The organism is Nonomuraea sp. KM88 (genome assembly GCF_052245635.1).
In the GTDB taxonomy this organism is placed as follows: Bacteria; Actinomycetota; Actinomycetes; order Streptosporangiales; family Streptosporangiaceae; genus Nonomuraea.
Window position 1 is genome coordinate 1 of record NZ_JBQQCC010000024.1, and the last position, 57,671, is coordinate 57,671.

General features: G+C 67.6%; 46 protein-coding genes (1 of these 46 running past the window's edge). 20 read left to right on the forward strand and 26 right to left on the reverse strand.

Annotated elements, in window-relative coordinates:
• Window positions 1-122 precede the first annotated feature (122 nt).
• A complete protein-coding gene (locus ACTWPV_RS43485) occupies window positions 123-752 on the reverse strand; it encodes a class I SAM-dependent methyltransferase (RefSeq protein WP_443156326.1) in 630 nt (209 codons plus the stop codon).
• A gap of 85 nt (window positions 753-837) precedes the next feature.
• On the opposite strand from ACTWPV_RS43485, the gene ACTWPV_RS43490 reads away from it, so the two are divergent.
• Genes ACTWPV_RS43490 through ACTWPV_RS43500 form a run of 3 tightly spaced genes read left to right on the forward strand, consistent with a single transcriptional unit; the run spans window position 838 to window position 2,626 of the window.
• Entirely contained in the window at window positions 838-1,290 is a 453-nt protein-coding gene (locus ACTWPV_RS43490; protein ID WP_443156270.1) for a pyridoxamine 5'-phosphate oxidase family protein, read from the forward strand.
• Complete coding sequence (locus ACTWPV_RS43495) at window positions 1,287-1,478, forward strand: ferredoxin (RefSeq protein WP_347645501.1); 192 nt, start codon at window positions 1,287-1,289, stop codon at window positions 1,476-1,478. Before ACTWPV_RS43490 ends, ACTWPV_RS43495 begins: the two co-directional genes overlap by 4 nt.
• Window positions 1,479-1,537: 59 nt before the next feature.
• Window positions 1,538-2,626 carry a Zn-dependent alcohol dehydrogenase gene (locus ACTWPV_RS43500; RefSeq protein WP_347645502.1) on the forward strand — a complete coding sequence of 363 codons (1,089 nt, stop codon included), beginning with the start codon at window positions 1,538-1,540 and terminating at the stop codon, window positions 2,624-2,626.
• 17 nt (window positions 2,627-2,643) lie between these two features.
• On the opposite strand, the gene ACTWPV_RS43505 is transcribed toward ACTWPV_RS43500, so the two are convergent.
• The 11 genes from ACTWPV_RS43505 to ACTWPV_RS43555 all read right to left on the reverse strand — a co-directional run bounded on the left by ACTWPV_RS43505 (window position 2,644) and on the right by ACTWPV_RS43555 (window position 14,895).
• Window positions 2,644-3,657 carry a Fic family protein gene (locus tag ACTWPV_RS43505; protein ID WP_443156271.1) on the reverse strand — a complete coding sequence of 338 codons (1,014 nt, stop codon included), beginning with the start codon at window positions 3,655-3,657 and terminating at the stop codon, window positions 2,644-2,646.
• A 187-nt stretch (window positions 3,658-3,844) separates the two neighbouring features.
• Entirely contained in the window at window positions 3,845-4,738 is an 894-nt protein-coding gene (locus ACTWPV_RS43510; protein WP_443156272.1) for a hypothetical protein, read from the reverse strand.
• Between the two features lie 83 nt (window positions 4,739-4,821).
• Entirely contained in the window at window positions 4,822-5,211 is a 390-nt protein-coding gene (locus ACTWPV_RS43515; protein ID WP_443156273.1) for a peptidase inhibitor family I36 protein, read from the reverse strand.
• A 482-nt stretch (window positions 5,212-5,693) separates the two neighbouring features.
• A complete protein-coding gene (locus tag ACTWPV_RS43520; protein ID WP_443156274.1) occupies window positions 5,694-6,695 on the reverse strand; it encodes a sugar phosphate isomerase/epimerase family protein in 1,002 nt (333 codons plus the stop codon).
• Window positions 6,696-6,698: 3 nt separating this feature from the next.
• The gene (locus ACTWPV_RS43525) at window positions 6,699-7,862 is read right to left on the reverse strand and encodes a Gfo/Idh/MocA family protein (protein ID WP_347645509.1); all 1,164 of its coding nucleotides are present in this window, start codon (window positions 7,860-7,862) and stop codon (window positions 6,699-6,701) included.
• 11 nt (window positions 7,863-7,873) lie between these two features.
• Window positions 7,874-8,920, reverse strand: coding sequence for an ABC transporter substrate-binding protein (locus ACTWPV_RS43530; protein WP_443156275.1), 1,047 nt, complete (start codon window positions 8,918-8,920; stop codon window positions 7,874-7,876).
• Window positions 8,917-9,948, reverse strand: coding sequence for an ABC transporter permease (locus tag ACTWPV_RS43535; protein ID WP_347645512.1), 1,032 nt, complete (start codon window positions 9,946-9,948; stop codon window positions 8,917-8,919). The genes ACTWPV_RS43530 and ACTWPV_RS43535 overlap by 4 nt, the downstream gene beginning before the upstream one ends.
• Window positions 9,948-11,432, reverse strand: coding sequence for a sugar ABC transporter ATP-binding protein (locus ACTWPV_RS43540; RefSeq protein ID WP_443156276.1), 1,485 nt, complete (start codon window positions 11,430-11,432; stop codon window positions 9,948-9,950). The genes ACTWPV_RS43535 and ACTWPV_RS43540 overlap by 1 nt, the downstream gene beginning before the upstream one ends.
• Window positions 11,433-11,469: 37 nt before the next feature.
• Complete coding sequence (locus ACTWPV_RS43545; protein WP_443156277.1) at window positions 11,470-12,627, reverse strand: ROK family transcriptional regulator; 1,158 nt, start codon at window positions 12,625-12,627, stop codon at window positions 11,470-11,472.
• A 202-nt stretch (window positions 12,628-12,829) separates the two neighbouring features.
• Window positions 12,830-13,702: an SDR family oxidoreductase gene (locus ACTWPV_RS43550; RefSeq protein WP_347645515.1), complete on the reverse strand. Its 873-nt coding sequence runs from the start codon at window positions 13,700-13,702 to the stop codon at window positions 12,830-12,832.
• A 134-nt stretch (window positions 13,703-13,836) separates the two neighbouring features.
• Entirely contained in the window at window positions 13,837-14,895 is a 1,059-nt protein-coding gene (locus ACTWPV_RS43555; protein WP_443156278.1) for an MBL fold metallo-hydrolase, read from the reverse strand.
• Between the two features lie 55 nt (window positions 14,896-14,950).
• Between ACTWPV_RS43555 and ACTWPV_RS43560 the strand changes: the two genes are divergently transcribed.
• The gene (locus ACTWPV_RS43560) at window positions 14,951-15,796 is read left to right on the forward strand and encodes a glutathione S-transferase family protein (RefSeq protein ID WP_443156279.1); all 846 of its coding nucleotides are present in this window, start codon (window positions 14,951-14,953) and stop codon (window positions 15,794-15,796) included.
• On the opposite strand, the gene ACTWPV_RS43565 is transcribed toward ACTWPV_RS43560, so the two are convergent.
• Both ACTWPV_RS43565 and ACTWPV_RS43570 read right to left on the reverse strand, forming a co-directional pair.
• Complete coding sequence (locus tag ACTWPV_RS43565) at window positions 15,744-17,027, reverse strand: MFS transporter (RefSeq protein ID WP_443156280.1); 1,284 nt, start codon at window positions 17,025-17,027, stop codon at window positions 15,744-15,746. The genes ACTWPV_RS43560 and ACTWPV_RS43565 overlap by 53 nt on opposite strands.
• Window positions 17,024-17,599 carry a winged helix-turn-helix domain-containing protein gene (locus ACTWPV_RS43570; protein WP_347645519.1) on the reverse strand — a complete coding sequence of 192 codons (576 nt, stop codon included), beginning with the start codon at window positions 17,597-17,599 and terminating at the stop codon, window positions 17,024-17,026. The genes ACTWPV_RS43565 and ACTWPV_RS43570 overlap by 4 nt, the downstream gene beginning before the upstream one ends.
• 73 nt (window positions 17,600-17,672) lie before the next feature.
• Here ACTWPV_RS43570 and ACTWPV_RS43575 point away from each other — a divergent pair, with 73 nt between their 5' ends.
• From ACTWPV_RS43575 to ACTWPV_RS43595, 5 genes are all read left to right on the forward strand, one after another.
• A complete protein-coding gene (locus tag ACTWPV_RS43575) occupies window positions 17,673-18,317 on the forward strand; it encodes a B3/B4 domain-containing protein (protein WP_443156281.1) in 645 nt (214 codons plus the stop codon).
• 204 nt (window positions 18,318-18,521) lie between these two features.
• Window positions 18,522-22,160, forward strand: coding sequence for a multifunctional oxoglutarate decarboxylase/oxoglutarate dehydrogenase thiamine pyrophosphate-binding subunit/dihydrolipoyllysine-residue succinyltransferase subunit (locus ACTWPV_RS43580; protein ID WP_443156282.1), 3,639 nt, complete (start codon window positions 18,522-18,524; stop codon window positions 22,158-22,160).
• 98 nt (window positions 22,161-22,258) lie between these two features.
• The gene (locus tag ACTWPV_RS43585) at window positions 22,259-22,438 is read left to right on the forward strand and encodes a DUF6104 family protein (protein ID WP_020544136.1); all 180 of its coding nucleotides are present in this window, start codon (window positions 22,259-22,261) and stop codon (window positions 22,436-22,438) included.
• Window positions 22,439-22,536: 98 nt separating this feature from the next.
• Window positions 22,537-23,340: a DUF4097 family beta strand repeat-containing protein gene (locus tag ACTWPV_RS43590; RefSeq protein WP_347645522.1), complete on the forward strand. Its 804-nt coding sequence runs from the start codon at window positions 22,537-22,539 to the stop codon at window positions 23,338-23,340.
• A complete protein-coding gene (locus ACTWPV_RS43595; RefSeq protein WP_443156283.1) occupies window positions 23,337-24,077 on the forward strand; it encodes a PadR family transcriptional regulator in 741 nt (246 codons plus the stop codon). Before ACTWPV_RS43590 ends, ACTWPV_RS43595 begins: the two co-directional genes overlap by 4 nt.
• 30 nt (window positions 24,078-24,107) lie before the next feature.
• Here ACTWPV_RS43595 and ACTWPV_RS43600 read toward each other — a convergent pair whose 3' ends face one another.
• The 6 genes from ACTWPV_RS43600 to ACTWPV_RS43625 form a co-directional block, all read right to left on the reverse strand.
• Complete coding sequence (locus ACTWPV_RS43600; protein ID WP_443156284.1) at window positions 24,108-24,965, reverse strand: oxygenase MpaB family protein; 858 nt, start codon at window positions 24,963-24,965, stop codon at window positions 24,108-24,110.
• Window positions 24,966-25,040: 75 nt separating this feature from the next.
• A complete protein-coding gene (locus ACTWPV_RS43605) occupies window positions 25,041-25,997 on the reverse strand; it encodes a zinc-binding dehydrogenase (protein ID WP_443156285.1) in 957 nt (318 codons plus the stop codon).
• A gap of 65 nt (window positions 25,998-26,062) precedes the next feature.
• Window positions 26,063-26,968 carry a hypothetical protein gene (locus tag ACTWPV_RS43610; protein WP_443156286.1) on the reverse strand — a complete coding sequence of 302 codons (906 nt, stop codon included), beginning with the start codon at window positions 26,966-26,968 and terminating at the stop codon, window positions 26,063-26,065.
• Window positions 26,969-27,012: 44 nt separating this feature from the next.
• Window positions 27,013-27,432, reverse strand: a complete 420-nt coding sequence (locus ACTWPV_RS43615) for a type II toxin-antitoxin system VapC family toxin (RefSeq protein ID WP_443156327.1) — start codon at window positions 27,430-27,432, stop codon at window positions 27,013-27,015.
• Complete coding sequence (locus ACTWPV_RS43620) at window positions 27,425-27,679, reverse strand: hypothetical protein (protein WP_443156287.1); 255 nt, start codon at window positions 27,677-27,679, stop codon at window positions 27,425-27,427. The genes ACTWPV_RS43615 and ACTWPV_RS43620 overlap by 8 nt, the downstream gene beginning before the upstream one ends.
• A 99-nt stretch (window positions 27,680-27,778) precedes the next feature.
• Entirely contained in the window at window positions 27,779-29,230 is a 1,452-nt protein-coding gene (locus tag ACTWPV_RS43625; RefSeq protein WP_443156288.1) for an acetyl-CoA synthetase, read from the reverse strand.
• Window positions 29,231-29,514: 284 nt separating this feature from the next.
• Here ACTWPV_RS43625 and ACTWPV_RS43630 point away from each other — a divergent pair, with 284 nt between their 5' ends.
• The 4 genes from ACTWPV_RS43630 (at window position 29,515) to ACTWPV_RS43645 (ending at window position 33,251) form a co-directional block, all read left to right on the forward strand.
• Entirely contained in the window at window positions 29,515-30,639 is a 1,125-nt protein-coding gene (locus tag ACTWPV_RS43630; protein WP_443156289.1) for a trypsin-like serine peptidase, read from the forward strand.
• A 337-nt stretch (window positions 30,640-30,976) separates the two neighbouring features.
• Window positions 30,977-32,086 carry a trypsin-like serine peptidase gene (locus tag ACTWPV_RS43635; RefSeq protein WP_443156290.1) on the forward strand — a complete coding sequence of 370 codons (1,110 nt, stop codon included), beginning with the start codon at window positions 30,977-30,979 and terminating at the stop codon, window positions 32,084-32,086.
• A 139-nt stretch (window positions 32,087-32,225) separates the two neighbouring features.
• Window positions 32,226-32,687 (forward strand): helix-turn-helix domain-containing protein, encoded by a 462-nt coding sequence (locus tag ACTWPV_RS43640; RefSeq protein ID WP_443156291.1) that lies wholly within the window; start codon window positions 32,226-32,228, stop codon window positions 32,685-32,687.
• 12 nt (window positions 32,688-32,699) lie between these two features.
• Window positions 32,700-33,251: a PIN domain-containing protein gene (locus tag ACTWPV_RS43645; RefSeq protein WP_443156292.1), complete on the forward strand. Its 552-nt coding sequence runs from the start codon at window positions 32,700-32,702 to the stop codon at window positions 33,249-33,251.
• Between the two features lie 67 nt (window positions 33,252-33,318).
• On the opposite strand, the gene ACTWPV_RS43650 is transcribed toward ACTWPV_RS43645, so the two are convergent.
• From ACTWPV_RS43650 to ACTWPV_RS43665, 4 genes are all read right to left on the reverse strand, one after another.
• The gene (locus tag ACTWPV_RS43650; protein WP_443156293.1) at window positions 33,319-35,364 is read right to left on the reverse strand and encodes a sugar transferase; all 2,046 of its coding nucleotides are present in this window, start codon (window positions 35,362-35,364) and stop codon (window positions 33,319-33,321) included.
• A gap of 60 nt (window positions 35,365-35,424) precedes the next feature.
• Entirely contained in the window at window positions 35,425-36,489 is a 1,065-nt protein-coding gene (locus ACTWPV_RS43655) for a DUF418 domain-containing protein (RefSeq protein ID WP_443156294.1), read from the reverse strand.
• Between the two features lie 1,143 nt (window positions 36,490-37,632).
• Window positions 37,633-38,001 (reverse strand): hypothetical protein, encoded by a 369-nt coding sequence (locus ACTWPV_RS43660; protein ID WP_443156295.1) that lies wholly within the window; start codon window positions 37,999-38,001, stop codon window positions 37,633-37,635.
• A gap of 200 nt (window positions 38,002-38,201) precedes the next feature.
• Window positions 38,202-45,572: a LamG-like jellyroll fold domain-containing protein gene (locus ACTWPV_RS43665; protein WP_443156296.1), complete on the reverse strand. Its 7,371-nt coding sequence runs from the start codon at window positions 45,570-45,572 to the stop codon at window positions 38,202-38,204.
• A gap of 763 nt (window positions 45,573-46,335) precedes the next feature.
• Between ACTWPV_RS43665 and ACTWPV_RS43670 the strand changes: the two genes are divergently transcribed.
• From ACTWPV_RS43670 to ACTWPV_RS43685, 4 genes are all read left to right on the forward strand, one after another.
• On the forward strand, window positions 46,336-46,770 hold the full coding sequence (locus ACTWPV_RS43670; protein WP_443156297.1) for a transposase: 435 nt from the start codon (window positions 46,336-46,338) through the stop codon (window positions 46,768-46,770).
• A 452-nt stretch (window positions 46,771-47,222) separates the two neighbouring features.
• Complete coding sequence (locus ACTWPV_RS43675; protein WP_443156298.1) at window positions 47,223-48,752, forward strand: trypsin-like serine peptidase; 1,530 nt, start codon at window positions 47,223-47,225, stop codon at window positions 48,750-48,752.
• Window positions 48,753-49,185: 433 nt separating this feature from the next.
• On the forward strand, window positions 49,186-50,718 hold the full coding sequence (locus ACTWPV_RS43680; RefSeq protein ID WP_443156299.1) for a trypsin-like serine peptidase: 1,533 nt from the start codon (window positions 49,186-49,188) through the stop codon (window positions 50,716-50,718).
• Between the two features lie 174 nt (window positions 50,719-50,892).
• The gene (locus ACTWPV_RS43685) at window positions 50,893-52,392 is read left to right on the forward strand and encodes a hypothetical protein (RefSeq protein ID WP_443156300.1); all 1,500 of its coding nucleotides are present in this window, start codon (window positions 50,893-50,895) and stop codon (window positions 52,390-52,392) included.
• A gap of 83 nt (window positions 52,393-52,475) precedes the next feature.
• On the opposite strand, the gene ACTWPV_RS43690 is transcribed toward ACTWPV_RS43685, so the two are convergent.
• Window positions 52,476-53,828 carry a hypothetical protein gene (locus ACTWPV_RS43690; RefSeq protein WP_443156301.1) on the reverse strand — a complete coding sequence of 451 codons (1,353 nt, stop codon included), beginning with the start codon at window positions 53,826-53,828 and terminating at the stop codon, window positions 52,476-52,478.
• A 236-nt stretch (window positions 53,829-54,064) separates the two neighbouring features.
• Window positions 54,065-55,255 carry an NAD(P)-dependent malic enzyme gene (locus ACTWPV_RS43695; RefSeq protein ID WP_443156302.1) on the reverse strand — a complete coding sequence of 397 codons (1,191 nt, stop codon included), beginning with the start codon at window positions 55,253-55,255 and terminating at the stop codon, window positions 54,065-54,067.
• A 272-nt stretch (window positions 55,256-55,527) separates the two neighbouring features.
• Between ACTWPV_RS43695 and ACTWPV_RS43700 the strand changes: the two genes are divergently transcribed.
• The 3 genes in view from ACTWPV_RS43700 to ACTWPV_RS43710 are tightly spaced (at most 3 nt apart) and all read left to right on the forward strand, a layout consistent with a single transcriptional unit that may run on beyond the window.
• Window positions 55,528-56,382 carry an ABC transporter substrate-binding protein gene (locus tag ACTWPV_RS43700; protein WP_443156303.1) on the forward strand — a complete coding sequence of 285 codons (855 nt, stop codon included), beginning with the start codon at window positions 55,528-55,530 and terminating at the stop codon, window positions 56,380-56,382.
• 3 nt (window positions 56,383-56,385) lie between these two features.
• Window positions 56,386-57,213 (forward strand): amino acid ABC transporter permease, encoded by an 828-nt coding sequence (locus ACTWPV_RS43705; protein ID WP_443156304.1) that lies wholly within the window; start codon window positions 56,386-56,388, stop codon window positions 57,211-57,213.
• Window positions 57,210-57,671, forward strand: partial view of an amino acid ABC transporter ATP-binding protein gene (locus ACTWPV_RS43710; protein WP_443156305.1) — the 5' portion only. Its footprint extends 282 nt past the window's final position; only the first 462 of its 744 coding nucleotides appear in the window; the start codon lies at window positions 57,210-57,212; the stop codon falls past the right edge of the window. Before ACTWPV_RS43705 ends, ACTWPV_RS43710 begins: the two co-directional genes overlap by 4 nt.

Consider the following 57,671-nt stretch of genomic DNA (forward strand, 5'->3'; position numbering starts at 1 on the left):
ATCAACCTGCTCAAAGGCAACCGCGGCATGGCGACCCGTTACGACAAGCTCGCCGTACGCTACGAAGCCGTCGTCATCATCGCTGCGATCAACCAGTGGCTCAGTGCCTTATGAAACACGACCTAGATGCCCTGGCCGACGCGCTCCAGCACGCGGAGCGAGCCGTGCACCGCCACCTCGGCGAACGCGCCCGACGCCAGCGCCCGCCGGTAGACCCGGTAGGGGCCCTGCCCGCCGTCGGCCGGGTCGGGATGGATGTCATGGAAGGCCAGCGCGCCGCCCTCCATCACGTGCGGCGCCCAGCCCTCGTAGTCGAGGGTCACCGGCTCGTCGGAGTGGCCGCCGTCGATGAACACCATGCCGAGCGGGGTGTTCCAGAGCCCGGCGACCCGCTCCGACCTCCCGACCACCGCGATCACCTCGTCCTCCAGGCCCGCCGCCGCGATCGTGGCCCTGAACGTCGGCAGGGAGTCCATCTTGCCGAACCGGAGGTCGACCAGAGTGGGGTCGTGGTGGGCCCAGCCCGGCTGGATCTCCTCGGAGCCCCGGTGGTGGTCGACGGTGACGACCACGGACCTCGCCTGCCTGGCCGCCGCGCCGAGGTAGATCGCCGACTTGCCGCAGTAGGTGCCGATCTCGCAGATGGGGCCGAGCGGGCCGTAGCGGAGGGCCGTCTCGAAGAGGGCGATCCCCTCTTCCGGCGGCATGAATCCCTTGGCGTGCTCGGCCGCGCGGAGCAGCTCTTGCGGCATGGTCATGGGTATGCACCCTAGCCGAACCGAATAACATTCCGTCGGGCTCTTGCCCGGTCCTTCTGCAACCTGTTCTACTTGCAACGTGAATCAGCGCGCTCGCATCGCGATGTCCGACGACGACGTCACCGCCTTCCTGGAGGCCGCAAGCAAGCTGCAGCTGGCCACCATCAACAGGGACGGCACGCCGCACCTGGTGACCATGTTCTACGGGCTCTCCGAGGGACGGATCGCCTTCTGGACCTACGCCAAATCGCAGAAGGCCCGCAACCTCGCCCGCGATCCCCGGGTGACCTGCCTCGTCGAGACCGGCGACGCCTACGACGAGCTGCGCGGCGTCCTGGTCTACGGCAGAGCCGAACGCCTCGACGACCGCGACCGCGTCATGGACGTCGGCATGACGGTCGCCCGCAGGACGGCACCCGGCGTGCCGGACGAGCTGCTGCGCCCGTACGTCGAGAAGACCGGGCTCAAACGGGTCGCGTACGTCGTCGAGCGCACCAAAGTGGTCTCATGGGATCACAGGAGGCTCACATGAGAATCACCGTCGATGAGCTGGTCTGCGAGGCCAACGCCGTGTGCATGGGTCTCGCGCCCGAGGTGTTCGAGGTGGACGACGACGACCGGCTGCACATCCTGTTGCCCGCACCACCGCCCGAGATGCAGGACCGCGTCCGCCACGCGGTGCGGTCCTGCCCCAAGGCCGCCCTTTCGCTGGAGGAATAGCCCGATGGGGGTTCACCGCCCCCAGCACCCCGCACACGTCCCACCGAGGAGGACTCCACATGCGCGCCGCGATCCTGCACGCCGTAGGCAACGACAAGCTCGACATCCGCGACGACGTCACCCTGGCCCCCGTCGGGCCGTCGGACGTACGCGTGCGCGTCAGGGCCACGGGCGTCTGCCACTCGGACCTGTCGGCCATGAGCGGCGTGCTCCCGCAGCCCGTGCCGCTCGTCCCCGGCCACGAAGGCGCGGGCGAGGTCGTCGAGGTGGGCGAGCACGTCACCTCCGTCAAGCCGGGCGACCACGTCGTCATCAGCTGGCGCCCGGCCTGCCAGGAGTGCGACCTGTGCGTGGGCGGCCAGCCGTACCTGTGCATGAAGTACGTGATCGAGTCCTTCAGCAAGGGCAACTTCCGGCTCGGCGGCGACGAGGCGACGGTGTTCGGGATGGCGGGGTGCGGCACCTGGGCCGAGGAGATCATCGTGCCGTGGCAGGGCGCCATCAAGATCGACGACGACGTGTCGTGGGAGGCGGCGGCGCTGATCGGCTGCGGCATCACGACCGGCGTGGGCGCCGCGATCAACACCGCCAAGGTCCGCCCCGGCTCCACGGTCGCGGTGATCGGCTGCGGCGGCGTCGGCCTGTCCGTCATCCAGGGCGCCCGGCTCTCCGGCGCGCGCACGATCCTCGCGGTCGACCCGCTGGAGTCCAAGCACGAGCTGGCCAGGAAGGTCGGGGCCACGCACGCGGTGACGCCCGAGCAGGTCCCCGAGGCGGTCGGCGAGCTCACCGGCGGCGCGGGCTTCGACTACGGGTTCGAGGTCGTCGGCAAGTCGGCCACCATCCAGAGCGCCTGGCAGGTCACGCGGGCGGGCGGCGACGTCGTCGTGGTCGGCGCGGGCGCGACGGACGACATGGTGTCGATCTCGGCGTTCAGCCTGCTGTTCGAGGGCAAGAACCTGCTGTCCAGCCTGTACGGCGAGGCGGACGTCCGCCACGACTTCCCCTATTTCGCCAAGCTCCACAAGGCCGGCAAGCTCGACCTGGAATCCATGATCAGCTCGCGCATCCGCCTGGCCGACCTGAACGACGCGGTCGCGGCCCTGCGCGGCGGCGAGGTCCTGCGCCAGATCGTCATCATGGACTGACGACCCCGCACGGCCCTTCACCGCTGGGGTCGGGCGGGCACGACGCGGGCCGGCGGTGATTCGCGGGTGTCCCAGCGGGTGCTCGCCAGGCGGCGCTCCGTCAGCGTGAGCAGGTCGAAGACCTCACGAGCGAGATATCCCCTGGTGTTCCTCTCGACCTGCTTCGAATGCAGGATGCCCGCCGCCGAGAGTTCTTCCAGGGCCTGCCGTGCGGCCGGGTGCGTGACTGAGAGCAGGCCCTGCACCGTTCTGGCCGTCACGAGCGGCGCGGCGGGCAGGAGGTCCAGCAGGCGCACGACGGCCGAGTCAGCCCGGGGCACCGGCCGCAGCCCTTGGGATTCGCGGAAACGGCGGTGCCGCTCATGCCACTCTTCGCGCATCTCCTCAAGCTCGTCCGCGAACCTTTCGGCCTGCTCAGCAGCGGTCACGGTCGCCGTCAGGAAGACGCGGAGCCACGCGTCGACCCCCTGCCGGGCCTCTTGCGACCCGGCGTCTCCGGCGTACCTGTACGCCGTCAGGCCGCCGATGTAGGCGTCCGATCGGGTGAGGAGCACCAGGCTGATCGGAAGGATCGCACGGGGGGTCAGGCCGCGCCGGGTGAGAACCGTGTGGACCATTGCCCGGCCGACCCTGCCGTTGCCATCCGTGAACGGGTGGATCGTCTCGAACTGTGCATGTGCCATGGCCGCCTGGATCAGGGGCGCGTGCTCCGCCCGGTTGACGTACGACACGAAATCGTCCATCAACGGCCGGACGTATTCCGGTGGAGGCGGAACGAACTCCGCGTCCAGCGGTTGCCAATGCCCGCCCCCCACCCAGTTCTGCACCTCGCGGAGCCCGTGCTGCTTCTCCTCGGGGAGCAGCACCGCGTGCAGGGCGACGATGTCCTCGATGGAAACTGCGTCGACGGCGACGAGTTCGGTCACAGCCCGCCGAAGCGTCGAGACGTTGTTGGCGACCAGGGCCGCCGTCGCCGTGAATCCCTTGAACACCCCGCCGCTCTCGTGGGCCGCGAGTTCAGCGAGGGCCACCTGCTGGGGAAGGACGGTAGACCCCGCCTCGTCTGTCTCGCCGACTCGGAGCGCCCCATGCCGCGGGCCACGATGCCTCCAGGTATGCCGCCACGGCGGTTATCCTTTCACGCAGCTTCTAGCTATGAAAGGATAATCTGTATCCTTTCATCAAGGCTGCCTCAGCGAAAGGATACGGGGATCGTCGTCATCGACCGACCTGTCCGGCACGCTCGCTGGAGGGCCCGTGGCTCGGAAGGCGCCGGGAGATGATGGACTCGGCGTCCTCCAGCCACCGGGACTTCCCGTCCGCGAGAGCCGCGAATTGATCGCGGTGCTCTCGCAGGCCGCGTTCCTGCAGCTCGCGTTCCACCCCTGACCAGACCGCGACCAGGCTTGAGCGCTTCTTGCACCGTACGTCGGCACTGGCGGTGCGGATCTCGTCGCCGGTCGGAACGGGAGTCCGCCACCGGGGGTCACCCACCGCCTCGGCCGGATCGGAGTAGGAGAATCCCTGCTCGCGCATGCACGCGCTCCACTTCCGAAACGCGGAGAGCACATCCGGATGCTTCGCGGAGGTGTCGTAGGACTCCTGGTCGAGCCTTCTCAGCGCGCGGCTTTCTCCTTCGGCGGCTCCTTGGTTGACCCGGACGTAACCGTCCCTCATGCAACCGCTCTTGCCGTCCTCGCCGTAGGCGGCGACGTGCTCCTCCGAGGTGAGCCTGTCGTCGCGCGCCTGCCAGGCCTGCTCTTTCCGCAGTTCCCCCGGGTCATGCACGGGGTGGTAGCCGAATCGCTTCGCCGCCTCCTCCTCGATGACCCCGTACCTCCTGCGGTTGGGAGCGTCATCGACGCGGAAACGGGGCAACCTGGTCCAGGGCACGCCCTTGCCGCGCATGCAGGTCTCGACCAGCGTGTCCGCGGCATGGTCGAGCATGGCGGACTCATCAGCGCTCACCCTGTACGCGTCCAGCGGCAGGCGCAGCGCCCTGGCCTCGGGACCGGCGGGCAGAGCGGCCACCGCCTCACCCTCGCGGCTCTGGTCACCGCACCCGGCGAGGAACAGCGCACAACAGACAACCGTCACCGAACGCCAACGCATCCGTAGCTCCTTGATGGCGCCGGAGCGGGCCCGTTCGATGGGGAAGGAACGGGCCCGCTTTCACGCACTGGTCCACACGACCCTTAGCCGATCTCCAACGATTCGGCCGTGTTGTCGAACGACGGGTTGCCGGAGTTCTTCGTCAGGTCGGCGTCACTGGAGTACGGCTTCGCCCGATAAGACGTGCCCGTGTGAAACCGGTATTTATACAGGTAGACGTTTTTTCCGGTGTTGTTCCGCATGGAACTGGCACCGTTATAGACGGACCGGTAGGTACCGCCCCATCGGTTGTTCGCCAGGTTACTGTCGCTCTTGCTGAAACAGGCCCGGCCGCCCTTGTAGTTGTCATGCTCGTAAAGACAGATGGACCCCGCAGCCGACGACGACCGGGAATCGGCGTGCACCGCCGCCACCCCAGGAGCCCCCACCACGGCAACCACAGCCAGCAAAGAGCCGACCACAACCTTCTTCATGAACACCCTTTCCGTTCTGCGCGCACGCCGAAAGGCCAGCCGGGGCATCACCCAGGCTTTTCGTTCGGGAATCGCGGAAATTCCGCCGGCCCTGATCCCGATATGCCGACACGGAGGTCGCGCGGTCCAGACAGGTGTCATGACCAGCGCGTGACAAAGACCTTACCGATAGGCGCGAACCGCTACGGCAGAATGCGAGGCCAAAAATGCCTCGTTTTAGGACAGCCCGGTGTCCCAGCAGGCCGCTTCCGGCCCGGGGTCTCAGGCGTGCGTGTACGGCCAGGCCGCCGATGTGGGCCTCCAACCGGGTGAGCGGCACCAGATTGATCGGTGGGAGTCGCGGGAGCGGCGGCGCGGGGTGACAGCCGTGTGGTCCGTGGCCCGGTGAACGGGTGGACGTGTTCCTGGAGGAAGGACGAGCTCCGCGTCCAATGGCAAGCGCGGCGCGCCGGCCGAGACCGGTGGCGCGCCGCGCGGAGGGGCTACTCGGTGGAGAAGGCGGCGTCGAAGGCCGTGGCCGGCGGGGTGATGGAGTTGAGCGTGCGGATGTAGCTCAGCGCCTCCCGGGCCCCGTCCAGCCGGTCCATGCCGGCGTCCTCCCACTCGATCGAGATCGGGCCGTCGTACCCGATGGAGTTCAGTGCGCGGAAGCAGTCCTCCCACGGCACGTCGCCCCGGCCCGTGGAGACGAAGTCCCAGCCGCGCCGCATGTCGGCCCACGGCAGGTGCGAGGACATGCGGCCCTTGCGCCCGTCGCCGACGCGCATGCGGGTGTCCTTGCAGTCGACGTGGTAGATGCGGTCCTTGAAGTCGAGGATGAACGCCACCGGGTCGAGGTCCTGCCAGACCATGTGCGACGGGTCCCAGTTGAGCCCGAACGCCGGCCGGTGGCCGATGGCCTCCAGTGTGCGCTGGGTGGTGTAGTAGTCGTAGGCGATCTCGCTCGGGTGGATCTCGTGCGCGAAACGCACGCCGGCCTCGTCGAAGACGTCGAGGATCGGGTTCCAGCGGTCGGCGAAGTCCTGGTAGCCGGCCTCCACCATCGAGGTCGGCGTCGGCGGGAACATGGCGACGGTGTGCCAGATCGACGAGCCGGTGAAGCCGACCACCGTGTCGACGCCCAGCAGCGCGGCGGCCCGCGCGGTGTCCTTCATCTCCTCGGCGGCGGCCTGGCGCACCGACTCGGGGTCACCCTCACCCCAGATGCGGGCGGGCAGGATGGCCTTGTGACGCTCGTCGATGAGGTCGCAGACGGCCTGGCCGACGAGGTGGTTGGAGATGGTCCACACCTTGAGGCCGTGCTTGTCCAGCTGGGCGCGCTTCTGCTCGACGTACGACGGGTCGGCCACGGCCTGGGCGACGTCGAAGTGGTCACCGGAGCAGGCGATCTCCAGGCCGTCGTAGCCCCACTCCGCCGCCAGCCGGCACACCTCCTCGAACGGCAGGTCGGCCCACTGTCCGGTGAACAGCGTGACGGGTCGCATGTGTCAGTCCTCCACGTTCGTGTAGCGGCTGCCCTCAGCCGCGCTCTGCTCGACCGCGGCCAGCACCCGCTGCACCCGCAGCCCGTCGGCGAACGACGGCGTGGGATCGGCTCCGGTGGCGATCGCCTCCAGGAAGTCCTTGACCTCGTGGGTGAAGGTGTGCTCGTAGCCGAGCCCGTGCCCTGGCGGCCACCAGGCGCCCACGTAGGGATGGTCGGGCTCGGTGACGAGGATGCGCTCGAAACCGCCTCCGCCCGCGCTGAACCACAGCTCGTTCATGGCCTCGAAGTCGAATGCGAGGCTGCCGAGCGAGCCGTTGATCTCGATGCGCATGGCGTTCTTGCGTCCGGTGGCGAAGCGGGTCGCCTCGAACGAGGCCACCGCCCCGCCCGAGAGCCGGCCGATGAACAGCGCGGCGTCGTCGACGGTGACCTGGCCCGTGGCGGAGGTGCCGGTCGCGCCGAGCCCGGCCGACTCGGCCGCCAGCGGGCGCTCCTTGATGAACGTCTCCGTCAGCGCGGACACGCCCACCACGTTCTGTCCGGTGATGAACTGGGCGGCGTCTACGATGTGGGAGCCGATGTCGCCGAGCGCGCCGGCCCCCGCCTTGTCCTTCTGCAGCCGCCAGACCAGCGGGAACTCCGGGTCGACGATCCAGTCCTGCAGGTACTGCGCCCGCACGTGCCTGATCTCGCCGAGCCTGCCCTCCTCGACGTACCGGCGGGCGAGCGCGACCGCGGGCACCCGCCGGTAGTTGAAGGCCACCATGCTCTTTCCTGGGCTCTTGCCCGGCGCGGCCGCGGCGGCCCGCACCATGGCCTCGGCCTCGGTGACGGTGTTGGCCAGCGGCTTCTCGCAGAGAACGTGCTTGCCGGCCTCCAGCGCGGCCACGGCGATCTCGGCGTGCGAGTCGCCCGGCGTGCAGATGTCGACGATCTGCACGTCGTCGCGCCTGACCAGCTCTCTCCAGTCCGTCTCGACGGCGTCCCAGCCGAGCTGCGCGGCCGCCGCTTCGGTGCGCTCCTTCGACCTGCCCGCGAGCACCGCCATGCGCGGTGCCAGCGGGAGGTCGAAGAAGGCCCCCACGCTCCGCCAGGCCTGCGAGTGGACGCGGCCCATGAAGGCGTAGCCGACCATGCCCACGCCGATGGTGGTTCTGTCTGACATGCAACCCCCGATCAGGATTCGAAGCCGAGCGACAGGTACTTCTCGACGTTCTCCTTGGTGATGGTCTCGGACGCGAGTGTGATGGACTGCGGAACCTGGTTCTCCACCAGGTCACTCATGCCCTTACCTTGTGCTATCAGACGCGCGAGTTTGATCGCCGAGGAGGCCATCGTCGGGCTGTAGGTGACGGTGGCCTGCAACACCGAGGTGCCCGACTGGATCTCCTTCATCGCGTTCAGCGAGCCGGCCCCGCCGACCATGATGAACTCGTTCCTGTTGGCCTCCTTGATGGCGGCCAGCACGCCGACGCCCTGGTCGTCGTCGTGGTTCCACAGCGCGTCGATCTTCTTGTGCGCCTGCAGCAACGACGTGGCCACCTCGTTGCCGGTCTCCACCGTGAACTGCGCGTCCTGCTTGGCGGTGACGCTGAACCCGTACGTCTTGAGCGCGTCGGCGAAGCCCTTGGTGCGGTCCTGGGTCAGCGGCAGCGTGGCGATGCCCTGGATCTCGACGATCACCGGGTTCGACACGCCCTTGTCCTTGAGCTGCTTGCCGATGAAGTGCCCGGCCGCCACGCCCATGCCGTAGTTGTCGCCGCCGACCCACGTCCGGTAGGCCAGCTTGTCGGGGAAGACGCGGTCGAGGTTGACGACGGGGATGCCCGCCTCGGTGGCCTGCAGCGCGACCTGGTTGAGCTGCTGGCCGTCGTTCGGCAGGATCACCAGCACGTTCACCTTGGCCGCGATGAGCGACTCGACCGCGGAGATCTGCTGGTTGATGTCGTTCGTCGGCTCGACCGGCTTGAACTCGACGTCGGAATACTGCTTCGCGGTGGCCTCGGCGTTCTTGGCGATGGCCGCGATCCACCCGTGGTCGGCCGCCGGCGCCGAGAAGCCGATCACCACCTTCTGGCCCGGCTCGTCGTTGCCGCTGGCCGCGGGGGCGGGCACGGCGGCCGCGCTGGTCGGCGCCGCCTCGGGCTCGTTGCTGGTGCAGCCCGCCGCTAAGAGTACGGCTCCGCCGACGAGGAATCCCCTGCGCGCGACGTTCTCACTCATGGTGCTCTCTCCTTCAGGTTCCGCCGCTGGAGAAGGACGGCGGCGACGATGATCAGGCCCTTCGCGATCAGCTGGTCGCTGGTGTTGAGCCCGTTGAGAATGAACAGGTTCGTGATGAGCGTGAAGATCAGCAGGCCCAGGATCGAGCCCATGATCGTGCCCCGGCCCCCGGTGAGCAGCGTGCCGCCGATGATGACGGCGGCGATGGCGTCGAGTTCGTACAGGTCTCCGTGGGTGGACGAGCCCGTCGTCGTACGGGCCATGATGAGGATGGCGGCGATGCCGCAGCACATCCCCGACAGGGCGTAGAGCAGCATCGTGTGCCTGCGCACGTCGATCCCGGCGAGCCTGGCCGCCTCGGGGTTGCCTCCGACCGCGTACGTCCGCCGCCCGAACGTCGTGCGGTTGAGCACCACCCAGCCGAGCACCACGACCAGCGCGAAGATGTAGACCAGCAGCGGGATGCCCAGCACGCGGGTGGTCGACAACTCCACGAGGGCGGCGTTGTCGGCGTCGATGAGCTGGGTCTTGCGGTCGGACATGCGCTGGGCCAGGCCGCGGGCGGCGACGAGCATGGCGAGCGTGGCGATGAACGGCACGAGCCGCCCGTAGGCGATGAGCAGCCCGTTGACCAGTCCCGCCCCGGTGCCGACGAGGATCGCGCAGATCGCCATCACCACCGGCCCGTACGACTGCGTGGCCACCGTCGTCGCCCAGACCGACGCCAGAGCCATGACGGCGCCCACCGACAGGTCGATGCCGCCACCGATGATCACAAACGTGGCCCCGACCGTGATCACGCCGATCGTGGCGGCCAGGGACAGGATGCTGACCAGGTTGGAGGCGGTGGCGAAGTTGTCCGGCCGGGTGACCAGGCCGACGACGACCAGCAGCGCCAGCGCGCCGAGCAGGCCGAGATGCCGCATCTCGCCGAGGCCGCCCAGCGATCCCAGCCCGGGTATGCCTCCGCGCGACGGCCCGCCGCCTCCCGCGGCCGACGGCGCCTGCGCTTTCGTGGGCTCGCTCATCACGCCGCCCTCCCATTCATGATCATGTCGAGTACGCGGTGCTCGTCCAGCCCGGCGGCGTCGCCCTCGTGGATGATGCTCCCCTCGCGCAGCACCAGCACGCGGTCGGCCATGCCGAGCACCTCGGGCACCTCGCTGGAGACCAGCAGCACGCCGATGCCCTGCTCGGCCAGGTCGCGGATCACCGCGTACAGTTCGGCCCTGGCGCCCACGTCCACGCCTCTGGTGGGCTCGTCCAGCAGGAGGAGTTTGCGGCTGCCGAGCAGCCAGCGGGCGAGCACGGCCTTCTGCTGGTTGCCGCCCGACAGGGTCCTGATCGGGCGTTCTGGGTCGGGCGGCCGGATGTCCAGCATCTCCGCCAACCGCTTGGCCTCCTCCCGCTCGCGTTTACGGTCGAGCCAGCCGAACCGGGCGAATCCCGGCAGGCTGCCCAGCGTGATGTTCGCGGTGACGCTCTGGTCGAGGAGCAGCGCCTGGGCCTTGCGCTCCTCGGGCGCCAGGCCCATGCCGCGGCGCACCGTGCCGACGACGCTGCGGCGTACCGGCCGGCCGGCGAGCAGCACGCGGCCGGTGGCCGGGCGCGCGCCGTACACCGCTTCGAGGATCTCCGAACGCCCGGAGCCGACGAGGCCGGCCAGCCCGACGATCTCGCCCGCGCGCACGGAGAACGAGACGTCGGAGAAGACGCCCGGCGAGCTCAGCCCTTCGACCTCCAGCACCTCCTCGCCCGGCGACCTGCCCGCCTTGGCGGGGAAGACGTATTCGACGTTCCTGCCGGTCATGAGGGAGACGATCTGCGTGGTGGGGGTGTCGCGGGCGGACAGGCCGACGGCGACCGTGCGGCCGTCCTTCAGCACGGTGACCCGGTCGCCGATCTCGCGGATCTCCTCCAGGCGGTGCGAGATGTAGACCACGGCCACGCCCTGGGCGGTGAGCTCGCGGATGATGCGGAAGAGGTTGGCGACCTCGTCGTGGGCGAGCGCCGCCGACGGCTCGTCCATGATGATCAGGCGGGCGTCGTGGGAGAGCGCGCGGGCCATCGAGACGACCTGCTTGGCCGCCGGCGACAGCCGGCCGACCTCGGCCGACGGGCGGATCTCGCCGTGGCCGAGCCGTTCGAGCACCTCGCGGGCGGCGCGCCGGGCGGCCGGCCTGTTCACGAAGCCGAAGCGGGCGTGCTCGTGGCCGAGGAAGATGTTCTCGGCCACGCTGAGCCCGTCGACCAGGTCGAGCTCCTGGTAGATGGTGGCGAAGCCGAGCCTGATGGCGTCGATCGGGCTGCTCGGGCGGACCTCGGCGCCGTTGAACACGATCGTGCCCTCGTCGGGCTGGTGCACTCCGGCCAGCACCTTGATCAACGTGGACTTGCCGGCGCCGTTCTGGCCGAGCAGGCAGTGCACCTCGCCCGCCCGCACGTCCAGGTCGACGCCGTCCAGCGCGCGCACGCCGGGGAACTGCTTGACGATGCCCTTCATGACCAGCATCGGAGATCCCTTCCAGCGTTCTTGCCGGGCGTTCTGCTCAGGCGTTGACGATGCGGTTGATGTTGTCGGGGGACAGGTAGTGCTCGATGGCGAGCATCCCGGCGCCGAGCACGGCGGCGTTGATGCCCGTACGGCTGGGCGTGATCGACAGGTGGTGGGTGGCCAGCGGGAGGGATCTGCGGTAGACCGCCTCCCTGATCCCGGCGAGCAGGTGCTCGTGCACGCGCGACAGCGCCCCGCCGATGACGATGACCTCGGGGTTGAAGAAGTTGACCAGGCTGGCCAGCACCTCGCCGATGAGCCGGCCCGCCTCCCTGACCAGCCGCAGCGCCTGCGTGTTGCCTGCCTGCACCAGCGCGACGACGTCGGCCCCGGTCTCGGCGGGCAGGCCCAGCTCGGCCAGCCGCCTGGCGATCGCGGCGCCGCCGGCCACGGCCTCCAGGCAGGCGCTGTTGCCGCACCGGCAGCCGGCGTCCTCGTGGCCGCTGACCCTGATGTGGCCGATGTCGCCCGCCGAACCCTGCGCGCCCCTGTGCAGCCTGCCCTGGGCCACGATGCCGCAGCCGATGCCGGTGCCGACCTTGATGAACAGCAGGTGGCCGGCGTCGGCGAAGGAGGTGCGGTGCTCGCCGAGCGCCATCACGTTGACGTCGTTGTCGACCAGCACCTCCACCCCGTCGAAGTAGTCGGGAACGGGGTAGTCGTTCCAGCCGGGCATGATCGGCGGGTTGTTCGGCCGCCCGGTGGCGAACTCGACGGGTCCTGGAACTCCGATGCCGACGGCGCGCAGAGCGGACCTGGGCCGTCCCGCCGTGCCGAGCAGCCGGTCGAGCCGCTGGTCGACGTGGGCGAGCACCTTCTCGGGGCCGTCGCTGATCAGCATCGAGTCCTCGCACTCGGCGAGCACGTTGCCGGAGATGTCCATCAGTGCGACGCGGCAGTGGGTGGCGCCCAGGTCGACGCCGGCGAAGGCGTGGTCCTCGGTGTGCAGGCGCAGTTGCCGCGGCGGCCGCCCTCCGGTGGACTCGCCGCTCTCGGTCTCCTCCACCAGGCCGCGTTCGATCAGCGCGTCGACCCGCTGCGAGATCGTCGATCTGGCCAGGCCGGTGAGCCGCGCGAGATCGGAACGGGTCGTCGCCGATCCGGCGCTGATCAGCGTCAGCACGTCGCCGGCTGAGCCCGGCTGGGGGGTCATGTGGCGACAATAAGATCACTCATACGGCGAATCAAGAGTATGGATCGCCCAAACTCCCCCAACTTCCGCCGAAGATCGAACAAAGCCCAGCCAATTCCCGACATTCCCCCCATTGCTTGACATTTAGCCAGTCGTCTGATGACCCCGGAACGACGGAACCGGCCCGCGCCCCAGGCGAGGACCGGCTCGGGAGGCCGCCGCTTTACAACATGGCCTTCATCGAGTCACCCGCCGTGAGCACGTACGGCTGCTCGGCCATGATCGTCTCCCAGTTGCCGGCGATCGTCTCGGGCGTGAGGTCGTCGGTCTTCCAGCCGGGCCCCTCGGCCACGAACACCCGCGCCACCCGGCCGCCGCCGACGCTGAACACCTCGCCGCTGGCCTCGCACGAGTCGTGCACGAGATAAGCCACCAGCGCGCTCACCCGCTCGGGCGTGAACTTGGCCTCGAACTCGGCAGGCAGCAGCGCCTCGGTCATCCGGGTCCACGCGATGGGGGCGATGGCGTTGGCCTTGATGCCGTTGCGCGCGCCCTCGATGCCCAGGGTCTTGGTCAGGCCGACCAGGCCCATCTTCGCGGTCGAGTAGTTGGCCTGGCCGAAGTTGCCGAACAGGCCGGCCGGGCTGGAGGTGTTGACGATGCGGCCGTAGCCCGCCGCCTTCATCAGCGGGTAGGCGGCCTGGGTGACCAGGTAGGAGCCGCGTACGTGCACGGCGAGCACGCCGTCGAAGTCCTCGACCGTCATCTTGCCGAACGACTTGTCGCGCAGGATGCCCGCGTTGTTGACGACGATGTCGACCTTGCCGAACGCGTCGACGGCGGTGCTCACGATGGCCCTGGCGCCCTCGGGCGTGGCGACGTTGTCGGTGCTGGCGACGGCCTGGCCGCCGTTCTTCGTGATGAGCTCGGCCACCTCGGCGGCCGGCCCCGCTGAGGCGCCGGTGCCGTCGAGCGCGCCCCCGAGGTCGTTGACCACGACCTTGGCCCCGCGCTCGGCCAGCAGCAACGCGTGCGACCTGCCGAGGCCGTGCCCCGCCCCCGTGATGATCGCGACCCTGTCATCGAACCGAAGCATCGAACCTCCCAGGCAGGAGAACAACATTCTAGTACGAGTACGATAACCCGCCCTCAGTTCCAGCGCCCGCCCACGCCCGGGAGCCTCCGTCCCAGCGACCCCGGTCAGGCCGCGAACCGCTCCAGCGCCCCGGGTCAGGCCGGGAACCACAGGTCCTGCTCGCCCGCCACCCGGCGCACCCGTCCCCTGGCCTCCAGCCAGGCCAGGTGCGCGAGCGTCTCGTTGTTGGCCGCGCGCCGCATGAACGGCGGGATCGTCTCCCACGGCCGCGACCAGGTCAGCCGGGTGGCCAGGTCCCAGCATGCGGCGCCGTCGAGCGAGCCCACCACGCGCTCGATCTCGGCCAGCCGCTCGTCGTGGTGCGCCATCACGGTGTCGACCCGCTCGGCCAGCTCCAGGAAACGGTATTCGTGGGCGGGCAGCACCTCCTCGACGTCCAGCTTGCGCACGGCGGCCAGCGAGTCGAGGTAGTCGGCCAGCGGGTTGGGGCCCGACTGCGGGTGCACGGCCACGATCGGCGTGATCTTGGCCAGCACGTGGTCGCCGGAGAACAGCACCCTGCGCGCGGGCGAGACGAAGCACAGGTGCCCGGGCGAGTGGCCAGGCGTCCAGACGGCCCGCAGGTCCCAGCCCGGCAGCCCGAGCTCGTCGCCGTCCTCCACCAGCCGGTCGGGCTTGGCCATGGTGACCACGTGCCGGATCATCATCGAGGCCCCGGCCAGCTCGTCAAGCGTCAGCTCGGGCACCCCGCAGCGGCGTAGCAGCTCGCGCTCCCGTTCCACCAGGGAGTCGATGGCCGCGTCGTCGTAACGCTCGCGGACCAGCCGCGCGTCGGCCGGGTGCAGCGCGATCCACGCGCCCGACATCTCGCGGACGCGCCCGGCCAGCCCGTAGTGGTCAGGGTGGATGTGGGTGACCAGCACGCCCTTGACGTCGGTGATCGCGTAGCCGGCCACGGCCAGGCCGTCGACGAGCGCGTCGTACGCCTCGTCGGTGTTCCACCCGGCGTCGATGATCGCCACCCCGTCGGGTAGCTCCAGGACGTAGACCAGCACGTACCGCAGGGGATTGACCGGAATCGGCACCGGCACGGACCACAACCCCGGGCGCACCCGTTCGACCTCGGGGATCGCCCCGCCTGCCCACGCGTCCCGCTGTGCCACATTGGCAGGGGTCACCACGAATTTCGTCATGGACCCGATTGTGCCCGAACGGGGTTCGGCATCCGAATCATGTTCTACTAGGACCATGAAGCCGAGCCGCGAGCTTTCCGACACTGGCCGCTTCGTCCGGCAGCCCAACCGTTTCACGGACCGGCTCGGCCCGCCCGAGCCGGGACGGTACCGGCTCTACGCCTCCTACGCCTGCCCGTGGGCGCAGCGCGTGCTGATCGTACGGTCACTCCTCGGGCTGCAGGACCTGCTGGGCGTCACGATCGTCGACCCCGTCCGCGACGAGAAGGGCTGGCGCGTTCCCGGCGGCGACCCGGAATATCTGTCGGAGCTCTACCACGCGACGGACCCCGGCTACACGGGCCGTTACACCGTCCCCTGCGTCTGGGACACGAAGGACCAGCGCATCGTCACCAACGACTTCCCCCAGATCACCCTCGATCTGGAGACGTCATGGGGCACCTCGCCGAACCTCTACCCGGAGCGCCTGCGGCCGGACATCGCCATCATGAACGACCGCCTCTACCACGGCCTCAACAACGCGGTGTACGAGGCCGGCTTCGCCCGCGACCAGCAGGTGTACGAGGAGGCGGTCACCCGCGTCTTCACCACCCTCGACCTCCTGGAGGTACGCCTGGCCGAGTCGGAGTTCCTCTTCGACACGCTCACGGACAGTGACGTGCGCCTCTACACGACCCTCGCCAGGTTCGACCCCGTCTACCACGCGCACTTCAAGTGCTCCATCAGGCGGCTGACCGACTACCCGGCGCTGTGGGCGTACGCACGCAGGCTGTACGCTCTCCCGGCCTTCCGCGAAACCACCGACTTCGACCAGATCAAGCGTCATTACTACATCACCCAGACCGACATCAACCCGAGCCGGATCGTGCCGGTAGGGCCCGAGCTGGACTGGAGCCTGTAGGCGCGGGCATCCGGACGAACAACAGCGCCGAGGCCAGCGTCACCACGGCCACCACACCCCAGGCGGCGGCGAGGCCGGCCTGGGCGGCCAGGCCGGCGAGCGTGAGGTTGGCCAGGGTCCCGCCGGACTGCAGGGCGATCGAGCTCGTCGAGGTGACCGTGGTCCGCTCGGAGGCGGTGACGGCCTTGTGGGTCAGCTCCAGGCAGAGCACGCCCGTCAGCGAGAGGCCGACGAACAGCACGACGTAGGCCAGCCCCGCGCTCAGCATTCCCGGCAGGCCGTCCAGGCCCGCCGTCGCGGCCAGCGCGCCCACGGAGAGCGCGGCCGGCACCGTCCCCGCGACCGCTCCCCTGGCCGAGCCACCGGCCAGCCGGGCCACGCGGGGCGCGAGCGCGTTGCCCACCGTGCCGCCCGCGAAGCCGAGCGCCGCGACCACGGCGTAGGCCAGGCTGCCTTCTTCCGCCGTGCCCGCCAGCTCGGCCAGCCGTCCGGGGGTGAGCAGCTCGATGGTCATCAGCACCACGCCCGTCGCCACCGCGACCATCATGAGCCTGCGCAGCAGCGCGTGGCCCGCCGCCAGCCGGATGCCGCCCGCCACCGTCACGGGCACCTCGCGCAGGACGCTCGACAGCGTGCGGCGCCGGTGGGCCGGCTCGGGCAGCGCGAGCATGACCACGAGCAGCAGCGCCGCCGCCGCGACCGCGCCCAGCAGCGACGGCGCGGCCAGGGGGAGGACCAGCGTGGGCGGCACGACGAGCGGCAGGCCGCCGCCCGCCAGGACGCCGACGCACAGGGCCACGGACTCCATCGCGCCGCCTCTGGCCAGGCCGGGCTTGAGGTCGGCGTCGTGGCCCTCGACGCCGTGCAGCGTGTCGACGTACCAGGAGGTCGCGGGGCCGCTGGACAGGGCTCTGGCCACGCCTTTCAGCACGCCGGCCGCCAGGAACATCCCGAGCGTCGTGGACACGCTCATCAGCCCCAGGCCCGCGACGGTGAACGCGGCCGAGGCCGCCAGCACCACGCGCCGCCCCAGGACGTCGGCCAGCCCGCCGGTGGGCAGTTCCAGGCTCACGGTCACGATGGAGAACACCGTCGTCACCAGCCCGATCTGCGCCAGGCCGAGACCGCGCTCGGTCATCAGCAGCACCTGGGCGGCCATCGCGAGCCCGACCGGCAGCCAGGTCAGGAAGCTGACGAGCATGTAGCGGTGTAACGCCGATCGCGCGGTCATCGGTCGTCCCGCCGCTCCTCACGGTTGCGCGGGATCGCGCCGAACCAGACGGTGACCTGCCTGGCGGCCGGTTCGGCGGCGTAGCGGGTGGAGAGCTCGCCCATCAGCTCCTCGATCCTCTTCTTCAACTCCTGGATCGCCGCGGGCGGCAGCGTGAGGAGGTGGTCGCTCATCCCGGCGGCCTCCACCCAGTCGTCGGGCCAGTCGCCGGGGTCGAACGCCTCCATCAGCCGCCCGACCATCTCGGCCTGCCGCAGGTGCACGACCTTGACCGCCTCGCGGCCCTCCTCGGTGCCGGAGAGCTCGACGGCGTCCCACGAGGTGTAGCGGTGGCGGGCCCGCCATCGGCGCTCGCGCCCGTCGCGCCGGTCGGGGTCCTCCTCGATGAAGCCGTACTTGAACAGCTCGCGCAGGTGGTAGCTGGTCGAGCCGGAGCTCTCGTCGACCTTGCGGCCAAGCTCGCTCGCGGTGGCCGGCCCGTCGCTGCGCAGCAGGCCGAGCAGGCGCACCCGCAGCGGGTGGGCGACGACCTTGAGCACCTGCGCGTCACTGATCTGGTACTGCTCCTCCATACCCCCACCGTAGACCGCAAAGACAATTTTGCAAAGTGTGCTTGGCGATTTCCCCGGCTCATAAACTGTGGGGATGCTTGACGACATCCAGGTGGACGACGCGGTCTTCGCGCTGCGCCCCGACTTCGCGGTCCTCGTCATGACCGCCCGCGACCTGCGCAACGGGCCCACCGACGAGCGCTCACGCGCCTGGCTCGCCGAGGCCTCGGCCGTTTCCGTCCAGACCGACAAGATCGACGCCTGGAAGGACGCCTACCGCGCGTTCGGGGCCAAGCCGCAGCGCACCAGGCCCTCGGTCGACGCGCTCACCCGCCGGATGCCGCTACCGGAGATCAACCAGGCCGTCGACGCCTACAACTCGATCAGCGTGAAGCACGCGCTGCCCATCGGCGGGGAAGACCTCGACCGCTATTCCGGCCCGGCGCGGCTGGTCAGGGCGGTTGGTGACGAGCCGTCCGAGGAGGCGCTCGGCACGCCCGACCCCGGCGAGGTGATCTGGCGCGACGACCTCGGAGTGACCTGCCGCAGGTGGAACTGGCGCCAGGTGGTGCGCACCCGGCTCACCGAGGAGACCACCAACGCGATCTTCCTGCTCGAGCGCCTGGAGCCGATCTCGCTGGAGGAGCTCAAGCAGGCGGGCGAGGAGCTCGCCGACCTACTGTCCGAGTTGTCCCCTCAGGTGCGAATCGCCAGCAGATTGGTGTCTGGAGGGAAGTAAACCTCCGGACAGGGTGTTGATACCAAATAGTGATAATCGCGCAACCCCCCGGGTTGACTAGGGGGTCGTGACCTCATCGCGCCGTCCTGAGAGGATCGTGCGTGGCGGCACGCCCACCTAGGCGCGCGCTGCCAGTCCGGGCGAGTAGCCTTGGAAAGGTTCTCTAACATCAACGCCGATCTGCGGAAGAGGGCGATTTCCGCCGTGTCGTCTGAGTCGTCGCGGACAAACCCGCTGGCAAGCTTTGGTCAGAACGAGTGGCTTGTCGACGAGCTGTACCAGAAATACCTCCAAGACCCCGAGTCGGTCGACAAGGCTTGGTGGAATTTCTTCGCTGACTACAACCCTGACTACGGACCGGGCCGGTCCCCGGCCAAGGAGGCGGGGAACGGCACTGTGACCGCCCCCGCGCCTCCCAAGGCGGCGCCCAAGGCGCCACCTGCGGCCGAGAAGCCGAAGCAACCGGCCACCCCGGTGCCCAAGGGCGCCGAGGAGGTGAAGTTGCGCGGGGCCGCGGCCCGCACGGCCGCCAACATGGAGCAGTCGCTGTCGGTGCCGACCGCGACCAGCGTGCGCGCCATCCCGGCCAAGCTGCTGGTCGACAACCGCATTGTGATCAACAATCACCTCAAGCGGGGCCGCGGCGGCAAGGTGTCCTTCACCCACCTGATCGGCTTCGCGATCGTCAAGGCGCTGCGCGCCATGCCGGAGATGAACTACTCCTACACGGAGATCGACGGCAAGCCCACGCTCGTCAAGCCCGAGCACGTGGGCTTCGGCCTGGCGATCGACGTGCAGAAGAGCAACGGCGAGCGCCAGCTCCTCGTGCCCTCGATCAAGGGCGCGGAGGAGATGGACTTCCGGCAGTTCTGGATGGCCTACGAAGAGGTCGTCCGCAAGGCGCGGGGCGGCAAGCTCGGCGTCGACGACTTCGCCGGCACCACGATCTCGCTGACCAACCCCGGCACCATCGGCACCGTGCACTCCGTGCCGCGCCTGATGCCCGGCCAGGGCACGATCATCGGCGTCGGCGCGATGGAATACCCCGCCGAATACCAGGGCGCCTCGCCCGACACGCTCTCGCGCCTGGCCGTCTCCAAGGTCATGACGCTGACCAGCACCTACGACCACCGGATCATCCAGGGCGCCCAGTCGGGCGACTTCCTGCGCCAGATCCACCGGCTGCTGCTGGGCGAGGACGGCTTCTACGACGAGGTCTTCGAGTCGCTGCGGATCCCGTACGAACCGGTCCGCTGGGTCCAGGACGTGTCGACGTCGCACGACGACGACGTGTCCAAGTCGGCGCGGGTGCTCGAGCTGATCCACGCCTACCGCGTGCGCGGCCACCTGATGGCCGAGACCGACCCGCTGGAATACAAGCAGCGCAAGCACCCCGACCTCGACATCCAGTCGCACGGCCTGACGCTGTGGGACCTCGAGCGGGAGTTCGCCACCGGCGGGTTCGGCGGCCGGCCGCTGATGAAGCTGCGCGAGATCCTGGGCGTGCTGCGCGACTCCTACTGCCGCACGGTCGGCATCGAGTACATGCACATCCAGAACCCCGAGGAGCGGGCCTGGATCCAGGAGCGGGTGGAGAAGCCGCACAAGTCGCCCGAGCGCGACGAGCAGCTCAACATCCTGTCGCGGCTCAACACCGCCGAGGCGTTCGAGACGTTCCTGCAGACGAAGTTCGTCGGCCAGAAGCGCTTCTCGCTGGAGGGCGGCGAGTCCCTGATCCCGCTGCTCGACTCGGTGATCAGCGACGCCGCCGACGAAGACCTCGACGAGGTCGTCATCGGCATGGCCCACCGCGGCCGGCTCAACGTGCTGGCCAACATCGTCGGCAAGTCCTACGCGCAGATCTTCGGCGAGTTCGAGGGCAACATCGACCCGCGCACCGCGCACGGCTCCGGCGACGTGAAATACCACCTGGGCGCGACGGGCGAGTTCACCGCGCCGAGTGGCAAGATGATCACCGCGTCGGTGGTCGCCAACCCCTCCCACCTGGAGGCGGTCGACCCGGTCCTGGAGGGCGTCGTCCGCGCCAAGCAGGACCTTCTGGAGCGCGGCGAGGAGGGCTTCACCGTCCTGCCCGTCCTCGTCCACGGCGACGCGGCCTTCGCCGGCCAGGGTGTCGTGGCCGAGACGCTCAACCTGTCGCAACTGCGCGGCTACCGCACCGGCGGCACCGTGCACGTCGTGGTCAACAACCAGGTGGGCTTCACCACCTCGCCCGCCTCGTCCCGCTCGTCGGTCTACGCGACCGACGTGGCGCGGATGATCCAGGCGCCGATCTTCCACGTCAACGGCGACGACCCCGAGGCCGTGGTGCGCGTGGGCGAGCTGGCCTACGAATACCGCCAGGCGTTCCGCAAGGACGTCGTCATCGACCTCATCTGCTACCGCCGCCGCGGCCACAACGAGGGCGACAACCCGGCCTTCACCCAGCCGCTGATGTACGACCTGATCGACGCCAAGCGCTCGACCCGCAAGCTCTACACCGAGGCGCTGATCGGCCGGGGCGACATCACGGTCGAGGAGGCCGAGCAGGCGCTGCGCGACTACCAGGCCAAGCTGGAGCAGGCGTTCACCGAGACCCGCGAGGCGGCCAAGAAGCCGCTGGAGGCGGGCGCCATGCGGGTGCCGCCGACCGAGGTGGTCAAGTGGTCGCACGACGACACGCCGACGGCGATCAGCGACGAGACGCTCAAGCGCATCGTCGACACCCAGCTGAGCCTGCCCGAGGGCTTCACGCCGCACCCGCGCCTGGCGCCGGTGTTGCAGCGTCGCGGCCAGATGGTCGAGCAGGACGCCATCGACTGGGCGATGGGCGAGACGCTGGCGTACGGCTCGCTGCTGATCGACGGCCACCCGGTGCGCCTGGTCGGCCAGGACTCCCGGCGCGGCACGTTCACCCAGCGCCACGCCGTCCTGGTGGACCGGATGACCGGTGCCGACCACACGCCGCTCAAGACGTTCAACCACGGCACGACGAAGTTCTACGTCTACGACTCGCTGCTCAGCGAGTTCGCGGCGCTCGGCTTCGAATACGGCTACAGCGTCGTGCGGCCCGACGCGCTGGTCGCCTGGGAGGCGCAGTTCGGCGACTTCGTCAACGGCGCCCAGACGATCATCGACGAGTTCATCTCGTCGGGCGAGCAGAAGTGGGGCCAGAGGTCCTCGGTCGTGCTGCTGCTGCCGCACGGCTACGAGGGCCAGGGCCCCGACCACTCCTCGGCCCGCATCGAGCGGTTCCTGCAGGTCTGCGCGCTCGACAACATGACGGTCGCGCAGCCGACCACGCCGGCCAACTACTTCCACCTGCTGCGCTGGCAGGTGGAGTCCAAGCGGCACAAGCCGATGGTGGTCTTCACGCCCAAGGTGCTGCTGCGGCTCAAGGCGGCCACGTCGAAGGCGTCCGACTTCACCTCGGGCACCTTCCAGCCGGTGCTCGGCGACACGACGGCCGACCCGGGCAAGGTCACCAAGGTCGTGCTCTGCTCCGGCAAGCTCTACTACGACCTGGCCGCGCAGCGCGACAAGAAGGGCCGTGACGACGTCGCCATCGTCCGGCTGGAGCGCCTCTACCCGTTCCCTGCCGACGAGCTGGCCGCCGAGCTGGCGCGTTACAGCGATCAGGCGGAGCTGGTCTGGGCCCAGGACGAGCCGGTCAACATGGGGCCGTGGCCCTACCTGACGCTCAAGCTGGCCGAGGACCCGCAGGTCCTGGGCGGGCGGCGGCTGCAGCGGGTGTCGCGCACCCCCAACAGTTCGCCGGCCACGGGCTCGCACAACACGCACGACCATGAGCTCGAGGCCATTGTCGAGCAGCTCTTCGGCTGAAGCAGGTCCGCACGGTGAGCCCCCGGCCCGTCCGGGGGCTCACTGGCGTTCTGACAGGTTGAGCCGGGCGATTCGCCCGATGGAAGGAATGGACGACGATGTACTTCACCGATCGGGGGATCGAGGAACTGGTCGAGCGCCGGGGCGAGGAGGAGGTCAGCCTCCTGTGGCTCGGCGAGCGGCTACGCGAGTTCGTCGACCTCAATCCCGAGTTCGAGACGCCCGTCGAGCGGCTGGCCACGTGGCTGGCGCGGCTGGACGACGAGGACGACGAATGACCCGTTCCTGACGCCCACAAACGCGATACATCTTGAGATCTCGCCAGACGCGACATATCGTGTCCATAGGAGACGTGTCGCCAAGAAGGGCAGGGATCATGCAACAGTGGGCGATCGAGGCACCCGAGCAGCTCACGTTCGACCAGGTGGAGACGCTGGACGTACGCATCGTGGCCGGCCGGCTGGCCGTGCTCGCCAGCGAGGGCCCACCCACGCTGGAGGTGGCCGAGGTCGACTCGGCGGCGCCGCTCATCGTGACCTACGACGAGCACACCCGGTCACTCACCGTCGCCTACAAGGACCTGACGTGGGACGGCATGCTCGGCTGGCTGCGCCGCGACCGCCGCAGGACGGTGTTGTCGATCACCGTGCCGAAGACGTGCAGGGTCAACGCCGGCGTGGTCACCGCACCGGCCGTGGTGGCCGGGTTCGAGACGAGGACCCACGTCAAGAGCGTGTCGGGCGAGATCGTGCTCGACGCCGTGAGCGGCGACGTGCTGGCCAACACCGTGTCGGGCCCTGTCGAGAGCCGTGCGATGTCCGGCGACCTGGCGTTCAAGAGCGTCTCCGGCGACCTGACGGTGGCCGACGGCTCTCCGCGCAGGCTGAAGGCCACCACGATCTCCGGCCGGTTCACGGCCGACCTGGCGCTGCGTCCCACGGGTCACGTGACGCTCAACAGCGTCTCCGGTGACATCCTGGTCAGGCTGCCGGAGAACGTCGAGGCGGACGTCAGCCTCAGATCCACCTCGGGCAGGCTCGTCAGCACGTTCGATGAACTGTCCAACACGGGAGGCCCCGGCTCCAAGGCGCTGTCGGGGCGGCTGGGTGGCGGCATGGCCTCGCTTTCGGCGATCACGGTCTCCGGTGAGGTCACGCTGCTCAAGGGGGAGAAGGAATGAGCCCTGTCTTCGGTCACGGCCGGCTCCGGCTGTACCTGCTCAAGCTGCTGGACGAGAGCCCACGCCACGGCTACGAGGTCATCAGGCTGCTCCAGGACCGGTTCCTCGGCGTCTACTCGCCCTCGCCCGGAACGATCTACCCCCGCCTGGCCCGCCTGGAGGAGGAGGGCCTGGTGACCCACGAGGTGGTCGAGGGCAAGAAGGTCTTCTCGATCACCGACCGGGGTCGTGAGGAGCTGAACGACCGGCTCGACGAGCTCGACGACCTGGAGGAGGAGATCTCCGCTTCCGTGCGCGACATCGCCCGCGAGGTCAAGGAGGACGTCCGCGACACCGTCAAGTCGCTGCGCGACGAGCTGACCCGGATGGCCAAGGACGTGCGGACCAGCGGCCACGACGACGCCAGAGACCTGCTCGACAAGCAGAGGGAGGGCCTCAAGCGGCTCAAGGAGCAGCAGAAACGCCAGTGGATGGAGCACGCCGACCACTGGCAGGGCGAAGGCGAGCGGCTCAGCAAGGAATGGCGCAGGATCTGGTCGGAGGTCTGGGCCACGCTCGGGGGTGCGCCGGCCAACCGGGCCGACCTCGACGCCGAGCTGGGCGAGCTGCTGGCCGACTTCGTCGCCCAGACGCGCGAGGAGGCGTCGGGCACGCGCCTGACGCCGGAGAAGGTGGCGGCACTGCGCGTGACGCTCGACGACGCCGCCCGCAACGTCCGCGACATCCTCGAACGCTGACACGTCCCGCGCCGGACGGGCTCGCGGGCGTCAGGCCGGACGCAGGAGACGCTCGACACGACGTGCCCTCCGTGCGGCGCGGCGGGCACGGTAGGCGATGGGCATGTAGCGCAGGCGTTCGGGCAGGCGCGGTGTGAGCGTCGCCACCGCGTGCCCGACCTGCCGCAGCCGCCGCTCGTCCCGGGCCGCCCATCGCAGCCCCAGCTTCCCGCGTACGGACGGCGGCAGCGTGCCGACGGTCACGAAGTGGTTGAACTCCCCCGACCCCACCCCGACCGGCGCCCACAGCCCGCGCAGCGGCCGGGGCAGAGCGGGCGGCGCCGGGGTGTCGCGCATGACGGCCAGCACCTCCAGCGCGGTCGGATGCGGCTCGAGCCGGTCGGCCACCATGTCGTCGAAGTACCGCCGGTACGCCGCCAGATCGCCCGGCATCTCCCGCTCGGGCACCCGCAGGAGTGCGCCGAGCTGCCGTGACTCGGCGTAGAACCGCTCCTCCTGCTCATGGGTGAACGGGGTGCCGAACCACCGGTTGAGCGCGATGAAGCGTTCGAACAGGGAGAGGTGCACCCAGGCCCACGCCTCGCCGTTCAGCGCGTGGTAGTGCCTGCCGTGCTCGTCCACGCCGCTGATGTCCCGGTGCAGCCTTCTGAGCCGCTCGCCCTCCGCCGGGCCGCCGGGGCCGCCGTACACCCAGGTCTGGACGGAAGTGAGCGTGCGGGTGAGCCGCCCCCACGGGTCGGACTTGTACGTGGAGTGCTCGGCGACGGCCGCGCCCACGGCCGGGTGCATGGTCTGGAGGACCAGCGCGCTGCCGGCCACGAGCAGGTTGCGATATTCGCCGGCCGTGTCCCAGTGCAGCGAACCTGGGCCGAAGGGTTCGACGTCCATGCTGACGGCCTCCCGGGTGATACGGCTCTCTCTGCTTGTATCACCCAGGAGCACCAGAAGTAACCATTTACTTATTCATCCGGAAAAGACGATCTTCCCGAAGATCTCTCCCGCCGCCATGGCCGCGAACCCGTCCCGCGCCTCGGCCAGCGGCACCGTACGGTCGACGACCGGGCGCACGCCGGTCTGCTCCAGGAACACCGCCAGCCGCTGCAGCTGGTCGCGCGTCCCCATCGTCGAGCCGACCACGGACAGCTGCAGGAAGAACACCCGGTTGAGATCGGCGGGCGGGACCGCGCCGCTGGTGGCTCCGGACACGACGATGCGGCCGCCAGGCTTGAGCGACTTGAGCGAGTGGTCCCAGGTCGCCTGCCCGACGGTCTCCATGACGGCGTCGACCCGCTCGGGCAGCCGCGCTCCCGTCTCGAAGACCTGGTCGGCGCCGAGCTCGCGGGCACGCTCGCGCTTGGCCTCCGTACGGCTGGTCGCCCAGACGCGGTAGCCGCCCGCCCGGCCGAGCGCGATCAGCGCGGTGGCGACGCCGCCGCCCGCGCCCTGCACCAGCACGGTGGCCCCGGGCTGGAGCCCGGCCTTGTCGAACAACATGCGGTACGCGGTCAGCCAGGCCGTCGGCAGGCAGGCGGCGTGCTCGAAGCTGAGCGCGGCCGGCTTGGGCACGAGGTTGCGGCGCGGCACGGCGACCCGCTCGGCGAACGTGCCGTCGTACGTCTCCGACAGCAGGCTGCGCCTGGGGTCCAGCGTCTCGTCGGGGCCCGAGCCGATCACCGCGTGCACGATGACCTCGTTGCCGTCGTCGTCCACGCCGGCGGCGTCGCAGCCCAGCACGATCGGCAACCGGTCCTGCCGGATGCCGACGCCCTTGAGCGTCCACAGGTCGTGGTGGTTGAGCGCGGCGGCGCGCACGGAGACGGTCGTCCAGCCGTCCGGCGTCTTGGGCTCGGGGTGCTCTCCGAGCGTCAGCCCGGCGAGCGGATTGTCGGGATCGGTCTGTGTGGCGGTTACGGCGAACATGGCCGCACCCTACTAACAAGATTTCGCTCGACGGCCCGCCACCCTGCCGCCGCGCGTCGCACGTCCTACTCGAACGCGATCCGGATGCCCTTGATGGCCTGGTCGCGGAATGTGGAAGGGCCGGTGACGGTGACCTGCACCCCGCCGCGGCACGCCGAGTCGACGGGCCGCCCGCGCCCGTCGATGACGTCGGGGATCGCGGTGGTGCTCCTGCAGCCGGGCGCCGGCGCCAGCACCACCATCGTCCCCGCCCCGCCGCCGAACCACAGTTGCGGCCCCACCGGCTCTCCCCGCACGGTGTCTCCCGGTTCGGCGAGCCGCACGCCGTCTGCCGAGCGGCCGGCCGACAACACCAGGTAGCCGCCCTTCGTCACCTTGCCGCGGAGTCCTTCGGCGAGCGCCGTGCGCTGCTCGAACGACAGCCCTCTCCCCCGGTCGTACATCGCCAGCCGCCACGGCCCGAACGCGAACATCAGCACCTGCCCGTAGCCGCCGCTGCCCGCCTGGCGCGGCCAGAGCGTGACGTTGGGGGCGTAGTTCCTGATCGGCTCGCCGCCCTGGGTGATCTGCGTCTCGCCGCCGTACGGGGCGACGAACTGGCGGTAGTTTCCCTCCACCCAGGCGCCCTGGAACGGTCGCACGCCCATCTCGGCGAGGCCGAGGTCGGCCGGATAGCGCACCTCGGCGCGCGCCCCGTGCGGGAACACCACGTCGATGACCTCGTCGCCGCCCTTCTCCGTCGCCTGGGCGTGCAGGACGTTGGGCGGGTTGTCGATCGTCCGTAAGGACCTGATGGGCTCGGGGACCGGCTGCGGCAGCACGGCCTCACCTTCGGGACCGCGCTCGGGCTCCCGGCTGACGAGCAGGCTGACAGCAGGGACCAGCAGGAGCGCCAGCACCACCGCCAGCCCGATCCAGCGGCGACGTCCGCGCTCGCCGCCTGACTCGATGACGTCGAACCGGTCAGCCACGACGTTCCTCGCCGAGTAGCCTGGCTTACGCCCTTTCCTCCAGTTCAGTTGAGGGGGGACCGCCAGCGCAAGCCCTCGAACCTGGCGAAATCCTTGTCGCAGGTCACGAATTCACAACCGTGCTCGATGGCGAGCGCCGCGAGGTAGGCGTCGGGGACCAGCTTGCCCGACGCCCCTGCCTCCCGGCACAGCCTGACGAAGATCTCCCAGTGCCGGGGACCGGCATGGACCACGACCGCATGCGGCTGGTGACGCACGATGTCGGCGAACTTTCGCGCGTCTTCGAACGAGGTGGCGCCCGGGACGCGCTTGTTGGTCACCACACGGATGAAGCCGTTGAGCGCGAAGTCGCTGACGGCGTAGGCCTCGTCGCCGTGCAGGATGTCCGCGAGCATGGCATGGCACTGCTCGTGGTGCTCTGCGTCACGCCGCTGCGCGTTGAAGAAGACATTGGTGTCAAGCATCCGCACGGTCGGCCCCCAGTGCACGCTCGATGTCCTCCTGCTCCAGGATCTCCTTGATCTCGGCCCAGGTCAGCTTCGGACCGGATGCCGCCCCGGAGACCGGGAGGGTGATCCGGGGGCGCTCCGCCACTTCCGTGGAGCGGTTGATGAGTTGCCGCAAGGCGTCCTCCATCACTGAGTTGAGACTGCGTCCGTTTCTCGCCGCGTATGCCTTCGCCTCGTTGAGGAGCGTCTCGTCGATGCGCACCGTGGTCCTCCGCATGACTCCAGCGTGGGCGAGTGACATAAAAATGTCAACAGCAGATGGTAGTCGAGCGGTCACAGTCTTTGCATCCACTTCAGAGGATCACCAGGTCGCCACGTTCACCTCACCGTCGTGGGCCACCCGCACCACCTGCCCGACCAGCTCGCGCGACTCGGCGTCGGCCAGCAGCTCGTCCCGCGCCACGACCGCGTACGCCCGCCCGCCGGAGGGCACGTCCACCACGAGCACCCCCCGTTCGGGCGCGCCGTCCCGCCCGTGCGCCACCGTGTACCCGGCGACGACCGCCTCCCCCGAGAAGGCCGGCACGATCGGCGCCTCCTCGGCCACGAACACGGGCGCGGCCGCATCGAGCAGCCCGCCCGGCAGCCCGCCGGGCTCGGTGGACCAGACGGCGTAGGCGTGCTTGGTCAGGTGCATCCCCACCCCGGTCACCAGCCCGTGCCCGGGCTGCGCGCGCAGCAGCCCCGCCATCGTGGCCGTCGAGTGCAGCACGTAGCCGCTGGCCGGCCCGCCCGCGTACGGCAGCCCGCCGGTCACCGTGAGCCCGCGCCGGTCCAGCGGGTCGAGCCCGACGGCGTCACACGCCTGCCGCAGCGCGATCGCGAAGCAGCTGTAGAGGTCGAGGGCGTGCACGTCGTCCGGCCCGAGCCCCGCGCGCTTGAAGGCGGCCTCCGCGGCCCTGCCGATGGCCTCCGAGCGACCGAGCGCGGGCCGCGCCGCCACCTCCCAGGTGTCCTCCGCGTACGCCCACCCACGCAGGTACACGCGCCGGCCGGCGGGCACCCCGAGCCGGTCGGCCAGCCGCGAGCTGGCCAGGACGACGGCGGCCGCCTGGTCCACCTCCATGACGGCGACCGTGTTCCTGGTGTAGGGCCAGCCGACGAAGCGGTTGCCGTGCACCAGCTCGCCGGGGGTGCGCGCGGTCCTGCGCCAGGCGTACGGATTGGCGGCGGCCACCTCGGTCATCGGCGCCATCATGCGCCCTCGCTCGCGCATCTCCTCCTCGATCGTGAGGCCGAGCGCCGCCCGCCGCGCCGTCTCCATGATCGCGTACGTGTGCACCGGCATGAACAGCCCGTGGGCCAGCGCCGCCGGATGCGGCGGCCGCTCCCATCCGTACGGGGGTTTGGGCACGGCCGGATGGCTCCAGGGCACGCTCTCGCCCGCCTGCCGGTACGCCCGGCGCGTCGCCAGCGCCTCAGCCCCGGCGACCAGCGCCGAGTCGATCTCCCCTGCCGCGATCCTCGCGGCGGCCTCGCCGATGAGCAGGTGCGGAGCCGTACCGCTGACCTTGGAGTAGGCGCGGTGGCGCGGCACGGCGCCGAGGCGCTCGGCGAGGCGGCCCACCGGGGAGTCGTACTGCCAGGAGTCGGTGTGGACGAGCTGGATCGAGTCGAGCCGCCCGGCGGTGAGGCGGGCGTCGGCGGTGGCCGCGCGCGCCACCTCCTCCCACAGGTCGAGCGGCTCCGGGCCGGGCTGCTCGCGAACGGTGCGTTGTGCGATGCCAATGAGGCAGGGCGTGCGAGGATCCATGAAACCATCTAACCAGAATAATATTCGGTTGATAAGCAGTGGTGTCTGATAAAGCGAGTTACCACTGTTGCCGGAGAAGAAATACCGGCACCCTCCACCTGCGGAAATGCCGATCAGGAATACATGCGATCTCGCTATTTCTATAACGGAACGGAACCGGGCCATGCTTTTTCCCGTCGTTTTCTGGCCGCCGGTCCGGCCATTCATTAACGTTCCGAACGTTTTCCTGGCCCACCCGGGGCGCAGCACCCCGCTCTGGGCCGCCGAAAGCCGAAAGGAGCTCCATGAATTCCCGAGCAAGGCGCGTCGCGATCCCGCTGGCCGGCCTGGTGGCCGTCGGACTGGCCGCGGGAACGGTCAGCGGCGCCGCGGCCGGCGCGACGGCACCCTCAGACGTCGTGTCCAAGAACGCGGCCACCCCCGCCGAGCAGGCGATCCAGTTCTGGACGCCGGACCGCGTGAAGCGGGCGACCGACCACGACGACACCATCGACCTGACCACCAAGGGCATCAGGGGCGGCAACAGCACCCCCGACGGCCCCGCCGGATCCGTTCCGCCGATCGGCGGGGAGAAGAAGACGAAGACCAAGAAGAGCAAGCAGGTCAACCTGCCGAACACCGTCGGACGCGTGTTCTTCACGCTGCCCAAGGCCGACCCGCGCAACCCGAAGAACTGGCGTTACTGCTCGGCCAGTTCGGTGCAGGGCAAGTACCGCAACCTCGTGGCGACCTCCGCCCACTGCGTGTACGACACGAAGAAGAACACCTTCTACGACAACTGGGTCTTCATTCCGTCGTACTGGGACGGCAAGAGCGTCTGGGACGGCAAAGCGCCCTACGGCATCTACGCCGCCAAGACGTTCAACGCGCACGACGATTTCCTGGTGAAGGAGGACTTCGACTACGACTACGCGTTCGTCAACGTCTACAACGGCATCAAGGTCGACTGGGCGAAGGACAGGGGCCGCTGGAGGTGGTCGGTCAAGAACGTCGGCCGCCTCGGCGACAACGTCGGCGGGCAGGGCTTCACCTGGAACCGGAGCACGAAGGCGACCGTGTTCTCCTTCGGCTACCCGGCCGGCGAGCACCCTGACGGCGACAAGCCGTTCAGCGGGCGCACGATGAAGTGGTGCTACGGCAAGACCAAGCCGATGCCCGAGGCCAAGAAGTACAACCTGCAGGAGCACGTCGGCCTCAAGTGCTCCTTCACCGCCGGAGCGAGCGGCGGGCCGCTCCTCTACTCCTACAAGAGCGCGTCGCGCACCGGCTACCTGATCGGTGTCAACAGCGTCGCGTGGGACACCGACGGCAACGACCGCTACGACCACATCTCGTCGCCGTACTTCAACACCGACACCTACAAGGTCTACAAGGCCGCCGCCAACCGCTGGACCGGCAACATGCCGTGATCGAGCCCGCACCCCAGGCCCCGGTTCCCGGGTGGGATCCGGGGCCTTCCCCTGGCGGCGGAATGGGGCGGGCGGCGACGTGGCGTGCGCCACTCGATCGACCCCGAAAGCCACCTGAATGACGACATTTCCCGACACATCATCAAGTCCGCACACCCATGCTGACCTGGGGAAATGCTGCGATTAATGATCATTTAGAGGTATCCAGAGTGGATGCCTGACACGTTCCTTATAGTGCGAAGTGCACCCTTGATCAGGTAACGAATCTCTATCCTCGCTGCAATACCGTCTGTACATCTGGAAAAATCCCACCTTACGACCCTAAGAAAGGCAAAAGATGATCCCCCGGGCCAGGCACGTCGCGCTCGCTGCACTGAGCAGCGCGCTGCTCGTGCTGTCCGCCCTCACGGGGATCGCCGACGCCACAGCCAACCGCGCCGCCAACAGCAAGGTGTACGCCGTCCCCCTGGCCACGACCCAGGCTGACGTGAAGAGGGTCGCCGAGCACTGGAAGCCCGACCGGCTCAAGGTGGCCGACAACTACAGCCCGGCCACGCCCGGCGCCAAGGCCGCCCCGACCTCCGAGCCCCAGACCGCCACGGATCAGAGCAACCCCGTCGCCGCCATCAGGCGCACCCTCGCCGCGCAGAGCGTGGCGTCCGCGATGCCGCGCAAGGGCAAGACGGCCACCACCATGGGCAAGGTCTATTTCCGCTTCGGCGACAAGGAGTACTGGTGCTCGGCCAGCGCCGTCGCCGCCCGCAACCGCAGCGTCGTCGCCACGGCCGCCCACTGCGCGTACGACTCGCGCCAGGCCAGGGCCGCCGACTCCTGGATCTTCGTCCCCAACCCCGGCCCCAACGGCGAGGCATCCCAGGGCATCTACGTCGGCGCCGCCATCAGCATGCACGAAGACTGGTCGGGCAAGGGCGACTACGACTACGACTACGCCTTCGTGACCGTGCACCGCGGCTTCACCTGGACGAAGAAGAACAACTCCTACGCCATGAAGGACATCGGCCGGCTCCAGGACAACGTCGGCGGACAGGGACTCGACCTCAACAAGAAGCCGTCCACCTACTCGGCGTTCTCGTTCGGCTACCCGGCGGGCCCCCAACCCGACAGGAGCAACCCGTTCAACGGCAAGAAGCTGCGTAGCTGCGAGAGAGGCACCACCCTGTGGGCAGCCGTGGCCCCCGCCTTCGACCTGCAGAAGGGCGTACAGCTCCAGCCGTGCGACTTCAGCCACGGCGCGAGCGGCGGACCCTGGCTGATCGGGTGGAACGAGAACCGCGGGCTCGGCACCCTGGTCGGGGTCAACAGCCTCACCTGGAACCGGGACGCCCAGGGCTGGTACGACGCCGTGTCGTCACCGTACTTCGACACCACCACGGGCGAGGTCTACCGGCACGCCGCCTCCGTACGCACGATCTCCAAAGTCGCCTGATCCCAGGCACCCGCTCCATCCACCCCTTGCCCGCCTACCGGCGGATGCGCTCTGCGACTTGCGCTCACCCTCGCGGATGGCGCTAGATGTTCGTTTCGTTCGTTTCTTGGTAGGGTGGAGATGAGTGTGAGGAGGCCCCATGACGACTGAGCTTGCCGAGCGGACGGTCCTACCGCCGGGAGTCCCTCTCGATCAATTGGCCGACGCGATCAGGCATTCGTCCAGCGGCCATGCGGAGTTGGTAGGAGCGGGGGGAGAGCGAATCGTCCTACCTGACGAGGTGTTCGAGGTGCTCCAGTTGGTGGTGCTGGCGATGGCCGCTGGGCAGGCGGTGACGATCGCCCCTCACCACCAGACGATGACCACCCAGGAAGCAGCTGACCTGCTAGGCGTGAGCCGCCCTACGGTGGTCCGGCTACTGGAACGCGGTGAGATTCCCTTCGAGCAGCCCGGGCGTCATCGTAGGCTTCTGCTCCGCGATGTGCTGGCCTACCAGGAGCGCCGCCGTCATCAACGCCAGGCATCCCTGGACCGGATGGTAGAGATCTCCGAAGAAGCCGATCTGTACGAGGTTACGGCCGACCCACGTAAGACCAGATGACCGGAGGGCAGGATGACCTTCAGTGTCATACTCGACACGTGCGTTTTGTATCCGGCCTATCTGCGAGACACGCTGCTCCGCCTGGCAGAGACAGGTCTGTTCCGACCTCTGTGGTCAAGCGGCATTCTTGACGAACTAGACCGCAACCTCATCGAGGCCGGCATACCAGCCCAGACCGTCAGTCGACTCGTGGCCGAGATGAGGTTCGCATTCGACGACGCCGAAGTAATCGGCTACAAGCCACTTATCGCCACGATGACCTGTGACGACAAGGACCGCCACGTGCTGGCCGCCGCAGTCTCCGCGCAGGCGAACGCTGTGGTGACTTTCAATGTCAAGGATTTCCCTGCACACGCCCGCGAGCCATACGACATCGAACTACTCACTCCCGACACTTTCCTGCTCGGCCTGTTGGACGCGATGCCTCGGATCGTCCTGCGAACGCTGCGCGAGCAGGCCGATAGTTACAAGCGCGACCCCAGGACCGTACTTGGCCTCATGACCGCGCTGGAGCGGACAGGCCTGTCGGGGTTCGCTGGTGAAGTGAGACGACAACTCGGGTAACTATCCCGCCGCCTCCCTGACACCGCCCCGAGCGGTTCCGCTTCGCATATGGGCACGCGAAACGGGCTCAGCCCTTCCCTCCCCCCGTCACCGCGGAGCCCCAGGCTTTCATCATCTTCCCGAATTCCTTGCGGAAATGCTCCCGGTCGATCGTCTCATTGGCGTGCTGGAAATACCAGTTGTCCAGCCTCCCTCGTAGCTGGTTGAACTGCGGGGAAGCTGCCTCATAGCCGAAGTATTCCTTGTAGTACCCGAAGTGGCTCCACATCCCCGGAGTGACCGCCTTTTTGCCGGTCGTCCACGTGTGGTTGACCTCCGGACTCAGATCGCGCGCCATTTCTCGATGTGTCGCCTCCACCAGGCCGCGGGGGTCGATGAACGACATCCTCCCCATGGCGACCTGCGGCAACTGCAGGAGTTCGTCCCAACCGGCCTCTCGCATGGTTTTGCCGAAGTCTGTGATCCGGGTATCTGCGGATCCCAGGCTGGAATCCATGCCATCGGCGCTCTTCATCGAGCGGAATTTCCACATGTTGAAAAGTTCGCCATCTTTGCCGAGCCGTTGCTGCGTCATGAAGGGACTCTTGCCATCCTCGAGGAATTTCACCAACGCCGTGAAGCCGGCCACGGGCGCGGCGAGCGGCATGAACGCCATGGACCATTTGAACTCCATCCACCTCTTCTCGGGGCTGCGCAGCCACGGAATCCCCTTCTTGGGGAAGGGCTCCCGTGGCAGGCGCAGCGCCAGCTCGGGAGACACACGCTGCCGGCCGGCCATGAATGTCTTGCCGGCCAGTTCCGCGCCGGTGCCGAGGAGGGCCATCCCGAAGCCGGCCTGTGCGGCGTGCTTCCAGTCCCAGCCGTACCCGCTCGCCCATCCGGCCGTCGCCAGGGCGCCGGTGCTCACCGTTCCCCCGACGAGGAGGCGGGAGAGGACCCGTTCCCAACCCGGCTTCTCCATCGCCGCGGCCAGGCCGGTCAGCAGCGGGCCGCCCCTGCGCAGAAGCGAGGGCAGGGCGCCGTGCGCGCCGCCCATGAGGCCGCCGGCGACCGCCCCGTGCCATGTCGTCTGGAGCAGCTGCTTCAGGTCGACGTCACCGGTGGCGAACAGCTGGTCGATCACGTTCAGCCCGCCGGCGAAGGCCATGCCCAGCACCGCCTCGCGAATGATCCGCAAGGTGATCTGCAGGGCCATCCCCTCCAGCCGGATGGCCCTCGCCGCCGCGGCGTTGAGGTAGGGGTTGATGACGATCGCCACGTACACCAAGGTCACCACGTAGGCGGCGGCCACCCAGTAGTGCCACTGCGCCTTGGAGATCGCGTCCATCCCCGTCCGGCAGTACTCGGCGAGCTCATCCGACTGCCGTTTCAGCTCCTCCAGCAGCCTTTTCTCGCCGGTGAGCATCTTCACGGCCTTCTTGAACTCGTCCGTGTTCGGCCCGTCCCCGGACGTGATCACCCGCCCCGCGTGCTCATCGACCTCCTCCGCCACCCGCTCGACGACGCGGCCGATCCTCAGCGCGGCCTCGCGCAGCACGTTCACCTTGCCGATGTCGCCGTCAGGGTAGGCGCACCCGAAACCCATGGCCTGCAAGAACCATGCCGCCTGCTGCACGAAACCGGGCGGCGGGACCGTCGAGGGCAGCCTGCCGCCCTCGATCGCCGGCCGATACTCCTCGATCTCCTCCAACGCCGCAGATGGCGGGGACTGCGAGGACCTCCGTCCGGTCAGGACATCCATGGTCGCGCTGTTCGCGCCGCAGTAGACGATGCCGACGTTGACCATTCCGGCTCCCATGCCCTGGAGCAGGTTCACCGTACCGACCAGGTTCTCCAACAGGGCGTCGCGCAGCCCCACGAAACCCGGCGCCTTCCGCGCCCGATCGCCCTCGTACAGGGCCCGGCCCAGATCGTCACTTCCGAACGGCCGCTCGCCCATCGCGTCGCAGAACTCGTCCACACCGATCCGCAGGTCGCGCACCGCGTCCTGGACGCCACCTCCCGCTCCCATCCAGAGTTTGGCAGAGAATGCGGTTTCCAGCATGATTGCGACCCCAGCAAGCGTTAACGACGATCGGTTGATCTTGTCGCGAAGACTGTCAAGAGTGTACAAGGATTACCGAACGGTGCGATTCGGATACAGATCCCCTCGCATGGGGCGACGAGCGTGCACTCAGCCTTTCCGCGATCGGGCCCAGGTGGCCCAGCGCCAGAGCCATTCGAGCGGGCCCTGGCGGTAGCGGCGCAGCCACAGGGCGGACAGCAGCCACTGGGCCGCGAGGATGGCCCCCGCGGTCAGGAACGCGACGTGCAAGGACTGGCCGACAGGCAGGCCGAGGATGCGACTGGCCGCCAGGACGAGCAGTGTGGCGGTCAGGTAGTTGGTCAGGGCCATCCGGCCCAGCGGCGCGAAGACGGCCCGCAACACCGGCCGCAGGGGCGTTCCGAGCAGGACCAGCAGGGCGCACACGACGACGCCGGCGATCAGCAGGTCGGCCAGGCTGGACGGGAACGACGGCTGCATCGGGTCAGCCCCAGTCTTCACCTGAGCGTGCACCCACAGGGCAGCGGCCGCCCCCGCCGCGAAGACCACCCCCACCAGGAGCGGCCCTCGAACGGAACGCTCGATCCGGTCGACCACCCCGTACCGGACCAGTGCCGAGCCGAGGAGGAACAACCCGGCGATCAGCAGCGGCCCTCCCCCGCCGGACAGCGCCACCGGAACGAGCACGGCGGCGAGGCCGGCCACGACCCAACGCGGCAGCCAGGACGAGGGCAGCAGCACCAGCAGGCCGACCACCGCGTACTTGGTCAAGATCTCCCCCGGCCACAACACCATGTGCGCGAGCCCGATCGCGAGCAGCGCCACAAGCCGTCGCAGCAGGACCAGCCGCGGGCGGAGGACGCGGTCGGCGGCGGAGTCCAGCAACAGCGTGAACCCGATGCCGAACAGCAGGGAGAAGATCGGTAACCCGAGCCACGGATCCCAGTCGCCCATGGGCTGCGTCACGACGGCGGTGCCGTGATTGGCGATCAACTGGATGTTGGCGAACAGGATCTCGCACAGCGTGAACCCGCGCAGCACGTCGAGCGCGATGATCCGGGGCCGGCCGGAGGAGGAGAGCGCGGCTGTCGGCTGCTGGCCGGACGCGGGCGCGACGGTAGAGGAATTGGCGTCGTGCGGAAGACACTGACCGGGATGGCCGGTCGGTTCTCGGGGGAACTCTTCGCGAGGCATGAAACCGAATACAACAGGGACGCCCGCGGGGACGGTATCGGTCGAAAGCAGGGTCAGCGGCATCCGTGATCGTACTTTTGACCGGTTCACCGGCGAGGTTGCGCAGACGGTGGCGACGTCTATGGTCGGCCAGTCCCAGTTCTTGCCCGATGCTGGTGCCATGATCCAGATTCCGCCACGCACGGCCACCGACGCCTACCTCTCCAGAAGGGGTGGGCTGACACGTCTCGGCATCGTCTTCGACGTCGATCCCGGGGAACTGGTGGAAGGCCACCACGTGGTCGCCCGCGGGCTGCAGTTGAGGGAGCCCGGCGGCGTGCTGCACTACGAGTTCGTGCCCGGACTACGGCAACAGGAGGAAGAAGCCTCGCACGCCTGGCTATCCAGATCTGCCGTTGTCTACTCTCGGATTAGGGGATCCAGCGTGCCATTGTCAGGCAGAAGTGGGCAGCGGAGAGCTCCTCCGATGGCGTTCACCAGGAAGTCTACGACACCGCCATTGTGCCGCTACAAGAAACTTCCGTCAGATATAGCTGCCTCTAGATTGGCATATCTTCCTATCAGCTGTTTATAGTCTGTGGGCTAGCCAAGCCTAGAACTCGTTCTATTAATCCCAGTCGTTGTGTGGAGCAGCTTTCCGGGAGCGCCGATCAGACTTTCCAGGTCAGCAGGTACAGCCATCGCCAGCCTCTTCAACCAGAGGCTCAACCCTCACTCTTATCCGCATAGAAGAGCACCCATCTACCACTGTTGGATACCGCGCCAACGCCTAGTCGCCGCCACGTCGAACACCAAGTGATGGTACGTCGATCGACGTTCGTCTCGTGCATGCGGGCACCGAGCATGTCATAAATAAAGCGGCCTAGGGGGTGCGTGCGCGTCGCTAACAGTAACTTGACTTGGGATTCGGTCGGACGTTGAGTAACACATCGGTTAGCCGCATCTCGTGGACGCTCTTGTGGCTTGCCAGCTTCTGGAGAACAGAGGGATGCGCAGTGACGACAAGCCCTTCTATCAAGCCCGCTCGAGAGTGGGCGCGTAAGATGTCGAGGCTGAGTCCGAAAATTGACGTACGCGGATCGCCACCTTTCGAGTAGTTGAGCAATCACCGCGCACTTCAGCTCAGCATATGCGAAGCCTCGTTCACCCGTCGGTTCGCTGTGCGCTGAGAACCACGAACGCCTCTGATCCCGGAAGGGCACGTGCACCCTCGATTGCCTTGATCACCTGAGAACCAAGCTCACCCGATTCCAAGACGAAAGAAGTATCGCTGAATGTCACAAGTACATCATTCCACTTACTGGACTCCATTTGCTCCCACGAGCCGTCTTCGCGAGCACTGCTCACCCAACCACGACGGCGAAGAGAACTGCTCGCCTTACTAAGAGATTCTTCGACACTTTCGCCCCTTACATCGACCACTAGAACCGTTTGGATAACAGTCAATCCATCCCAGTAATAATTGTCCTCTGCTTCCGCAATCACCTTGCCGATGCTGCGCATGTCGTCCACGACTCCACGATCCACGCGGAGCTCTCTGGATAGGAACTCTGAGCGGCAGCCAGCCAGCGAGAGAAGTATGATCAGGGACAGCACAGCCGCAGGGCCACGCCGCCAGAACAAAGACCTATCATTGGAGATCCACACCATTGCAGGAATCACCGCCTCCTGTTGGCCGGCTTGCCGGGTGAAGCTACATATGCGGGCCATTATCACCCGCAGCGCTGCGCAACGCATCGCCAATATTCATCCACGATCCTATACGCTTCACCACGCATGAACTTCCGACGAGCCGCTGCGCTATCGTTCGGAGCCTTGCCGCCTAGCAGATAGATCCGTTGCACCGATCCCTTACCCGAGCATCCACAATACGCCAGCGTGGCCTCCCAGTCGTTGATACGACGCATCCCTCCATTGCCATCGGGCACAAGTATAGTGGACATCAGGTATCTCATGCGCGCCGCAGCCAATCGTATGGCCATTTTGTGATCATTGACCAGGAGGCTCGCGGTCGCAACCCTACTTTTAGCAATTCGACTCAGACGCTTATCGTCGCCATAATATTTCTCGAGCAATCTCATTGCCCTATATATCTCCAGCTGAGATATACCGACGGATAACGTATCCGTAAAATAGCTACCCATACCGACGATGTTTCCACCTATACCAGTCGTCGGTTCCCTGTGCATATTCTCGTAGATCAGGACGGCCGCCAAGGCATTGCGGTCAACCTTGTGTTCTTTCGCGGCGGCACGGATAGCCTTACTGTACTTCACAAGCATGGCGTACTTGTCGTAGTAAGGAAATGGATTGCTACCTTGCTGCCCGGCAGCATACATTGGAGCGGCTGTAGATGCCTTGGCAGCAATTAGGCTACCCCAATCGCCCAGCCTCCAATCAGTCTGGTTTTTCTTGGCTGCATCTTCCATCGCCTTCCAGCTGTCCAAACCGCCCACCGCCACCCAGTTGAAGGCAAGTTCCTTATCGGTCAACTCCGGCGACCACCGCTTCATATAATTTATCTGGACTTTTTTGCTGGCAAACCAGAAGTTGGGCTGGTCGACTTCCCTTCCATCTGGACGAATCTTGTAGCCTTGGCGTTTGATCTCATCATCGCCGAGAAGCTGCCACTTATTCATCTCCCACCAGAAATCAGCCCACCACTCGGGATCTGCGCCGACGTCGATCTGTACGCTGGCGCAGTTTCCGTACGTGTCGCATGCAATGGCTCCGCCGCCGAAGTCACCCCTAGATGTACAGCTGCCGACACACAGCGCGCTTGCTGCCCCTCCGTAGACAATGCCGCTCTGGGCATAAATATCGGTGGCTGATTGGTAGCCGATGTCTGGTGTGTAGTGCCCGCTCCCGGTGCTGACGGTGTTGTGGCCGGTGGGGTCGGTGCCGGTGAGTGGTGAGGCGTTGGCGTAGGTGTAGCGGTTGGTCTGGATCGAGGGGTTCGGGTCCAGGGTCATGGTGTCGCGGCTGGTGAAGGTTGCGGTGCCGGGTTGGTACCAGCGGGCGTGCATGTTGACCTTGCCGGTGTCGGGGTCGGTGTATTCGCCCTGGTAGCCGAGGTTGGTTGTGGTTCCGGTCTGGGCGGTGACGGCGCCGAAGGGGTCGTAGGCGGTGGAGGTCTGCAGGGTGGTGGTGTAGGTGGCCACGAGGTCGCCGTGCAGGTCGGTGAACGCCGCCGCGGCTGCGCTGGTGCCTTCGGTGAGTCCGAGCAGGGCGCCGCCGGCGTCGCGGGCGTAGCGTGCCTGGACGGCGCCGCTGCTGTCGGTGATGGCGGCCAGGTCGTTGCCGAGCCCTGTATAGGCGAAGGTCTGCTTGGTGGTGCCGCGGATCCGGCTGGTGAGGCGGTCGAGGGCGTCGTAGGCGTAGACGCTGTCGCCGTCGGCGATGAGCCGGTCGAAGGCGTCGAAGGTGTAGCCGGTGGTGGTGCCGGCCTTGGTCTCGGTGGCCAGGGTGCCGCGCGGGGTGTAGGTGTAGGTGCTTCCGTCACCGGTCAGCAGCCGGTTGCGTTCGTCGTAGGTGAAGGTCTTGTCGCCGGCCTTGGTGCGGTTGCCGGCGGCGTCCCACTCATAAGCGGTGGTGGCGCCGTCGGGGGCGGTCCAGGAGGTGAGGCGTCCGGCGTGGTCGTAGGCGTAGGTGTTGGTGCCTGCCCCTGCCGTGCCCGCGGTGGTCTTGGTGGTGAGGTTGTCGTCGGCGTCCCAGCCGTAGGTGATTTTCGCTAGCTGGGTGCCGGAGCCGTTCTCGAGCGTCTGACCGGTGAGGCAGTCCATGGGGTCGTAGTCGAAGGTCTGGGTGCTGGCCTGGCCGCTGGTGGCGGTGACGGTCTTCAGGCGGCTGGCCTGGTCGTAGCCGTAGGTGAGGGTGCGGTTGGTGACCGGGTCGGTGGCGGTCTTCAGGCGGCTGGCGTTGTCCCAGGTGAAGGTGGCGGTGCCGGCGGCGTCGATGCGCTGGGTGGGGTTGCCCAGCGCATCGTAGCTGTAGGCGGTCTCCTGGGTGCTGCCGCGCGTCACCGTCAACGGCAGGTCGCGGTCGTTGTAGTCGACGGTCAGGTTCCCGGCGGTGGTCATGCGGTTGGCCAGGTCGTAGCCGAAGCTGCGCTCAGCGGTGGCGGCGCCGCCGCCCGCGCCGTTCTCTTTGGTGAGGCGGCCGAGGTGGTCGAAGGTGCGGTCGATGCGGACGCCGCCGGGCTGGAGGGTGGCGACCGGGTTGCCGGCCGCGTCGTAGAGGTGGGTCCAGGTGCGGTCGGCCGCGTCCGGGTGGGCCGCGGTGGCCGGTTCGGTCACCGATTCGGCCAAACCGAGGCTGTTGTAGGTGGTCCAGGTGGCGTTGCCCCGCCCGTCGGTGAGCCGGGTACGGGCGCCGCTCGCGTCGTAGCCGAAACTCGTGGTGATCGACTCCTCCTCCGAGACCGGCTCGACGAGCTCGGTGGGACGTCCCAGGGCGTCGAACCTCTGCTGGGTGACGTGCCCCTCGGGGGAGGTGACGTTGGTCTGGTTGCCTGCGGCGTCGTAGCCGAAACGGTAGGTGCGCAGCACGTCGCCGCTGCCGTCGAGGTCTTTGGCGGCGATCTGCCGGCCGGCCAGGTCATAGTCGGCGGTGGTGGCGTTGCCGTTGGGGTCGGTGGTCTTGATCAGGCGTCCGGCCAGGTCGTAGGCCATGCTGGTCGTGTTGTTGTTCGGGTCGGTCACGGAGGTGACCTCACCGGCCGCGTTCACCCCGTAAGAGGTGACCTTGCCGCCCGGGGCGGTCTGCTTGACCAGCCGGCCGGCGTCGTCGTACTCCATGGTGGTGGTGTAGGACGCCGTGGACGGCTTGCGCTCGATCTGCGTGGCGGTGATCTGCCGGCCGAGGTCGTCGTAGGTCGCCCCGGTACGCGCCCCGGTCGGGTCGACCGTGGCGAGCTTCTCCCCGGCCATGTCGTACTCCGTCACCCACGTCCCACCCTGCTGCCCATCCGGGGCGGGGTCGGTGACACGCACCTGACGACCGAGCCTGTCGTACTCGAAGGTGGTCGTGTGGCCGCGCGGGTCGGTGGTGGAGGTGAGCTGGCCGGCCGCATCGTAGGTGAGCGAGGTGGCCGGGGTGAGCGCGGTGCCGCCGGGCGGGGTGTAGCTGGGCGCCTTCTGGCTGGTCAGCCGGCCGGCCTTGTCGAAGACCGAGGTGACGGTACGGCCCTCGGCGTCCGTCTCGTGCGTCTTGGCGCCGAGCACGTCATAGCCGAACCGCACCGTGGGGCGCGCGTCGCCGGCCGTGCCAGCCTTCTCGACCTTGACCTGGGGGCCGGTGGTTTCTGTGAGGCGGCCGAGCGCGTCGTAGCGCATCTCGGTGGTGTACGCGTCCTTGTCGGCGCCGGCCACATTGCCGCGCGGCTCGGTCGTGGCGACGGCCAGACCGCGGTCGTCATAGTCGACGGTGGTGACGAGGTCCTCCTCGCCGTTCTCGACGGTCGTCCTGGTGGGGAGGTTCGTCGTGGTGTAGGCCTGTTCGGTGACCTCGATGCGGTCGCTTTCGGCGCTGGTGCGGGTGGTCTTGATGATGTTGCCGTTGGCGTCGTAGGTGAACGCGGTCCTGCGGTCCAGCCTGCCCGGGTCGAACGTCTGCGAGGTCAGGAACCCGGCCGCGTCGTAGACGTACTCGGTCGTCGCCTCCTTCTCGCCGCCGGTCACCAGCTTGATCTGGTTGCCCGCCGCATCGTAGGTGTGCTTCTCCAGCACGACGTCCCGTGCGGTCGCGGAGCCGTTCAGCTTCACGTTGTCGGCGATCTTCTTGGCGAGCAGGTTGTCGCCGAAGTACTCGAAAGAGGTTTTGCGGCCCATCGCGTCCGACTGGGCCACCAGGCGGCCCGCCGCGTCATAGCCGAACGACGCCAGCACCTTGTCCGTGGCGGGTTGCGGGTCGACCGGGCTGCCGGTCCAGCCCTTCAACGTCTGGGTGACCAGCTCGCCGCGCTCGCTGTAGGCGTGCTCGACCACCGCGCCCCTGGCGTCCGTCACCGTGGCCAACCTGCCGATGGTGTTCCAGCTCTGGCGCACCACACCGCCCTCAGGGTCGGTGATCGTCTCCACCCTGCCATGATCGTCGTAGGTGTAGACGGTCGCGCGCTCGGCGTCGCCGCCGGTCAGGTCGCTGACGGTCTCCCGCAGCTTCGCGCCGTCCGGGTCATAGGCGTACGTGGTGCGCCTGGTGTGCGTGACACCGGACACCTCGTTCTCCACGCCCGGCTCGGTCTGCGTCGCCGGGCGGCCCAGCACGTCGTAGGTGAGGACGGTCTTCACCCCGTCGGGATGGGCTTGGGACACTTGCGAGCTCTCGCGGAGCCGGCCTAACGCGTCGTAGGCCAGCTCGACCTTCAGTCCTTCGGGGTCCCGTTGCTCGGCCAGGTCACCGGCCGCGGTGTAGCGGTAGGTCCACGTGTTGCCCCTGGGATCGGTCTGGGAGGCGACCAGCCCGGCCGGGGTGGTGCCGCCGCCGACAGCCGGCTCCGTGCCATCGGTGTAGGAGGTCGTGACCGAGCGGCCGTCGGGAAAGCCGGACGTGGCGGGGGTGGTCTGCTTGGTCTGCTCGCCGTACTGGTTGTACTCCCACGTTGTCGCGTAGGTGTCGCTCTCCAGGTCCGGCGAGCGGGCATCCCGATGGACGACCATCTTGCCGTTACGCGGGTCGAACTCGTCATCCTCGTTGACGTGATAGTCGGCGTAGCCGTATTGGCAACTGGAGTCCGTACGACATGACTTGCCGCGGATAGGGTTCCCGCGTTTGTCGTTCCACCAGCGGACAACGTTGCCGTTGCGGTCGATCCTCTTAGCCGGGTAACCGCCGGTGTCGTACTCGTAGCTCGTCTTGAACTGGAGCTGGTCGATCTCGTACACCAGTCGATCAGCACGTCCCCGGTCGTAGCCGTAGGTCTGCTTGCCATCACGCGGATCGATCACCTCGACCGTGTTGACCTGCTCGACCCAGTCCATGTCGGGCTTGCCGACCTTCCACGTGCCTCCGTGCCTGTCGACGTGTGTCAGGAGGCGGTCTGTCGCGGTGTCGTAGGTGTTCTCGGCCCAGATCCGGCCGGACGGCAGCGTGACCTGCGTCAGCTTGTTGCTGACCTTAGCCCGGGCGGCCCAGTGCGCCTGAATCGTGGCCTGCGACAATGGCTTGCCGTAGACCGCGAACTCGTCGATCGTGCCGTTGAACGCGAAAGCGCCGGAAGCCGCCGGGCCTCCCGGAATGTTCGACCAGGAGTTGGCACGGTAGCCGCTGCCGACGAACGCACGTGCACGGTAATTCGCCACGGTCGTTCCGCTCAGCTCACCGGCGAGTTCACCGTCGAGATAGAGCTGCTGCTGCTCACCCGCCACCGTGAGCACGACATGATGCCACTGACCATCGTTGACCGGAGCGGCCGACGTGATCGGGGTGAACCCAGAGCCCGACAGCTCGCCCAACTGGCCCCGCAACCGCCCGTCCGTACCGACATACAGAATGGGTTCCGTGCCGCCGAACTGGTGGCCGAGCTGATCAGCGGAGAGCACGACCCCGTGCTGCGTGGTCTTGATCCAGCCTTCGATCGAGACTTCGTTCCGCAGGCGATCCAGCATGTTGAAGGGAAGTTCCATGGTGGACTTCGTGAAGCCCGCGGCGGTGTCGCTGCTTGCCTCCAGCGCTCCCGGCTGGCCCACGGTGACGCCGGAATAGATGCCCGTGCCGCCCTCACTGCCGAGGTTGGCCGCGGGCTCGTCCTCCGCGTCGCCCAAGCGCCAATAGCCCACCGGCTCGGCGTCGAGAACGACGCCCTGGTACCGAGAGCCCTGCCCATAGGTGTAGGTCGTGCAGTTCGGCGCGGCCGCCGGCGAGCACACCGACGCCAGATTGTCGCCCGTATAGCTATAGGTCCACGTCAGCGCTTTGCCATCCACCTCGTCAGTCGACACGGTGGCCACGCGGGACCCGTTCCAGGTGAAATGCAGCGCCCGGCCGCCAACTCCCATCACCGAGCTGAACGTGCCACCGTCTCCGTACGACAGTGTCTGCGCCCGGCCACGCCTGTCCGTGATCTTCAGCAGCCGTCCCGACGCGTTGAAGTGATAGGAGGTGGAGGAGGTGTCCATCAGGCGCCATCCGCCGCCCTCCACCTCCACCAGCACGTCCTTCATCCCCGGCGGCGACTGGTACGTGCCGTCACCCTTGGCGGCGAACCGCACCCGCCGACCACTCGGATAGCTCACCAACAGGCTCGTCGTCGACGTTCCGGACAGCTCCGCTACGACCTTCATGTCCCACGGCGACGACCAACCGGCGCCGAAAATGCCGTCCGTGCGCGCATCCTGGCTGTTGTACGTCCGCACCACCGACAAGGGCGGACCCGCCGCCGCCACCTGCGCGTCCACAGCGCTCGTGGTGTAATTCCCGGCGATAGGCGAGAACTCTGGGCCCTCGCTCGCGCGCTCACCCAAACGGGCACTGTTCAACGGCTGACGCGCACCTGTAACGACCAGCTGCCTGTCGCTGACGGCGGAATCACTACTCTCCGGATCCACGACGCGAACCCACCACTCGTACGGCTGCCCCCATTCCAACGTGTCCTCAGGCACCCGCCAACTACTCACACCCGACTGAACGCTGGACTGCCAGCACTCCGGCGTCGGGACCGGCTCACCCGGGTCAGGAAACTCGTCCTCGTCCTCCTCCGGCTTCTCGCAGATGTTGAACCTAAAGCTCAGATCCGCCTCCGTCCCACCGCCCAAACTGGTCGCGCGCACAGTCAGCAGCGGAGTCGTGCTGACCAACGACCCCGTCTCGGGATACACGTGGTTGATCGCCGGAGCCGCGGCCGGCAAAGCCTGCCGATCCCTCTGTTCTACGCGCTCGACACCGGGCGGCAACTCGGACTGCTCCACCTCCAGCGCCTCGCCACGCCTGTCCAAAGGAAGGGCTCCCGGCACTCGAGGGTCCCCTTCAGACGTCCGCCCGCCCGCGACCGATGTGGTGGTCACGAGACTGGGCACGACCCCCGAAGAACCCAACTGCTGCTTGGGGAGGACAAGATCCCCCTGGCCGGCGGCAACCTTGCTGGCCATCTCCGTTTGTGGCGAGAGTGGGGTGACCGTAAAGGAGAGTAAGCCAGGTAGTGCGGCGGCAATGATGGCCAGAGCTGGTCTAGACAAAGAGGCATGCGAAACAGCCGGCGCATACGCCGTCACACTCCGAACCACGCGGGGCGCCCTTCGGGCACCGGACGAAGCTCCATCCCACCCGGCAGAGGCTGAGCACTCTGACAGTGCAGCTCGGAGCGTGTTACCAAACGGGCAAAGCATAAAATGCCCATAAACTAACAACAAGATCAAATTAGTGATGCTTGCGTAGCATTCTGTGACGCTCCGGTCAGATTGCAGCTCAAAGGCTGAAATAACACTTCGCCGGAGCAGGATTCCAGCGGATAGACTCGGCCTTGAGCTTGGGCCGCTGCCAGACGGACTCTATGACGAGGCTTGCGTCCAGCCATACGCCGCCAGAAGTGCCGCCTCAAAGACGCGACAGACTCCCCGCCCGATGACGCCAGGGGACTGGAGTCCGATAGAACAAGTCCCTCCTCGTGATAGTCGACGAGATCACCAACCGTTTGCTGCAAGGCAAGGGCTCATGCGCCATGGTGGGCGCTACCACGCCCTCGGGCCCGCCGGGCAGGGCGGAACGTCGGCGTTGCCGCCCCATGTGCGTCCCACAGGCCGAGAATGTAGCGAAGCACCTGCTTCGAACCCGAACGGCAGCATCGGCCAGGGCATTAGGAAGATCTTCCTTGGTTCCACTGACAGAGCGTGTTTGCCTTGTCACTATGGGCGCATGCGTCGTGGTGATCTGACGAACGCCGAATGGGAACGGCTGGCGCCGCTGCTACCCCCGGAAGAGCTGCTACCCCTTGACGACAGACGCGGGCGTCCGCGGACCGGCCATCGGGCGGCGATCAACGGGATGCTCTACCAGGCCCGCACCGGGGAGCACTGGCGAGATCTGCCACAGCGGTTCGGATGCTGGGTCGCCATATACAAGCGTCACCGGCGCTGGGCGACGGACGGGACCTGGCAACAGTTGTTGTCCGCGATCGAAGTCGTTCAGGGCACGAGCGCCCGGACGCCCAGCGACGCCTCGAGCCGTCGCCCCAAGCTGCGCGCCGTCCCGCCGCCGGCGCCTCGGCGCAAGAGACCGACTCCGAGCGATCCGGTGCTGGCGCGGCTCCGCGCCCACCTGGCGGAGGTCGTCGGCCGAAGGACCGTATAGGTCGCGCACGGCGGGCAGGCCACACCTCCATAGAGGGGAACTCGTCTCGTTGCGCGGGCAACGAAATCCCGACAAACGGGGCCAATGCGGATGCATTGGGCCAGAACCTGAAGATCACCTGAGAGGAGGTAAGCATCTTAGACGGGGCATCCCCCCGATCTGGTTCCTGTGATCTGAGTCACGTTTTGCCGGCTACAGTACGTGTCAGGGCACTAACGGAACTTTCGTTCCAGCAGCAACATGTCACCCATACCCTGCAAAGACGTAACCTCTCGGTCACCATACGCGAAGATCTCTGACTGATAACAGCCCGGTAACGGCGGCAAGGGTGCCTTCCGGATGTTCCAAACCGGGTTCCACCTGCGGAGATCACCACGCTATGTTCCTTGCTATCCCTTTACTGACGCATGGGACGCACGTTGCGACCCACGACAGAGCAAGGAGCAGTTCCCTTGAAGCGCATTCTCATCCCCGCCGGCGGTGCCGTTCTCGCCACCGGTCTTCTCGCCGCCGGCCTCGCCGGTACGGCCCAGGCCGACAGCGACGTCGCCAAGGACAACATGGCGACCAGCGCGGCCAACGCGAAGGCCATCGCGAACTTCTGGGCGGAGAACAACGGCGCTGCCCTTAAGGCCGCCAAGCAGTCCGACGTCTGGACCAAGTCCGACGTCGCCAAGCTGCAGAGCAAGGGCGGCTACAGCTCGGACACCAAGCCGGGTTCGACCGCTCCGATCGGCCAGGAGAAGAAGTCCTCGTCGAAGACGCAGAACGTCAACTTCCCGAAGACCATCGGTAAGGTGTTCTTCGTCAACAGCAAGGGCGAGAAGAAGTGGTGCTCCGCCACTTCGATCCAGTCGAAGTACCGCAACCTGGTCGCCACGGCCGGTCACTGCGTGTACGACACCGCGACCAACTCCGCCACCATGGACAAGTGGGTCTTCGTCCCGGGTTACTACCAGGGCAAGTCCCCGTGGGGCATCTACGTCGGCAAGACCGCCTTCACCCACTACGACTTCGACGTGTACGAGGACTACGACCGCGACTACGCGTTCGTCACCGTGTACAACGGTGTCAAGCTGGACGCGAGCAAGTCCAAGAACGTGTCCAAGGCAGAGTGGGACAAGTACGAGGGCATCAAGGATGCCAAGGACGTCGAGGTCAGCCGGGAGGAGTTCCGCAAGGGCAAGCTCGACCCGAATACCTCTGACTACTACTGGCGACAGAAGGGCAGCAAGGCCGAGCTCACCGGCCCTGACTACCCTGGCGCCGAGGTGTCCAAGGTCGAGGTTTCCCAGGAGCGCTACAAGGCCGCCCGGGTCGGCAAGGGCAACGGTCGCAAGTTCGGCGAGCCCATCGTCGAGAACGTGACCTACAACGAGGCCGCCGCCTACCTGAAGAACCAGAAGGAGAACCCGAGCAAGTTCCCGGGCACCGTCAAGCTGGACCGCCGTGGCAACTCCACGATCACGCACTACTACGTGCAGGCGTGGTACAAGCCCGGTACGGACGCCAAGTTCTTCAAGACCGTCTTCTACATCATCGAGGACTTCGCCAAGGACGCGGGTCGTCTCGGTGACAACGTCGGCGGTCAGGGCTTCGCGTGGAACCAGCCCACCGGCAAGGCCGTCCGCGTGTTCGGCTACCCGGCCGCTCCTCACCCTGACGGCAACAAGGCCTACACCGGCATTACTCCGAAGTGGTGCTACGGCAAGACCACGAAGAAGCTGGTCGGCTCCGCTGCCAAGAAGATCGAGGAGCACGTCGCCCTCAAGTGCGCCATGACCGAGGGCGCCGACGGTGGCCCGTGGCTGTACAAGTACAGCAACGCCAAGCGTCTCGGCTACGTGAACGGTGTCATCAGCACCTTCAACGACCAGGACGGCAACGGCCGCGTTGACTACATCTCGTCGCCGTACTTCGACGGCGAGACCAACACCGTCTACAAGGCCGCTGCGGCCTCGTGGTCCGGCAAGGTCGTCTAAGTAACCCATAGCGACCGGCCATAAACCGTTCGTCAGGCGTTACAAGCGAAGGGCTCGGCATCTGCCGAGCCCTTCTGCTTTTCCGGCACAGAAGTGAAGGCGTTTGGACGCATGGGACCGCGAGATGGTGCCATACATGCGTTGTGATCTGTGTCACACAGGCCCGGCGGCCTTGATCCGTGCGGCCCTCACGCCTCGCTGGTCACCCTGACAACGCACTCATGTTGATCAGGGCAAACGACAACAACATGAGCTTCGCTCAGCTCCTGCGACTCAGCCAGTTAAACATCACGAAACGATCACGCCCGACTTGTCGCAGCTTTTCCTGGCAAAGCGGCTACCGGTCACCAAGATCGACACTGTATGTTCCTGGCTATCCCTTTACTGACGCATGGGACGCAAGAGGCGTTCCACGACAGCGCAAGGAGTCATTGTGAAGCGCATCCTCATCCCGGCTGGTGGCGTGGTTCTGGCCACCGGTCTTCTGGCTGCCGGCCTGGCCGGCACCGCTCAGGCCGCCGACCAGACCGTCGCCAGCGACGCTCTGGCGGCGAACGCTCAGAAGGCGGCCGAGACGCTCGAGTTCTGGACCAAGTCCAACAACGCTGCCCTCAAGGGTGCCGTGGCGTTCAGCCCCGACTCCCTCGAGGTCAAGAAGATCCAGAGCAGCGGCGGTTATTCCGCGGACACCAAGCCCGGTTCGACCGCGCCGATCGGCGAGGAGAAGAAGTCCTCCTCCAAGACCCAGAACGTCAACTTCCCGAAGTCCATCGGTAAGGTGTTCTTCGAGGGTCGCGACGGCAAGCTGTACTGGTGCTCGGGCACCTCGATCCAGTCGAAGTACCGCAACCTGGTCGCCACGGCCGGTCACTGCGTGTACGACATCAAGGCCAACCAGGAGACCGTGTCTCGCTGGGTCTTCGTCCCCGGTTACTACCAGGGCAAGGCTCCTTGGGGCGTCTACGTGGGTAAGCAGGCCTTCACCCACTACGACTTCGACGTGTACGAGGACTTCGACCGCGACTACGCGTTCGTCACCGTCTACGACGGCATCGGCGGCACGCTGAACAAGCCGAAGCAGGTCACCAAGGCCGAGTTCGACGCCTACAAGGGCGAGAAGGAGGCCAAGGACGTCGAGGTCAGCAGGGAAGAGTTCCGCAAGGGCAAGCTCGACCCGAAGACCTCTGACTACTACTGGCGTCAGAAGGGCACCGACGCCGAGCTCACCGGCCCCGACTACCCTGGCGCGGAAGTTGCCAAGGTCGAGGTCAGCGAGGCTCGGTACAAGGCCGCCCCGGTCGGCAAGGGCAACAACCGCAAGTTCGGCGAGCCCATCGTCGAGAACGTGACCTACAACGAGGCCTTCGCCTACCTGCAGAACCAGAAGAAGGACCCGGGCAAGTTCCCCGGCACCGTCAAGCTGGACCGCCGTGGCAACTCCACGATCACGCACTACTACGTGCAGGCGTGGTACAAGCCCGGTGCGGAGAAGAAGTACTTCCGCACTGACTTCTTCATCATCGTTCACGAGGTGAAGAGCGTCGGCAAGCTCGGCGACAACGTCGGCGGCCAGGGCTTCGCGTGGAACCAGGCGCCCGGCCAGACGGTCCGGACCTTCGGTTACCCGCAGGGCGCGCACCCCGACGGCAACAAGGCCTACACGGGCGTTACGCCGAAGTGGTGCTACGGCAAGACCAGCAAGAACAGCTACAAGATCGCCCAGTACCGGGTCGAGGAGCAGGTGGCGCTGAAGTGCGCCGTCACCGGTGGCTACGCCGGTGGCCCGTGGCTGGCCAAGTACAGCAACGCGAAGCGTCTCGGCTACGTGAACGGTGTCACCAGCCTGATCGTCGACAGCGACGACAACAAGCGCTACGACACCATCACCTCGGCGTACTTCGACGGTGAGGCCAACACGGTCTACAAGGCCGCTGCGGCCGCGTGGTCCGGCAAGCTCATCCCGTAGTGAGCTGCGGTACCTGAGCGAGGACTTGTCTTCGTTCACCAGCACGACCAGAGGGCTCGGCATCCAGCCGGGCCCTTTGCCCTTTATTAGCGTGAAAACCGTGATTCCCCTTACAAGAGTGACTCAAGGGTCGATAGGGTTCTTACGCCCGTTTTGACAACTGTGGAGCCTCCCGTGAAGCGCCTGCTCATCCCCCTAGCCGCCGCCGGCCTGAGCGCCGTGACCCTTGCCGCGCCCGCCAGCGCCCAGCCGCACTGGGCGTCCGACGACCTCCAGCCCAAGCCCGCCGACGCCTACGGCGCCGCCTTCTTCTGGCTCGACTCCAACGGAGCCGCGCTGAAGAAGGCCACCCAGTACACCCTGGACACCAAGTCCGTGCCGAAGATGGTGACGTCGGGCGGCAGCGGCACCACGGACAACGGCAAGCCCGGGAGCACCGCCCCCACCGGCACGACCAAGAGTTCCGCCAAGGTCTCGAACGTCAACCTGCCCAAGACCGTCGGGAAGGTCTTCTTCCTCGACAAGGCCGGCCGCTACCGCTGGTGCACGGCCACGTCCATCCAGTCCAGGAACCGCAACCTGGTCGCCACCGCCGGGCACTGCGTGTTCGAGAACGGCAAGGACGACGTCTACGACAAGTGGATCTTCGTCCCGGGCTACTACCAGGGCAAGGCTCCCTGGGGCGTCTACGTCGGCGCGTACGCCTACACGGCGTACGACCTGGACACCTACGACGACTACGACGGCGACTACGCCTTCGTCGCCGTGCACAACGGCTTCTCCCTGGGCCCGGACAAGGCCGTCTCCTTCAAGGAGTTCAAGGCCTGGGCCGGCGACAAGTGGGTCAAGCCGCGCGAGATCAGCCGCGAGGAGTACCTCAAGTGCGTGCTGAACCTCGGCGAGTGCTGGTCCGAGGGCAAGACCACGCCCGCCGACCTGGTCGGCCCCGACTACCCCGGCGCCGTCCTCGAGAAGGTCGAGGTCAGCGCGGCCAAGTACAAGGCCGCCAGGGTCGGCAAGGGCCAGGGCTTCAAGTTCGGTGAGCCCGTCGTCGAGCACGTCACCAAGCCCAAGTGGGCCGCCTACAACGGCCCCGGCGACAAGGGCAAGGGCCCCGACGCCCTCGGCAACTACAAGATCACCCACTACTACGTGCAGAAGTGGGTCAAGCCCGGCACGTCCCGTAAGTACTACGAGGCGCAGTTCATCATCGGCATCGCCAGGGACATGGGCCGGCTCGGCGACACCGTCGGCGGTCAGGGCTTCTCCTGGAACCAGCCGCTGAACCAGAAGGTCATGGCCTTCGGCTACCCCTCCGCCCCGCACCCCGACGGCGACAAGCCCTTCACGGGTGTGACGCCGAAGCACTGCTACGGCAAGACCGGCACCAAGACGACCCAGGTCAACATGTTCAGGGTCGACACGCACCAGACGCTCAAGTGCTCGATGACCCCCGGCGCCGATGGCGGCCCGTGGCTCATGAAGTACAGCAACGCCAAGCGCGTGGGCTACGTCAACGGCGTGACGAGCATGTTCCACGACACCGACAAGAACGGCCGGATCGACCACATCAGCTCGGCCCTCTTCGACAGCGAGACGGCCGACGTGTACAACAAGGCCAACTACGCGACCACCAAGAAGATCGTCGGCCCGAACGGCGAGCTTCTCAAGTAAGAGGTCCAGCGCGACGGCCCGGATCGCCCGTGAGGGCGGTCCGGGCCGTTCCGTGTCCGGACGGCACTGTGAGAACTGCGGGTCTAGACGGCGGTGGACAGCTCGCGCTCGCGCAGCGCCCGCACGGGCCGCTCGTTGCGGTGGGGCTTCAGGCGCCGCTGGAGGTCGCCGGCGTAGGAACGGGACCTGGCCGACTGCAGCTCGCCCGACAACGCCAGCGCGCTGGACGCGACCTTGCAGGCCTCCTCCAGCTCGCCCGACTGCAGCAGCCCGGCGGCCAGCAGCGACAGGTTGAACATCCGCCCTCGCACGTAGCGGGAGTCCATGTCGAGCGAGCGGTGCGCGTGGCGGACGACCTGCTCGCCCTCTCCCAGGTCGCGAAAGCAGTGGGCGAACTTGGCCGACAGGTAGGCCTCGTCGAAGTAGCTCAGCCACGGGGGCTCGTCGGCGGGCCTGCGGGCGTCGAAGGCGCGCTCCGCCTCGTTGAGCGAGGCGGAGCAGGAGCGGGTGTCGCCCATGCCGGCGTGGGCGTGGGCCTCCAGGACCTGGGAGGAGGCCAGCAGGGTTTTGACGCCGGCGTTGCGAGCCGCCATCTGGGCGGCCCTGGCCAGGTCGAGTGCGTGCGCCGGCTGGCCCATGTAGATGGCCTGGTGGGCCATGCCGGCCAGGATCTCGCCGCCCAGGGTCTGGTCGTCGGCTCCCCTGGCCAGGCGCAGGGCCTGGATGAGGTAGCGCTGGGCGAGGCCGTGCTGCTCCATGTCGTAGGCCATCCACCCGGCCAGCCGGGTCAGCTCGGCGGCCGCGGAGGCCAGCTGCTTGCCGGTGGCGTCGTCGTAGGAGCCGTCCTTGAGCAGCGGCGAGACGGCGTTGTCGAGGTATCTCACCACGGACGAGCGGACGCGGCCGCTGCCGAAGCGGTTGTCGAGCTCACCGAACGATCGGGTGACCTCGCGGATGGCGACGATGTCCGCGCGGCCCACCCGCCGCGCGCCCATGCCGCTCGGGCGCCCCTCGGTGGGGGACGTCAGCCAGCGTATGGCTCCTACGGAGCCGGCTCCGATCGCGAATGTCGAGTCGATCAGGAACCTTCGTCGCTCTACATCGGCACGCCATAGCGCCGTCACGGTCGCGACCCCCTCCTGCCAGGTGTGCGTGAACTCCTGTCCGAGATCGAGGGGGGAGATGGCCGGCATGCCCAGGTCGTCAGAGGTGACCCGCCTGCCCAGCCGTAGCGCGAAGATCTCGGTGAGCAGACTCGGCACGGGATCGCGCGGCTTCTGGCCGCTGATCCAGCGCAGCACGGAACTGTGGTCGTACTTGAGGCCTGGTGTCCCGCGCGCGGCTCCCAGATCGTTGAGACGTCTGGCCAGTCCCTTATGGGAGAACCCCGCCTCCGCGATGAGTTGCTGCAGCAGACGGTTAGGCTCGCGTTCCATCGCTCTCCTCGTTGCAGGAGCCGGCGCCCACAATCTTTACAGAGAGCTACAGTTATAGCACCTAGCGTAAAGATTTTATGGGAGTTCGCTGACCTCAACCAGACTCCGTCCCGCACCCGGCCGTCGGCGATCCCCCCTCATGGAGAAGATCCGCCACTACCCGCAGTCGCGGGAGATAACCACGGCAAGAAGAGAGCGAGGGCCGTCGGGCCCCCGCTCTCAGGAGTTACCGCAGGTCAGGCGCGGGCGACGCCGTCGGCGCGGGCCTGGGCGGCCACGGCGGCCGTCACGGCGGGCGCGACCCGGTCGTCGAACGGGCTCGGGATGACGTACGTCGCCGACAGGTCGTCACTGACGACGGTCGCGAGGGCGGTGGCCGCGGCCACCTTCATGTTCTCCGTGATGGTCGTGGCCCGCACGTCGAGGGCGCCGCGGAAGACGCCGGGGAAGGCCAGCACGTTGTTGATCTGGTTGGGGTGGTCGGAGCGCCCGGTGGCGACGACGGCGACGTGTTTGGCGGCCACGTCGGGCTCGACCTCGGGCGTCGGGTTGGACAGGGCGAACACGACGGCCTCGGGAGCCATGGACGCGATGGCCTGCTCCGGCACCGTCGACCCCGACAGCCCGATGAACACGTCGGCGCCCGCGAGGGCGTCCTCCGTCGACCCGGCGTGCCCGGCCCGGTTGGTCTGGCGGGCGAGCGCCTCCTTGACCGGGTTGAGGCCCTCCCGGCCCTCGTAGATCATGCCCTTGGAGTCGGCGACGGCGATGTCACCGACACCCGCCTCCAGGAGGATCTTGGTGACCGCGACGCCGGAGGCGCCCGCGCCGGCCACCACGGCGCGCAGGTCGCCGAGCGCGCGGCCGGTCAGGCGGGCGGCGTTCTGGAGCGCGGCGAGCACCACGATGGCGGTGCCGTGCTGGTCGTCGTGGAAGACGGGGATGTCGAGCAGGTCGCGCAGCCGGTCTTCGACCTCGAAGCAGCGCGGGGCGCTGATGTCCTCGAGGTTGATGCCTCCGAACGAGGGCGCGAGCCGCACCACGGTCTCGACCAGCGCGTCGACGTCGGTGCAGTCGAGGCAGATCGGCACGGCGTCGACGCCGGCGAACTCCTTGAACAGCAGGGCCTTGCCCTCCATGACCGGCATGGCGGCCGAGGGGCCGATGTCGCCCAGGCCGAGCACGGCGGTGCCGTCGGAGACGACGGCGACCACGTTGGGGACCCAGGTGTAGTCACCGACCAGCGCGGGATTCTCGGCGATCGCGGTGCAGACCCGGGCGACGCCGGGCGTGTAGGCCAGCGACAGGTCGTCGGCGTCACGGACGGGAACGGTGGAACGGACCTCGAGCTTGCCCCCGCGATGCAGCGCGAAAGCAGGATCGGCGTCGAGCGTGTCAAGAGAAGAAGAAGCGGGCTTGGCAGCCACAACGACCCCTGTGTGATCGGTAGCGGAAGAGACCTTCGGCGGACGAGCGCGAGCGGGCTGGCCTCGGTAGCTGCCAGGATCCCCTCGTCGGTCGTCTCGGAGGGGGTACGGGGGTCACCCGTGTGCCCATCTTGCCACATGGTGAGATGGTGTCGGCGCCGACGTCGTTCCGTTGACGCATTGTTAAATCACAGATGACGTACCTGCACAAAACCCCATTTAAACTGCACAAAACGCAAGTTTCGTGGCTTTTCACTCCTAGGAGGCCGTTCATGGCCCTCAGCCTCAAAGGCCGCCGTGGCTACGCCGCCGGCGCGCTCGCCCTGACCGCCGCTCTCGTGCTGACAGCGTGCGGCAGCGAATCCGGCTCGAGCTCCGGCACCACGAGCGCCAGCGCCTCCGCAGCCGGTGGCGCCCAGCTCGTCCAGCCGGGCAAGCTCACCGTCTGCACCAACATCCCGTACGAACCCTTCCAGTTCAAGGACGACACCGGCAAGATCGTCGGGTTCGACGTGGACATCGTCGACCTCGCCGCGAAGAAGCTCGGCGTGGAGCAGAACATCGTCGACATCGACTTCGCGGTGATCAAGAGCGGCGCCGCCATGGCCGCCAAGAAGTGCGACGTGGCCGCCGCCGGCATGACCATCACCCCGGAGCGCCAGCAGAACATCACCTTCTCCGACCCTTACTTCGACGCCACGCAGGCGCTGCTGGCCAAGAAGGGCACGGGCGCCACGTCGCTGGAGGACGTCAAGGCCAAGGGGCTCAAGCTGGGCGCGCAGGCCAGCACCACCGGCCTCGACTACGTCAAGAAGCACGGCCACAACCCGACCGAGTACGCCGACTCGTCCAAGGAACTGCTCGCCCTGCAGGCCGGCCAGGCCGACGTGATCGTCCAGGACCTGCCCGTCGTGCTCACCTGGCTGAAGAAGCCCGAGATCGCGGCCAAGTTCGAGATGATCGCCAGCCTCGACACCGGCGAGCAGTACGGCATCGGCCTGAAGAAGGACGCCGACCCGGTGCTCCTCAAGACGATCAATGAAGAGATCGCCAAGGCCAAGCAGGACGGCACATACGAGAAGATCTTCGTGAAGTGGTTCGACAAGAAGCCGGGCGAGCTGAGCTGATCCATGGCCGACCAGCCGACGACGGCTGAGCCTGTACGCGCCAGGTTCAGCCCCCGGAGAAAACAGCAGATCAGCCGCGGCGTCCAGTACGCCATCCTGGTCGTGGCGCTCGTCGCCGTGGCGCTGTACGCCGACTGGGGCAGCCTCGCCGAGAACTTCGCCAAGGTTCAGGTGGCCGAGCAGGCGCTGCCAGACCTCTTCACCATCGCGCTGCGCAACACGATCATCTACGCCGTCGGAGGGTTCGTCTTCGCGTTCGTGCTGGGCCTGGTGCTCGCGCTCATGCGGCTCTCCCAGGTCAAGCCCTACCGGTGGATCGCGATCCTCTACATCGAGATCTTCCGCGGCCTGCCCGCGCTGCTGATCTTCCTGATGATCACCTTCCTGCCGCTGGCGCTGCCCGGGTTCGAGGTGCCGTTCGGCACCTACGGCCAGGGCATCCTCGGGCTCGGCCTGGTCGGCGCCGCCTACCAGGCGGAGGTGTTCCGCGCCGGACTGCAGGCCGTGCCCAAGGGCCAGACCGAGGCCGCCAGGTCGCTCGGCATGTCGGCGACCAGGGCACAGGTCACGGTGGTGATCCCCCAGGCCGTGCGCATGGTCATCCCGCCGACGACCAACCAGTTCGTCTCCCTGCTCAAGGACTCGTCGCTGGTGTTGTTCCTGGGCGTCTCCGGCGAATATGTCGAGCTGGCCAAGTTCGGCAACGACCTGGCCTCCCAGTACGCCAACGCCACGCCCATCATGGTGGCGGGCGTGACGTACCTGATCGTCACGATCCCGCTGGGATACCTCGCGTCCCGGCTGGAGGGACGTAAGGGGAGGAACCGATGACGCACGCCATCGAGCTCAAGGACCTGCACAAATACTTCGGCAAGAACGAAGTGCTCAAGGGCATCGACATGACGGTCGAGCCCGGGCAGGTGGTCTGCGTGATCGGCCCCTCGGGATCGGGCAAGTCCACCCTGCTGCGCTGCGTCAACCTGCTGGAGCAGCCCACCAAGGGCAAGGTGTTCGTGGAGGGCACCGAGGTCACCGACCCCGACGTCGACATCGACGCCGTACGCCGCCGCATCGGCATGGTCTTCCAGCAGTTCAACCTCTTCCCCCACATGACCGCGCTGCAGAACGTGATGATCGCCCAGCAGCGGGTGCTGAAGCGCGGCAAGCGCGAGGCCGAGGTCGCCGCCAAAGAGAACCTCGACAAGGTCGGCGTCGGCGAGAAGTGCGACTCGCTGCCCGGCCAGCTCTCGGGCGGGCAGCAGCAGCGGGTGGCCATCGCGAGGGCGCTG

Bases quoted from the DNA above. Each gene is read 5' to 3' on its own strand.
- ACTWPV_RS43485 (WP_443156326.1), bottom strand. From the start codon at position 752: ATGCCGCAAGAGCTGCTCCGCGCGGCCGAGCACGCCAAGGGATTCATG.
- ACTWPV_RS43495 (WP_347645501.1), top strand. From the start codon at position 1,287: ATGAGAATCACCGTCGATGAGCTGGTCTGCGAGGCCAACGCCGTGTGC.
- ACTWPV_RS43500 (WP_347645502.1), top strand. From the start codon at position 1,538: ATGCGCGCCGCGATCCTGCACGCCGTAGGCAACGACAAGCTCGACATC.
- ACTWPV_RS43510 (WP_443156272.1), bottom strand. From the start codon at position 4,738: ATGCGTTGGCGTTCGGTGACGGTTGTCTGTTGTGCGCTGTTCCTCGCC.
- ACTWPV_RS43515 (WP_443156273.1), bottom strand. From the start codon at position 5,211: ATGAAGAAGGTTGTGGTCGGCTCTTTGCTGGCTGTGGTTGCCGTGGTG.
- ACTWPV_RS43520 (WP_443156274.1), bottom strand. From the start codon at position 6,695: ATGCGACCCGTCACGCTGTTCACCGGACAGTGGGCCGACCTGCCGTTC.
- ACTWPV_RS43525 (WP_347645509.1), bottom strand. From the start codon at position 7,862: ATGTCAGACAGAACCACCATCGGCGTGGGCATGGTCGGCTACGCCTTC.
- ACTWPV_RS43530 (WP_443156275.1), bottom strand. From the start codon at position 8,920: ATGAGTGAGAACGTCGCGCGCAGGGGATTCCTCGTCGGCGGAGCCGTA.
- ACTWPV_RS43535 (WP_347645512.1), bottom strand. From the start codon at position 9,948: ATGAGCGAGCCCACGAAAGCGCAGGCGCCGTCGGCCGCGGGAGGCGGC.
- ACTWPV_RS43540 (WP_443156276.1), bottom strand. From the start codon at position 11,432: ATGCTGGTCATGAAGGGCATCGTCAAGCAGTTCCCCGGCGTGCGCGCG.
- ACTWPV_RS43545 (WP_443156277.1), bottom strand. From the start codon at position 12,627: ATGACCCCCCAGCCGGGCTCAGCCGGCGACGTGCTGACGCTGATCAGC.
- ACTWPV_RS43550 (WP_347645515.1), bottom strand. From the start codon at position 13,702: ATGCTTCGGTTCGATGACAGGGTCGCGATCATCACGGGGGCGGGGCAC.
- ACTWPV_RS43555 (WP_443156278.1), bottom strand. From the start codon at position 14,895: ATGACGAAATTCGTGGTGACCCCTGCCAATGTGGCACAGCGGGACGCG.
- ACTWPV_RS43560 (WP_443156279.1), top strand. From the start codon at position 14,951: ATGAAGCCGAGCCGCGAGCTTTCCGACACTGGCCGCTTCGTCCGGCAG.
- ACTWPV_RS43565 (WP_443156280.1), bottom strand. From the start codon at position 17,027: ATGACCGCGCGATCGGCGTTACACCGCTACATGCTCGTCAGCTTCCTG.
- ACTWPV_RS43570 (WP_347645519.1), bottom strand. From the start codon at position 17,599: ATGGAGGAGCAGTACCAGATCAGTGACGCGCAGGTGCTCAAGGTCGTC.
- ACTWPV_RS43575 (WP_443156281.1), top strand. From the start codon at position 17,673: ATGCTTGACGACATCCAGGTGGACGACGCGGTCTTCGCGCTGCGCCCC.
- ACTWPV_RS43585 (WP_020544136.1), top strand. From the start codon at position 22,259: ATGTACTTCACCGATCGGGGGATCGAGGAACTGGTCGAGCGCCGGGGC.
- ACTWPV_RS43590 (WP_347645522.1), top strand. From the start codon at position 22,537: ATGCAACAGTGGGCGATCGAGGCACCCGAGCAGCTCACGTTCGACCAG.
- ACTWPV_RS43595 (WP_443156283.1), top strand. From the start codon at position 23,337: ATGAGCCCTGTCTTCGGTCACGGCCGGCTCCGGCTGTACCTGCTCAAG.
- ACTWPV_RS43600 (WP_443156284.1), bottom strand. From the start codon at position 24,965: ATGGACGTCGAACCCTTCGGCCCAGGTTCGCTGCACTGGGACACGGCC.
- ACTWPV_RS43605 (WP_443156285.1), bottom strand. From the start codon at position 25,997: ATGTTCGCCGTAACCGCCACACAGACCGATCCCGACAATCCGCTCGCC.
- ACTWPV_RS43615 (WP_443156327.1), bottom strand. From the start codon at position 27,432: ATGCTTGACACCAATGTCTTCTTCAACGCGCAGCGGCGTGACGCAGAG.
- ACTWPV_RS43625 (WP_443156288.1), bottom strand. From the start codon at position 29,230: ATGGATCCTCGCACGCCCTGCCTCATTGGCATCGCACAACGCACCGTT.
- ACTWPV_RS43630 (WP_443156289.1), top strand. From the start codon at position 29,515: ATGAATTCCCGAGCAAGGCGCGTCGCGATCCCGCTGGCCGGCCTGGTG.
- ACTWPV_RS43635 (WP_443156290.1), top strand. From the start codon at position 30,977: ATGATCCCCCGGGCCAGGCACGTCGCGCTCGCTGCACTGAGCAGCGCG.
- ACTWPV_RS43640 (WP_443156291.1), top strand. From the start codon at position 32,226: ATGACGACTGAGCTTGCCGAGCGGACGGTCCTACCGCCGGGAGTCCCT.
- ACTWPV_RS43645 (WP_443156292.1), top strand. From the start codon at position 32,700: ATGACCTTCAGTGTCATACTCGACACGTGCGTTTTGTATCCGGCCTAT.
- ACTWPV_RS43655 (WP_443156294.1), bottom strand. From the start codon at position 36,489: ATGCCTCGCGAAGAGTTCCCCCGAGAACCGACCGGCCATCCCGGTCAG.
- ACTWPV_RS43665 (WP_443156296.1), bottom strand. From the start codon at position 45,572: ATGGCCAGCAAGGTTGCCGCCGGCCAGGGGGATCTTGTCCTCCCCAAG.
- ACTWPV_RS43670 (WP_443156297.1), top strand. From the start codon at position 46,336: ATGCGTCGTGGTGATCTGACGAACGCCGAATGGGAACGGCTGGCGCCG.
- ACTWPV_RS43690 (WP_443156301.1), bottom strand. From the start codon at position 53,828: ATGGAACGCGAGCCTAACCGTCTGCTGCAGCAACTCATCGCGGAGGCG.
- ACTWPV_RS43700 (WP_443156303.1), top strand. From the start codon at position 55,528: ATGGCCCTCAGCCTCAAAGGCCGCCGTGGCTACGCCGCCGGCGCGCTC.
- ACTWPV_RS43705 (WP_443156304.1), top strand. From the start codon at position 56,386: ATGGCCGACCAGCCGACGACGGCTGAGCCTGTACGCGCCAGGTTCAGC.